The following is a 57671-nucleotide window of genomic DNA, read 5'->3' as shown; positions in this document are numbered from 1 at the left end:
ACGCGATCGCGCACCTTCAGACCTAGCGCAGTCGTCCACAGGAGCAGATCGCGCTCAATGTTTACGGAACGGAGGCCGACGCTGTGGAGGCCACGCACACCGGCATCCCTTGGCCCATAATATCGTCGGCCACTGTGCGCGGGTGCAAACACCACATCGACCGGAAGACCGCCGGAATCCTGCGTGATCAGCGCGGCGCGAACAAAACGCTCCTGGCACTCCTGATCCGAGGCCAGGCGAGCCTCGAACTTGTGCTCTCGCAGTCGGACGAGGATGCTGTCCAGGTCTCGATGATCGGTAACCTCGATTCCGCACCCTGATGCTGCCCCGACGAACAGGGACAGCGTGTGCTTCCTTTGATCGGAGCGAAAGGTTCGGGTTGCGCCGTTGGTCACGACGGCCTGCAGGCCAACGACATCGGATACGAAGGCAGCGGCAGCGTCCAAATGCGACACACCTAGGCGAATATAGGCTAAATTCTTAGGACCAGACGCGCTCATTTTTTGAGTTCCGCTTTGAGCGCCGTGCTCCAGCGCCTCCCTCAGCGCAACCTACCCCATCGCAAAACTGTTGTAAAAGAAAAAAACCAAGTACTTTGTTTTTATAGACCAGCCTTGTATGGATGAACCGGACGGGGCTGCGTTGTGCGCTCCGCACGAAGGAGGAACTTCCCATGGACGTTGAAGCTGTGGCAGCTCGGCTACGGAACGCATACACGAAAGGACCGATACCGCCGCTTCGCGACGTACTCGAACCGACCGACGAAGCTGGCGCCTACGCGGTCCAACTGACTAACACGCGATTTTGGACCGCTTCGGGTCGGCGCCCGACTGGCCACAAGGTCGGACTGACGGCCAAGGCCGTTCAAAACCAGCTTGGGGTCAATCAACCGGATTTTGGGGTTCTATTCGGTGATATGGAGATTCCGAATGGCGAGACGCTGAACTGGGATGAACTGATTGCACCGAGGGCCGAAGCAGAGGTGGCGCTGATAATGGGCCGAGATTTGCGCGATCCGGCGGCAACGGCTGAAACGATCGCGGAGGCAATTGCCTATGCGGTGCCAGCCATAGAGATCGTCGATAGCCGAATCAGCGACTGGAAGATTACATTTGCGGACACGGTCGCCGACAATGGCTCTTCAGCGTTCTACGTGCTCGGCGATGCCAAGGAGCCTCTTAAAGATCTCGATCTTTACACCTGCGGAATGGCGCTCGAAGCCAACGGTGAGATCGCATCTGTGGGCGCCGGCGCGGCCTGTCTCGGTCACCCGCTCAACGCTGCGGCGTGGCTTGTGCGAACCCTATCGAGAGACGAGGGGCTCAAGGCGGGCGATGTCGTTCTAACGGGCGCCCTCGGTCCGATGGTTCCCTTGAAGCGAGGCGATACGCTGCGCGCACAAATCGGTGGCTTAGGAAGCTGTAGTTTTCGGGTGCGCTAGCAAAGGCGGGAAGCAGCATTTGGGGCGCGTGACGCGGTCCGCCTAAGCATTGGGTCTCTAGCGCTCCCGCCCTTTGGCAGGAGCGCTAGATTCCGCCTCAGCCCCCTACCCCCGCGCCGGTACCGGCAGCGCCGAAATTGTCGCTCTGGGAAACAAAGTTGTCGATCAGAGCTTCGAACTCGCGGGCATGCTCCAACTGCGCCCAGTGACCGCAGCGATTGAGCAGTACCAGTCGAGCGTTGGGAATGATTCCAACAGCCCGCAGACTGTTCTCCCAGTGCACTGTCCGATCATCCTTTCCATGGATGAACAGCGCCGGAACTTTCAGTTCCATCAGCTTCGGTACAAGTTGAGGATTGGGGATCGGCCGCCAGTTCGCGAAGCCCTCCAGCCAATTGGTCAAATGCTTCCGATTGGCAAGCGCGGCATCGGAGCGCTGCTTCATCAACGCGTCCGTTGCATAGGAGGAGTCGTAGACCATCACCTGCACGAGCCTTTTGAAATTCTCGGGCGTCGGATCGCGATAAACTTCGACGAGGACGCGAATGCCCTCCGATAGTCCGCCCGCGGTCAACAGCGGTGGTGCGATGACGCCGGCTCCCATGGAAATGTAGTGGGACATCCGCTCAGGGTAGCGGGTCGCGAACTCTGCGGCGATCATGCCTCCCATGGAATTGCCAACGAGAGCGGCCTTCTCGATGTTGAGCGCATCCATCATCTCGTGGACTGCTTCCGCAAGAACATCGGAGCGTGGACCTCCCGGCTTTAACTCATCGGAACGGCCCCATCCAGGGCAATCCACCATCAACATGCGGTACTTGCTGGCGAGGCGAATGTTCTGGTGGAAATTACTCCATCCCGTAGCGCCCGGTCCTGTTCCATGAAGGAAGATGAGCGGATGCCCTTTACCCGCTTCGTTATAGTGAATCTTCCAGTTCTTGGTTTGGATAAAACGGCTAGTCGATTGTTCTGTGTATTCGGACATTTCCTGTAACCTTTGCTCGGTCGTGTCGGATACGCAGGATGTGAGGCCTGCGCACTTCTCTGGATCTTAATGGGCGGCCTGACATCTCAGTCGAAGCCGGGCGCGCTCGCCAAAAAGCCACTCCGATGCATTGTCGCAACAGCGGTTTGTCATCCCCGGCAGCGAGCTTTCGAGAAATGCGCCGGGACGCGGCTGACGAATTGCATACGGATAATCCGACCCAATCACGAGACGGTCAGGGTCGAGGCGAGCGACTACCGACTTCAAGGTTTCGCTATCGTAGACGTTGGAGTCGTACCAAAAGCGCCGAGCCGTATCCCATGGGTCTTGAGGCAAGGATGCGTTTATCGAGGGCACCATTTGGCGCACAGCGCTCACGCGGCCAAGGACCGAGGTCAAAGCACCTCCTCCATGACTGAGAAGAACGCGCAAGCGCGGAAACTTGACCATGACGCCGCCAACGATCAAAGAGAGGGCGGCCATCGCAATTTCCAGCGGAAAGCTTGCGACCAACGCGACATCACCTGGACCGCCGATCCGATCAAGGCCACACGGATGCAAGGGGTGCACGAAGATCGCGAGGCCGCTGGCTTCGGCCGCTTCATAGATCGGAAAAAGAGCCGGGTCGCCGAGTGGTCGACCGTTGATATGTGTTCCTACTTCGACGCCGCATAGGCCAAGCCTAGCGACCTCCTCGAGCTCGCGCACAGCGGCAGCGGGATCTTGAGCGGTAATCATTCCGAGCCCGACAAACCGGTTCGGCGCCGCCGCAGCCATCGCAGCAATCTCGGAATTCATAATCTTGCCGAGGTAGGCCGAGTCAGCCGGGTCGAGCCAATGCGATAGAAGCTCGGGCATCGGCGACAACACTTGAAGGATCACATCTTCAGCGTCCATGTCGTGGAGACGACGATCAACGTCCCAAGATCGCGAGTCGATGGCTCTGAAATTCTTCCCGCCGACAACTACCGCGGCCTTGTCACCTTCCAAACGCTCGACTGTTGGCCATCGAGGTCCACGACTTGCGTCGCTGGAAATTTTTGACGGGACCACGTGCGTGTGCACGTCCACGATGGCGGCCGACCCGGCCTGCACGTCAACGATCGCCCGACCAGCAGCACTCATCGGCCCGTCAGTCCAGCTGAAGCATCCGAGAACCGATGATGGAGTGGAGGCCGCCTCATTTAGTTACTCCCCTCCGTTGAGATCCTGCTTATTGCAAAACAGATTACAGACGCACGCTACGCTGTCAATTAACAAAGTGACTACTCTGTTGATTTTAAGTCGGGCGCCCGCAGTCGGCGTGATCAGAAGCAAAATCTGTGAAGTTTAGGAGCGCGTTTTTTTAGCGTTGCGCGAGGTAGACAGTTCGTTGTGCGAAGCAAGATAGTCGAGGATTATCTTGCTCCACCATCGAGACAAACGCAGAAATTGTGGTTTGTCTCGCTCCATCAAGTGACGAACGCCGAAGCCTCTAACCAGCGACAAGGTCATCGCCAGGACGTCACGGGCAATCGACCGTCGCAATCCCTTTGCTTCAAGAGCCTCCCGCCAGGCAGTCTCGGCTTGAAATCGAGATGTGATAATTCGCTTCTGAACCTTGTCCAAAAGAGGACTTTGCCCATCGATCCCCAATGCCAAGTCCAGATAAAACGCGTCATCGAAGTAGAAATCAAAGGCATCTTCGATGATGTGGTCGATGACTTCTGCCAAGCTGCTCTCAGCAGATGGTTGCCAACGACTGCGCTGGACAAACTTGTCGTGAACGTAAGCAAATGTCGCAATGACAAGATCATCTTTAGTTGGGAAATGATGAAATTGCGCTCCTTGCGACACGCCCGCGAGTTCAGCGACCTCCTGCGTACGCAACCCACTCACTCCACGGGACCTGATTAGTTGCGAACTGACCTCAAGGATCTGTGTTCGCGTCTGCTCCCTTCGTTCCGCTTGCGTACGCCGGGTGCGCGCTCTCGGTGAGCTCGGGGACTTGGCAGTCCGACGCGCTCTCGTGCTCGAGCTCGACTCACTTTCTGTCATTTCGGACTAACCTGGCAATGCGTTGAATCAGGGATTTTCTTAGCACAACAACAGATGGCTGTGCGCACTCAGATGGCCCTTGGTACACGATTAGTCCCAAAATCCGCCATGGCCCCCTAGATCTAGGGATCCCGCTGATCATAGAAGTGCGCCCTAATTTAAAGGCGACTCGGACCTCAGAAGGCCCGATACACGCTCATTGGAGCGTCGGCTACGAAATTTACTTCAACGAGCGACGGTCCCGATCCGGTAGCTCCTGGCGTGCAGCTACTACGGAGCTGGCCTGGAGTTCTATGACCGACCTTGGCGGTCAGACGACGGCGCTTGCCTCCTTCGCCCGGTCGACGGTATCGCCGCCAACGAAACGCTGGCGCAGCTCGCGCTTGAGCAGCTTGCCGCTCGGGTTCTTCGGCAGGCTGTCGACGAAGATCACGCGCTTCGGCACCTTGAAAGGCGCCATCTGGCCGGCGCAATGCTTGATGACGCCCTCCTCGTCGAGCTTTTCACCTGCCTTGACCACGATGATGGCGGTGACGGCCTCGATCCAGCGCGGATCGGGCAGGCCGACGACGGCCACTTCCGAGACCGCGGGAATCTTGTAGACCATCTCCTCGACCTCGCGGCTCGCGACATTCTCGCCGCCGGTCTTGATCATGTCCTTCACGCGATCGACAACGGTGATGAAGCCCTCGTCATCAACGGTCGCGAGATCGCCGGAGTGGAACCAGCCACCGGCAAACGCCGCCGCGGTCTTCACGGGATCGTTGTAGTAGCCGGACAGAAGTTGCGGCGAGCGGTGCACGATCTCACCGACCTCTCCGACCTTGACGTCCTCCATTGCCGTGTTGACGACGCGCGTCTCGACATTGAGCGTCGGCTTGCCGGCGGAGCCTGCCTTGCGGAGCTGGTCGTCGGGCTGCAGCACGGTCGCTAGCGGCGCGATCTCGGTCTGGCCGTAGAAATTCCAGAACTTGACGTTGGGCAGGCGGCGCTGCAATTCGAGCAACACCTCCACCGGCATGATCGAGGCACCGTAGTAGGCCTTCTGCAGCGTCGACAAATCGGTCTTGTCGAAATTCGGCGAGCGCAGCATCGCGATCCAGATCGTCGGCGGCGCGAAGAACGACGTGATCTTGTGGGCCTGGATCAGCGCCAGAATGTTGTCGGCGGTCGGCTTGCTCGTGATCACGCCTGTGGCACCGAGATAGATTTGTGGCCCCAGGAAGACGTCGAGCTGGGCGCAATGATAGAGCGGCAGCGCGTGCAGCACCTTGTCATCGGCGCTCATTCCGCCATCGATGACGCAGCTCACATACTGCCACATCACGGCTTCATGGCTGAGCATCGCGCCCTTGGGCAGCGATTCCGTCCCTGACGTGTAGACGATCTGCGCGAGACCGCGGCTGTCGACGGAGGCATCAAGGTAGGAGCCGTCGGCGTGCAACAGATCGTCGAAGGTCGTGAGGCCCGTGGGCGCCGTGGCCGGGTCCTCGCCGGGCAGCCAAATCAGCTTTTCGACCGCGCAATCCTTGGCGCTCGCGGCACGTGCCGGCTCGACGAAATCAGGACTGGTCGCGAGAACCTTCGCGCCGGAGCTCTTGAGGATGAAATTGATCTCGTCCGGATTGAGCATGAAGTTGATCGGCACCAGCACGGCGCCGATGCGGGCCAGCGAGAAGCGCAACGCAGCAAAGGCGTGGGAATTGCGCGACAGCACCGCGAAGCGATCGCCCTTCTTGACGCCGAGGCCGAGCAGGCCGCGGGCAAGCCGGTTGCAGATCCCATCCAGGTCACGAAATGTCCAGCTTACGCTGCCACAGCAGATGGCCATTTTGCCTGGCCTGCGGCTCGCAGACCGCCGCAGGAGATCCCCAAGGGAGTGTTCGCGGGCCTTACGAAGACCGACTGAAAGCGCCATGATTATTCGACCTTTCAGGTTTTTCCCCGATAAACCCGCGAAAGAATTGACGACTCCGCCATGCCGGCGACTAGAGAAATGGAGGGCGAGACCCCAGTTCTCGCCCTCCAGCTCCGGTCCCTCGGGTGCTATTCAGAACCGTCCAGCAACGGGCCGAACAACTCCCACTGCTCACCCTTGAAGCGCATCATCCGCATCTGCTCAATCGGATAGAAGTCGGTCGGGCTTGTGTTGACCTCCACCCCCGGAAGCAACACATCGATTAAAAGATGCTTCAGGTTCGCCGCCTCTTTCATGATGTTGTCCCGGGTCAGATTGTCGCCGGCCTGCTTGATAACCTGAGCTACGGTCTGTGAACTGCCATATCCATAGGTTACTGCAGCGTCAGACTTGTCTACGCCTGGCATATACTGCGCCAAGAAGGCATCAAGCTTCTTCATCCCCGGATCGTTGACCCACTGTGAGTCGCTTGCATCCTTCATGTATGAAGCCGACAGAATGCCTTGCGCATTCTCGAAGCCAGCCGGCTTGATCGTGCCTCCAATTGAAGTACCTACCGTGCATTGAATATAAAGCGGCTTCCAGCCGATTTCTGCAACTTTCTTGATTGCTTGGGCAGCGGGCTTGGTGGTCGACAGGCTTACGACAGTATCTGCGCCGGAGGCCCTAAGTTTCACAATATGCGAATCGATTGTGGGCTCAGCTAGCTCGAAGCTTTCTTCGGCAACAATTTGCGACGCCTTCTCACCGAGCCCGTCCTTCAAACTCTTGAGCAGATCCTTTCCAAGATCGTCGTTTTGATACAGCACTGCAATTTTAGCATCGGGCTTGTTGTCCACGAGATATTTTGCGTAGATCCGGCCTTCAGTTTTGTAGGACGGCTGCCAGGCAATACTCCAAGGCGTATCCTTGTAAAATCCAAATTTGGTGGCCCCAGTCACGGCGAACAGTTGGGGCACCTTCTTCGCATTCAGGAACTTCTGGATAGCCACATTGGGAGCAGTTCCCAGAGGACTAAAGACGAACAGAACTTCATCTGACTCGACGAGCTTGCGTACCTGCTCGACCGACTTGGGCGGACTGTAACTATCGTCGTAGCTAATGAACGTCAGCTTTCGTCCATTGATGCCGCCATTGTCGTTAATCATCTTAAAATATGCAGCCTGAACCTTGCCGATCAGACTGTAAGCCGAAGCTGGACCGCTATACGGCATGATGTTGCCGATTTTGATTTCGGAATCGCTTGCTCCTGAGTCATAGACCGGAGCCGCCACGGCTGCCGATGTCAGAAGCGACAATACAGCGGCAAACGGCAGTTTGCTTCCCATAGCTCACCTCCCAGTAGAGTTCTTTTTGTCCACGAATTCACTGGACGCCGCTCTCTGGAGAGGGCGCTCCTGAAGCCAGCCGGCGCGCACCCCTCCTGGACCTTCCAGGGCCGGCGCGCTGCTCAAAGCTGGCAAGATATTGCTGCAGGAAGTAAGAAACAGAGTCAAGATATAAAGTGAGTACTCTGTTCCTATCTGCACGGCGACATGAGCTTATCGCCGCAACAGGAATGGCGGGATTTGGCAGCTACGCGACCGCTGCGAACTCAAAGAACGTGTTAGCGATGGGCAGACTGCGCGATCGGAACGAAGCTTCGGTCCAGTCAACAGAATCCAGCATAAGCGACGCCATTCGCCGGCATTTCCAGCGCTTCTGGGAAGAGTTTCGCGGTACGCACGCGCCCTCAGCGGTCTGTATTTCACGGAGCGCTAGGAATGCAGATGTCGAGCTGCGCCGTCACGCGGCTCGTATAAACTCTACCAGCCTCGGCTTGACGTCACCTCTTGTCCAATCCAACCGGGTTCGCGCGTGCGTCGAGCAAAGCGCCTCGGGCGGTCGCAACACTTACTAGAGGTGACCCATCCGATCCTCAAACGAGTAACTGAAGTAGGCTGAATTTAACGGCAACTTCAGGACCCGGCGCAACGAGGTCGAACCAGATTTCGGCGCAGCCTCACGACCAACTCGACGCGTTCGATATCGTAGCCGTGAGGCACCTCGGGCATCCTTTGCAGGGTTAGATTGAGCACCGGAATATCAACAAGTTCGCGACTGTCTTCGAGATAGAAGTGATGATGCGCCGTAGCATTTGTATCGAAATAATTCTTCGCACCATCCACACTGACCTGCCGAAGCAGCCCCTTCTCGGTGAAGCGATTACAGCTTCTCCGGGCCGACAGCGCAAGATCATCCACGTCGACATGGACGCCTTCTATGCGTCCGTCGAGCAGCGGGACAATCCGGATCTTCGCGGCAAGCCCGTCGCCGTCGGGGGATCGCGCGAGCGCGGCGTCGTGGCGGCGGCCAGCTACGAAGCGCGGCGTCAGGTCGGCCATGCCATCGGTTACCGCGAAGCGGCAATGTCCAGAGTTGATCTTCGTGAAGCCGCGTTTCGAGGTGTACAAGGCGGTCTCCCAGCAAATACGCGAGATCTTCGCCGAGCACACCCCGATCATCGAGCCGCTGTCACTGGACGAAGCTTACCTCGACGTCACCGAAAATTTGCAGAGCATCCCGTTAGCCCGGGACGTCGCGCTCGCCATCCGTGCGAAGATCAAGGAGGTAACCGGCCTCAACGCTTCGGCCGGCATCTCCTACAACAAATTTCTGGCGAAACTCGCCTCCGATCACCGCAAGCCGAACGGCCAGTACGTCATCACGCCGGAAATGGGCCCCGCCTTCGTCGAAAATTTGCCGGTTGGCAAGTTTCACGGCATCGGGCCGGCAACGAGCACCAAGATGAACGCCCTCGGCCTCTACACCGGCCTGGACATGCGTAACCAGTCGCTCGAGTTCATGCAGACCAATTTCGGGAAGGCCGGAAACTACTACTACTGGATCTCGCGAGGCGTTGACAACCGAGAGGTTCGCGCCGACCGGATCCGCAAATCGGTCGGCGCAGAAAACACGTTCTCCACCGACCTCACCGACTTCGACGCCATGGTCGTCGAACTCGAGCCGCTCATCGACAAGGTCTGGCGGTACTGCGAAAGCGCCGGAAATCGGGGACGCACGGTGACGCTTAAAATGAAATTCAACGATTTCGAGATCATCACGCGCAGCAGATCCGTCCCCGTCGCGGTTTCGAGCCGGAACGACCTCGAACGCCTATCGATCGCTTTGCTGCAGGACGAGATGCCGGTTCCCAAGCCAGTCCGGCTTCTGGGAGTCTCGCTATCGGCGCTGCAGCACGTCGACGACGCAGAATCGCAGCTGGTGCTGCCGATGTGATCGCGTCATTCAAGTCGTTTTCAAAGCCAGTTGCTGACCTTGATCCGCGAAGCGAAAGAGGCTGCGCCAACGATGGTAGATTTCACCCGCTACCTACATCGTATCGGTCCGAAGGAATGGGATTCCCGCCGGGAGAGCGATCGGCACATCATTTGGATTCCCGGCTTTCTTCGACTCCTGGTACATCCGCTTCACGAAATCCGCCGTCAGGATCAGGTTGGCCAGAACAATCGCGCGCCTGATGACGGTCGGCCGGGACTTGCTCACGAAAGCGGAGACCGTCACGGTCGCGGCAAATGAAGCTGGCGTGCCAACCCTGGTCGAGGCACGCGAGATCATCGCCGAATTCCACCTGATGATCCGGCGCAAGGTTGAGGCGGGACTTACCCCATGGATCGAGCGAGCCCGCGCCAGTCTCGTAGCTTCCTTCGCCAACGGCGTCGCCAGGGATGAGGCGGCAGTGCGGGCGGCGATGACCTCGCCCTGGTCCAACGGGCAGACAGAGGGTCAGATCACGCGCCTCAAGCTCGTTAAACGTCAAATGTACGGTCGCGGGAAAATCGATTTGCTTCAAGCCAGACTAATCGGCGCAGAATAATCGGAGCTGCACCAAAATTGCGTCAGAGCCAATTTTGGACGCCGATCCCCGGCTTACGGGGTCAATATTGCAGGCCGAATGACAGCCATGCCCAATGGGCGACATCTGGCGGGACGCAGCGGTCGGTGCGACCAGGCGGATCAACACCTCGTAGCTCTCGAAGAAATGCCTCTAGGCACGAAACGGCTTCTGACATTGTTCGGCCGCGCTCGAATACTGCGATAGCATCTGTCCGACGGAATCCGAAACCCCGTACTCACAGCTGTCGGCAGGCGCGTTACGCTCTTCCTCGCTAGGACCGGCGGTGGAAGACCGGCATCCATGATGCCGAACATCAACTGGAGGAATGACTCTCCGCCGGGTCAATCGCGCGCCGCACAGGTGCCGCAAAGGTTCCACGGCAGGATGCCGAAAGAAGGGACGGACAAGCAAGGGGCCCGCCAAGTCACCCGATCAGCAAGCCGACCGGGCGCCGGGAGAACATCATGACCTCGCCGATCATTTGTGAATGAAGGGCCGTTTCGGCGGTTCAGCCGGCTCGTCCGGCGCCCACAACCGGAAGCTCAGATTCGCAAACACCGAATAGCCTTTGGTGATTGATGCGGAATCGAAGCCTGGAGCCGCTGCCGTTCCGCCTGACGCGGACGCGGAGAACTCGTGCGTCGCCCACACGTGCAATGCAGCGGGACCAAAATTGTATCCGACAAGGCCGCCGGCAGCCCAGAGCGCATACCGGTTAGTGTTGATGGCGCCACCGTAAAATGCGCTCGAGGAGTCGTCGGTGACCTGCCCGGCATAGTAGCCGACCGGTCCGAAGGTCCATTTTCCGATAGTCTTGGTCGCGGTGAACTCGGCGTGGAATACGTCGCCGGATTTGTAGTTGGTGACTGTGCTTCTGGTGTTCATCTCCTGAAACACGTTAGCGGTAAGATTCCAACCATCCTTGAGATAGGAGAAGACAAGATTGGGCTGGAACGTCCACCAAGGGTTTCCGACATTGCCGAGACCGTTGACGCCCGAGATCGTGCCGGTCGGAACATAGATGCCGAGACCGGCCTTGACGAAGAAACCACTGTCACCGAGTTTCCAGCTCAGCTCGGCCGGCACGATGAACGTGTTGTGCATGCCGGCCGGATTGATGTTCACGGGATTGCCGACATCGGCCATGATCCATGGCTGCACAAGGACCGCGTCATACGTTGCACCAAGGAAGGTCCAACCGGGCACCCAAAGAAGACCAGACGCTTCCACGGCGACATGAACCGGCGTTGCGACGCCGCCGACATTAGGCGCGCCGGGCCCCACGATGTTGGCCTGGTATGTGAAGACCTGGTTGAACGAATATAGCCCAGGCGGCGGATTCGCCGCGGTGCCGCCTCCCAGCGTGATGCCAGGCTTCTGCGCCCACCCGGCAGATCCGAACTCGTAGGCGGCCGCAGGCGTGCTCGTCGCCATCGCGGCGATAGCCGCCCCCATCATCAATGTTCTCTTCAACATCCTGTCCCCCCTTCGGTTGGCTGACGCCAAACCGCAATGTGGAGGCAGATCCCCGCCGATCCGCGCGGATTTGCCAGACATCGCAGGATTGCGATCAGCTCGTTTGAACCTGCGGGAAGACTAGGAAGAGGATCACGTCGCCGTTATCCCGTTTCGGCAGAGTGCGCCGATGGTGTGGCATTTTGTATGGACGTGCTGTTTTTATCACACTACTCACAAGGAGCGCCCAGGCGTGGCAGCAGAAGCATTCGCCTAGAGCGTTTTCCACTCGATTAGGGTCACTACCCATATCCGGCATGTCGAAAGTAGTTCGCGCAGTGTTTGGGCGCAAACGTCTTGAGGAGTTTGCCGATGAGCTTCATCAGCGCCGTGACGGTGCGAGCCGCGCCCTTACGCAGCGCCGTCTTCAGCTTCGAGAATGCCATCTCGATCGGATTGAGATCTGGCGAGTAGGCGGGCAGATAGCGCACCTTGGCGCCGGCTGCCACGATCGCCGCCGCTACCCCGTCGATCTTATGGGTACGCAAGTTGTCCATAAAGACGATGTCGTTCTTGCGCAGTGTCGGCACGAGAACCTGTTCGACATAGGCGAGGAACGATGGCCCATCCATCGCGCCGTCAATGACATAGGGCGCTGTAAGACGATTGATGCGCAGGGCAGCAATGAGCGTCAGCGTCTTCCAGTGGCCGTGCGGAACATTTGAGACGAGGCGCTCGCCACGTGGCGAGCGCCCATGGTGCCGGACCATCTTCGTGGTAACCGCCGTCTCGTCGATGAACACGAGGCGCGGCGCATCGAGGCGCGGCTGCTCGGCTTTCAACTCGGCGCGCGCGGCGGCGACGTCAGGACGATCCTGCTCGGCGGCGTGCGGAGTTTTTTTTGAAGGTGATGTCGTGACGTTCGTAGAAGCGCCAGATCGAGCTAATACCGGCTTTGTGCTTCTTCACGGCGCGCAGCCGCGTACCAATCTCCTCAAGCGTCAAGTCCGGCTCCGCGGCAACCAGATCGAGCAGCCACTGCCGGTGCTGCTCGAGCCGCGAGCGACCGTAGCCGGTGCCAGGCTTCGCCGCGACGCTACCGGTCCTTTGCCAACGATCTATCCAGCGAATCGTCGTCGATGCTGCAAGATCAAGCAGGCGTGCGGCTTCGCGGCGGCTCTCACCGGCCTCGACCAAGGCCACCACACGATCTCTCAAGTCCGTCGAATAGCCCTTTGCCATGATCAACCTCGCCGCCAACGGGAGCGAAGATCGAATCTGATTTGCAGCAATTAGGGAATCCCCGCCCCATTTTGCAGCAATTAGGGAATCCCCGCCCCATAAATTGATTCTCATCCAGTGGAAACCGCTCTAGCGAACCCTCTAAGGCAGGATGAATGATTGTTCTGTAGCGTCTGTGACGGCAGTTCACCGAACAGATCTCGATAATTTCCGGCAAAGCGACTCCAATGCCAAAAGCCCCAGCTTGCAGCGACGTCACCGATGGAGACCCGTCGTCCAGTCGCCGCACACGCTATCAATTCGCGGCGCACGGCGTTAAGGCGTGCGAACCGCAAGTACTGTGACGGCGAAACGCCGAAGGCTTCCTGAAAGCAGATCTGCAGATTGCGCCGGCTCACACCCACGTGTCGACAGAGATCATCGACCCTCGGCGGAGTTTCACGGCGAGACAACGCATACCCGAAGGCACGATCAGCGACTTGTTTTTGGGAGGTCATGCCAACCATGGAGAGACTTCGCTCTGACGTCAATGCGTCAGCAACGAACCTCAGAAGCAGGTTTTCCAGCTCATTGCGTGACTCTGCGAAGTCGAATACATGCGTCCGCCCGCATACCTCGAAGACATCGGTGATGCCGCGCTGCATTGCAGCGATACCGTCGGCTGAGACGTTGATCCGGAGGTACCGTGTTGCAACGAGGTCGTCGGCGAGCCCGCGTTCCCCAACATCGTTGAAGTATCCAGCGAGCCATTGCCGATCCATCACGAGGTTCACGACGTCGCAATATTTCGGCGTCATTAACGGGGGGAGATCCGCACCATCACTGAATAGCGGGCACGGAAACGGAAGAATATGGCCGTTGAAGTAAGCATCACCTGACGCTGCCATCGGCAGGCTGAATATCAGCGCGCCAGGCCAGGCCATTCCCTGCTTCATCAGCGCCTGCGACGTCCGCTCGCGAATGACCTGGACATGATCCAACCGCAGCAAGGTCAGGTGTCCGCTGAACCGGCCCGCCGAAAACTGCTCGGTGCGCAGCGTCCAGCCGGGCAATTGGCTGGCGTGTACGCCGGCATCCTGCGAATGGCACTCCACAACGCGAGCCGCCGCACCTGCTGGAGACAAAGCTATCTCAGGCATCGGATCCGCAGGCAGTTGCGATGCGTCTGCGGCATAGGCTGTCGGGCGTCGCGGAACGAACATCTCGAACATGGTCGAGCAATTCAACCGTGCTCACCTTGCGTGAGACCAACAGCTCCCTCATCAGGGGTAGCCGTCATGCATTCCAATTCCGAGCCTGCCATCTCTCGCCCCAAGTTCCGCCTTTACAAAGAAACCGCCTTCACCACGTCCTCAGCCCGAATCGTTCGCGGAGAAGGCTTCGATCAGTTGACGTATTCCGGCGTGTGCACCCGACCATCCAAGGGGGCCATAAAGACTCTACCTACAGCGCACGATTTGTTCGCGTGATCCGACGACGTAGGCCGCGGCTGAGCACAGGACTCGGCGCACAAGGTCAACCTGCCGGCGCGTACCGGTCTTGGCGAGCACCTGCTTGAGTTGGTAGCGGACGGTGCTCAGCTCTACACCGCGACGCACTGCGTATTCCTCCAGGGTGGAGCCAGCAACTAGGGCGCTCGTGAGGCGGGACTCCGCGTCGGTTAGCTCGAACAAGCTGACGAGCGACTCTGCCGAAATCACCCCAGCCGGCTGGTCGCCAGTAAGCGCTATCAACAGCAGCGGCTCAGCACTGCCTACGGTAGCGGGTTGGAGCTCCTGAACGGCAAGCTGCCAACGGCGTCCACCCGCGTCCAGCACAACGAACCCTGGTGCGTTACGGCCAACTTGCCGTCGCAACGCCAGCTCCAATCGCTGCTGAGATTCAGCGGTTGCGGCGTACAGCATGCCGTTGCGCAGCCGCAACCCACCACCGCAAGTCAGCGACATCAAGGCTTGCTCGTTCCGCCACAGCACGTGCCCGTCAGCGTCGCAGACGATGAGGCCGCATTTCCATCGCTCCAGAAGTCCACGTAGTAGGGCCTCCGCGGAGCGGCTGCAGGCGACCGATTGGGTCAACTGTAAGGCCTGCGCAAAATGAGGCAGGAGCGCAGCGATGCGGTCCTTCTCGCGGTCGGAGAAGTCGCCATTATCGCCCACCTCGCGATGCAACGCCAGCGCCATGTAGTAGCCCGGGCCGACAGATATGAGGCCGCCGAGGAAACGGCCGTATCCAAGAGCGGAAAGCTGTTGCTGCAGCCGCTGCTGTATTGGCCACTCGTCGCCATCGAACAAGTCCTCATCGCGCACCAAGCGGCCCACGGACGAATGCAATCGCTTGCGATCCAATCGCGGGTTGCCGGAATCGGAGATCGAGGCTTGGTACGGGGCAAGATTGGTACGGGAATCGTGAGCCATCCAGAAGGTCGCTGCACGAGGTCCCTCTAGAACAAGGCCCTGAACAATGGCGGAATGCGCGCCGAGCTCGGCGCACAGCAGATCCATTATCTCGGGCCACCGCCTCGGCTCTGTGCAGGACTTATACAGTCGCAGCAGAAACGGGTCGGCAGCAGGGACAGGGTTCGCGTCGATTGGCATGCGATCACCAAGCAAGAGCAGTTACCCAACGATTACCGGCCCCGCTTTCCCGGGTTGTGCGATGCGGGGCGGTTCAGTCCGATTGAGAGCCCACTGCGGCTCCTGAGGAGTCTGCGCTCTTCAAGTATTCCTCAGCCGAGAGCACGGCTCGTTCGATCAACACCGGCGTTAGCTCCCGTGCAGTCTCAGTTTCGCTTCTGGTCCGCATCCACCCCAGATAAGTGACGCTCCTCAAAAACAGAAACAGCGGTAGCGGTCGCCATTGCAGCTGTCTTCCCTTTCAGTCGATTCGAACTCATTGTCTTCGTCTCCCCCTCGGTGCGGCTGCGCCGCCGTACGGCATCTATCTTTCAACCGGAGTATCCCGGAGTGCGCTACGGAAAGTGAACAGTTTGTCCAGAAATATGTCAAGCCTATCAATTAATCTTTGCTATGCCCATTTCCTGAGCTAGGATGCGGAAGATGAGAGAAAAAAAACCTACCCGACTTCGCGATCGGAATCGTCTTAGGACCAGACAAGAGCTCTTAGACACCGCGCTCGACCTCTTCGAGGTCGGAGGTCTCGCGACCTGTTCAGTCGACGCAGTGGCAAAAAAGGCGGGTACTTCAAAAACTACGGCGTACACCTATTTTCCCGGCGGTATCGATGAGATGCTCCGCGATCAGTACCGTATCATAGGCGAGCGTGTGCGCATGCGAGGCGAGCAGATGCGCAATGTGGCCACCACAGCCGAAGATCGCATAGTTGCCCTGACGGCAGCGCTCCTCGAGGTTTGCGCCGAGCCAAGGGTGGGACGGTTCTACATGATGCTCACGCCGGCGCTCAGCCCTCTACTGGAGCCGGTTGTCGGAGAAACCTCCGGTCATTTTCGCAAGTTGATCGCGGATGATTTGCACCGCAAACTCCCTCAGGGACTCTCGCCGCTTACCTGCGCCACTCTGATTCTTGGCGCCGGGCGCGAGGCAGCGATCGCGGTCGCGCGAGAACCGAGCCAGCGCGAGGACCTGCTGAGCGCGCTCCGGATGATGGTTCGGGCCATGCTGTCGGCGAAGCCTGGCCGTTGATCCACCTTCGAACGGACGGAACAGTTTGCGTCAGTGCCCTGAAGTACCCCGCAGCCAAGCTCGACGACAATTCCTTGGGAATCCGCTAATTGGGGACACGCCCCAGATAATCACTCGCCAGCAAACAAGCTTTTTCAACCAGTATCGGGGTGAGTTCCCGCGCGGTCTCCGTCTCGCTCCTGGTTCGCACCCAGCTGAGATAAGTAATGCTTCTCAGATATAAAAAGAGCGGAAGATGTTGCCACTGGGATTCAGACAGTGCACGGGTCGAACGATAACCTGCCAGAAGGGCGTCATGGACGGTGCGATAATAGGGCCGATCGGTGTGCCAGAAAAGCGCAGTGGCGAGTTCGAACATGTGCCATCCAAATCCGGCGTCGTCGAAATCGATGAGCATGAGGCGGCTGCCGAAGCGCAGGATGTTTTCCGGCACAAGGTCGGCATGAATGAGCCCGTAGATTTCGCCTGACTGTCCCAGACTGTGGAGATCCTGTTGTGCCTTTCGGCATGCGTCTTCGATGAGCGGGAGATGTGCCGCCAAGTGTGGCAGATCGCGAAACTGGCCCCAGAATGGATTCGGCCCCAGCAGCCCTTGAGCATCCCAAGCGTGCCGAGCAAAGCTATCCGGGAGTTGCCACGCTGCGGCGTGGTTGTGCAATCGCGCGGCGAGACGACCCACTTGATGATAGAGCTCGCTCAGTTCGTCCAACGAGGAGGAGAAGCCGGTTTCGATTGAGCCAAGTTGCTCACCATCGAGCCAGGTCATCATATCCACCTGGAGTGGCTCCGAAACTCCCAGAGCCGTGGCCTTCACGAACAACGACCCGTCCATTGCGGGAATAACAGCCGGTACGTCGATCGACGATTCGGCCAGGAGCGACATCCATTGCAGTTCCGAAGCCAGCTCGGCATCCGTATGGTAGCCGTTGCGGTGAACCCGTAGAGCGAACTGCTCGCCGTGACCGTCGCGAAGTCGGAAAACGGCGTTTTCCCTATACTTGACGAGGGAAAGTTCTTCGAAGCTACCCGGCCAGCGGCTGAGCGCGGCCCTCGCGACCGCGGTCACCGTGGCCATCTGCTGTTCCAAATCGAGAGCAAAAAACTCCGTCATCATTGCCTCACAGCGAAGTTAGCGCGTCATCGAGGGTGGACAAGAGGAGCTCGGCATTAGCTCTGGAGAACGGCATGGGTGGTCGCATCTTGAGGACGTTGTCGTGAGGGCCGATCCTGTTGATGAGGATGCCCCTGTCTCTCATGGCGTTAACAAGGCGCTTTGTTTCCTCAGAGGCAGGCTTTCCTGCGCCACGAAGCAATTCCAGGCCGAAAAACAGGCCGCTGCCGCGCACGCTTCCGATCAGCGCATGCTTTCTCGAGAGCCTCGCCAAACCCTGCTGAAGATACTTTCCGACAGCCTTGGCGTTTTGCATCAATTTCTCTCGCTCCATGACGTCGAGAACTGCCAGACCCGCCGCCGCTGACACAGGATTTCCGGCGAAAGTATTGAAATAAAGGGCGCTGGAGGCGAAGATATCTAGCAAGTCCGGCCGGGTGATCACGCCGGCATGAGGGTGGCCGTTGCCGAGCGGCTTACCGAGGGTGACGAGGTCAGGGACGACGCCATAGGCCTGGTGTGCCCACATGTGGTCACCGGTCCGGCCAAGGCCCCCTTGTACTTCATCGGCGATAAACAAACCTCCTGCTTCGCGAACATGGGCGACCGCCTGCTCGAGAAACCCGTTCGGAACACGGGGCAAACCTTCCGTCGAAAAGGTTGTGTCGCACAAGATCGCTGCCGGCTTGATGCCTGCAGCCTTCAACGACCGAATGGCCTCCAGGACGCCATTGGCGTACTCCAACGCCAGCTGATCCGGATCGCCATCCCAATGATTCAGATCCGGGATGGGGACCGCCCGCGCATGCGGCGCCAGCGCCTCGTGCGCGGGAAGGCCTGTCGTTACGGCAGCGAGCGCAGCCGAATTGCCGTGATAGCTGAAGTTACTGACGATCACGCCAGTCCCGCCGCTGACGAAACGCGCAATGCGCAAGGCAAGTTCGTTGGCTTCCGTACCTGTGCAGGTGAACATTGCTACCGACAGGGACGGATCGAAAGTGGCGGTCAATCGCTCGGCGTATTGGACGACGTTGTCGTGCAGGTAGCGCGTATGGATGTTCAGCGTAGCAGCTTGACGACATATCGCATCCACGACATGCGGATGACAATGGCCGACGTGCGGCACGTTGTTATAGGCGTCAAGATAGCGGCGCCCGTCGACATCCTCGACCCACACCCCCTCGCCCCGAACGAGATGCAGCGGGGTATCGTACATCAAGGGCGAATGCCGCCCGAGAGCACGCTGGCGACGCGCAAGCAGCGTCGTTTCAGTAGACATCTGATCCACGTTTCATCTCTTTGTGCAATGCCAGTTACTTGTTGCCCATTACGGCTCCCGAGCGCGCCACCTTCGGACTAGATCTGGTCGAGGCTCTTCACCCCCGCGGCCTCGTCCGCAAAGGTGGGACTTTCGGGGAGCGTACTGCCACCGTCGACCACAATCGTCTGTCCGGTCACGTAACCCGCTTCATCGCTCCCCAGGTACAACATTGCGTACGCAATATCTTCGGGCACTCCGAGGGCGCCAATCGGCACATACTTTGCCATGATCCTTTGCCCTTCTTCGTCCGCCAGCAGATCCATGGCCGGCGTCTTGATGAAGCCTGGCTCGACGCCGTTGACAGTAATGCGGTCCTTGGCGAGTTCGATCGCCGCTGTGCGGATGAAACCATTCAGCCCGCTCTTGCTGGCCGCATAATAGGAGGCGCCGGGCATGGCGACGCGAGGTCCAGTGACCGATGAGGTGAACAGCAACCTTCCACCACCTTGGCTGCGAAGGTGCGGAATCGACGCCTTAGAGAGCCGGAATGCTGCCTTGAGATTAACGTTCAGCGATTCTTCCAGAAGGGCGTCGTCCAAATCCTCGACCATGCCAGCCGCAAAAGAGGCAGCGTTGTGCACCACGATGTCGAGCTTGCCGTACTTGGAAACCGCGAAGGCAACCGCTCGTTCGATCTGCACGGCGCTCCCGACGTCGGTGACACACAGGACAGCCTCGCCTCCAGCGGTCGTGATGTCGGAAAGGGTCGCCTGTCCATGACTCTCGGTGCGTGTGGCGATGACGACCTGTGCGCCCTCGCTCGCAAAGACTCTGGCAATCGCCGCGCCGATCCCCTGGCCCGACCCCGTGACAATGGCGGTCTTCCCTTTCAAGCGGTTGAATCTCATTTGCCGTCGTTCCTTTGACCTGGACCGGTTGGCTGGGCCCAATGATCCTTTTCGGACATCCATCCTTTGACCGTCGTTATTCGGAGAAGTTCACGAAAATTGAACAACTTGTCCAGATTGTTGTCAAGATGAACATTTAATCTTTCCTCTGCACACTTTGTGGTTGCTGGAGATGAAAGAGAAAGCCCCTGTCCGACTCCGCGGTAGAAACCGCCTCAGAACTCGACAGGAACTCCTGCACACCGCGCTCGATCTCTTCGAGGCCAGGGGACTCGCTGCCTGCTCCGTTGACGCAGTCGCGAGGCAAGCTGGTGCCTCGAAGACCACCGCTTACACCTATTTTCCGGGCGGGATCGACGATATACTCCGCGATCAGTATTGCATTATCGGAGAGCGTGTCCGCTTGCGCGGCGAGCAGATGCGCAATTCGAGCACCACGGCCGAAGATCGCATCGTTGCATTGATGGGCGGCATTGCTCGAGATTTGCGCCGAACCGAAGGTGGGGCGCTTCTATATGATGCTCACACCGGCCCTCAGCCCGCTGCTCGAGCCGGTTGTCGGAGAGACGTTCGGTCATTTTCGCAAAATGATCGTGGATGATTTGCAGAGCAAGCTCGCTTCGGGTCTCGGCACCCGCCTGCGCCACGCTTATTGTGCGCGCCGGGCGCGAAGCTGCCATAGCGGTCGCACGAGATCCCAGCCAACGCGAGGCCCTGTTCACCGCGCCGCGGATAACAGTCCGGGCGAGGCTGTCGGCGAAGGCATGCTAACAAGTTATCTTCGATTGAGAAACGCGGGTGCGCCAAGCAAACGCGTCTAGAGGTTGGCCTCCGTTCCGATTCAGTGGGAACGGAGGCGATCGAACCTATCTTCTCGGCTGCGCTGGCATCCATGCTCTCTTCAATGCGCCGCGTGGTTGCATTGCGGACCGCAAACATGGCCGCTGCCGCCCTGAACGGACGCTTTGTCCAGGTGTTTCACCCGCTCCGACGGCAGGTCCGCCTCGTCTACCCGGGGAAGGATCTTGGTGTCGAATATGTCTTTGCCGCCCAGGACCGTCCGCAGCACCTGCGTGTTGGGAAGATCGCCGATGTGGCAAGTCTGGGGATTGCGATCGACGATCGCCAGATCCGCCTTGTAGCCCGGCTTCAACGCGCCGATCCCCTCCCACTGCATCAACTTGGCATTGTTGACCGTCCAACCGTCCAACGCCTGCTGCCGGGTAATCGAATATCCGGGGCCGTCGTGCCGGCGTCCGGTGCCACCGAACTCGCGCGTTTCGGCAAGCGCCATATGCTCGAACGGGCTGGCCGGCCCCCAATCCGAGCCGAGTCCGACATTGGCGCCGGACGCGAACATCTTGCCGATCGGGACGAGATTCTTGAGGGCCTCCTCGCCCATGCGCTCCTCGTACATGGCACCCTTTCCCCAACAGAAGCTGACAGTGCTAGTGAGGTGGAATTTCAGCTCGGCGTATCGCTTGATGGCCTCTTCCTGGACAAAGATGCTGTGCTGAATCACCCACTCGCGGGTCCGCACGTCATATTGACCCAGGAATGGCTCAAGGAGTGCGAGGAATTCGCGATGCTCCGGCAGGCTACAGTTCAGCATGTTCAGGCGAACGTTGTTCTTGAGGCAATACTCGATGGTGTCGCGCTCCATCGCTTGCGTTATGAACCCATGCCCTTTTGTCGGGCGACCGTAGGGATCCAAATACTCGCGATCGCTCTGCAGGATTCCAGGCCAGGCGGGCCCCGAGGGGCACAATGACAGCCCGTTGACGCGATACAGCGGATCGCTGATTTGGGTGAGACTGGCCGCAAGCACGCAATTCGCTCGAACGAGATCTTCGCTCAAACCCATCCCATAATCGTTCGCATGCGGAGCGCCCTCCAGGGAAGCCAGCACGCGCATGCGCAAATTGCCCTCGTTGCGCGCGCGTTGATACGCAGCGATGTGCGCTGCTTCCATCGCGTGCCCCTCGTAAGCTGCTGTCACGCCGCGCCCGGCGGCTGTCAACTGTCCCCCAAGAGCGCCGCGGTACCAGAGGTCGTCGGTCGGGCGAAACACTTGCGCTGCCACGCGCCCCAGCCAGAAACGACTGCTGTTGTAGTAGTTCGTTACGCTGCCGCGGAAGATTCCGGTCGGTTCGCCCTCGGCGTCCTTCTCGATCGTCACGTTGTCGACTTGGTCAGGCAGATCACGTCCAAAGCCGAGCATTTGGAGCGCCTTGGAGTTCATGGCGCAAACGTTGGGGGTTCGCGGGGCGTATGCCTGGATCCAGACAGGGTGATCCGGCGAGACCCGATCCAACTCTTTGCGATTTGGCAACCGGCCTTCGGCGAGGTTCTGCCAGGATCGACGTATGAAATAATGCGGCTCGCCGACCGGCGTGGTCAGGATCCATTCGCCGCGAGGCGTTGTGGCAACGCGCGCGCGAATACGCGAGAGGATATCTTCGTGGTTTTTGGCGTCATAGAGAATGACGCAGTCCGCGTCGAAACTTCCGAAGTGGAGGAAATGGGGGTGATCGTCGATGACGCCCGGCATCACACAGGCCCCCTCAACGTCAACCTTACGCGCTGCGGCCCCCGCGACGGTTTTCATGTCAGCCAGCGTCCCGGTCGCCACGATGACGTCGCCTTCAAGAACGATTGCTTCGTGGGTTTCCCGGTGATCATTCTGGGTGAGAATGGAACCACCGAATATCAAAGTGCGCGCGGCAGGTTTAGACATTATTCGATCTCCTCGATCTGAACTGTGGCCGATGTGCAGCTTGGCGTAGCTGGCGACCGGCTCGCGGATTTCTCTGGAATGAGGTTGGTCGCTTGCAGCACGAAGGCCTCGCCGTAGTGGAGGATCGCCGGGCGTTCCTCACCTGTCATCTACCAAACGAGGGATGTGACCGTCGGACACATTTTTGTTGCGGCGCGGACAATACGATACGGGCACCAATTCCTGATAGGGGCACCAATTGATGTTTCGCGATGCGAGGGCTGGCGCTGACTGCCTTCTATCCGAAACGGTCTCGCGTGCGTCTTGACGATAAGAACAGCTGCTGCAGCGCATTTTTGGCTGGTCGTGCAACGCCAGTTTTTTGTGACGTCAATTGCGAAACCTGCTGGACGACTTTCTCACGCGGGGCTCGATACCTCAGCAGAGCATGTGTCGATGAAGTGCCGGTCAGGAGCCGCTGCCGAGATAGAGCTGGTGCAGCTTGTCGGGGGCATCGCGCAGTTCGGCGCAGGCGCCGTCATAGACGATCTTGCCGCGCCGCAGCACATAGGCCCGGTTGCCGACGGCGAGCGCCAGCACTGCGAACTGCTCGACCAGCACCACGGCGAGCCCCTGGTCCGCGAGCTCGCGCACCGTGGTCATCAGCCGCCGCACGATGGTCGGCGCAACGAGATCGTCGACCATTGCTGCGACGCATGGAACAAGCTCGTCGAGCAACCCTGCACAATCATGTCGATCGGTCTGCGAGATTGGGCATATGGGTTCTGATCAGTGAATCTTGGTATAATACAGGCTCTGGGCGATGCCTTCCTTGCGGCACAGCTCGGCAATGCCGTCCTCGCCGCGCAGCCCGTCCAGCACAATACGGATCTTGTCTTCGGCTGAGAAATGGCGCCGGGTCTGCCGCCGGATGTCCTTCACCACCCGTTCCGCAGGGGCCTTCACCGGCGATTTTTTCAAGGAGGGTTGGGCCTTCATCTTCGTTTCTTCGTCACTGCGACGAAGCCCCAACCCTCCTTAAATCACAACCTCAAATCTGTGCCATTAGTGCTGACGCCGGACACTCGTTGCCGAGCGCCGCCATCTCACCGAACGCGGTGTACACCGCGCCGGCGCTCGACAGGGCGCCAAGGTTAACTGGTGCTTGCAGATAACCGGGCTGAACTAATGAACCCGAGAACCGCGACGATCCCGAACAGCGTGGCCGCCGCGACCGCGAACCGGCGCTCCATGGGGCCATGCGGCACGCCGACCCCTCGCACGCCCGCTGGTTCCGGCTCCAAATCAGAATCCCCTCAGACTTGGCGCGACCAGTGCGCCCTGCGGCGGTTTGTGCCTAGCTAAAGCAATGCCTCACGCCGCTGCCGCGGCCCAGATCGCCGGCTTGCGCGCCGCCCAAGGCCGGGTGCGTTCAAGTTGTCCCGCGAGTTGGAATAGAATGTCTTCCCGCCCGAACCCGGCGGCGAACTGCATCCCGATCGGAAGCGCCGTCTTTTCGTCAAAGGCCAGCGGCACGGATATCGCCGGCAACCCGGATACGTTGAACATCGGCGTGAAAGGCGAGGTCTCGAAAATGCGGCGCGTCCAATCGAGCCCACTATCGTACTCGCTGCCCTTACCGAACTCGCCGATGGGCGCGGGAAGCCCAGGAAGGGTCGGGGATAGCAGCACGTCGTTTCGGGTAAACCAGTGACCCAGGCTGCGCGTCACTCGATTGCGCATTCCCAGCGCGCCGAGCATCTCCATGGCGGTCACCTTGCGGCCATATTCGTAGCAGGCAAGCGTGGGCGCCTCAAGCGTGCTGAGGTCAATGGGACGGCCCAGCGCTTCCGCCAATCCAGCGATCAAGGCCGCGAGGTTCGCCGTCCACAGTTGCGCGTTACCCAACACGAACTCTTCCCAGCTCACGCCGAGTTTCATGTCCGAGATTTCGACCCGGTGGCCCAGCGCCCGACAGTGTTCGGCGGTCTCAGCGGTTGCTCGCGCGACCTCGGGAGAGGTCGCCGCGCCGCCGAACGGCTGGGCCATCACGCCGATCCGCAACGTGGCCGGCTCGCGATCGACCTCGGAGAGATAGGGCCGGGCGGGAGCGGGAATGACATAGGGATCGCCCGGCTCGTCGCCCTGCACCGCGTCGAGCAATGCGGCGCTGTCGCGCACGGTGCGGCTCAATCCCAGCTCAATACCCATGCCGTTCAGCGCCTCGTCGGCGTCGGGACCGATGGGGACCCGACCGCGGGTCGGCTTCAGGCCGACCAGGCCGCAACTCGAGGCGGGAACACGAATCGATCCGCCCCCGTCATTGCCGTGCGCCATCGGCACGACGCCGGCCGCGACGGCGGCCGCAGTCCCCCCGCTTGACCCACCAACATTGCGCGACAGGTTCCAGGGGTTGTGGACCGGCCCCTGATAGACCGTCTCGGTGGTGCAGCTGAACCCCATTTCGGGGGCCGCCGTGCGACCGAACGTCACCAGCCCGGCCTTACGGAACCGCTGCATCAGGTGCGTGTCCGCCGCGGCGGTCAGGCCCGATGCGAGGCGGCTGCCCATCTCGCTGCGTTTGCCCTCCATCTGGAGGGCGACGTCCTTGATCAGGAACGGCACCCCATGGAATGGCCCGTCGCGCGGCGCGGACGCGATCTGGGCGGCCACGTCCTCGGGCCAGATGTCGATAACGGCGTTGAGACGCTCGTTCACCGCGCCGTTCGCCGCGAGCGCCGCGTCGACCACCTCGGCGACCGCAACTTGGCCCGAGCGGATCAGTTCGGCGAGGCCAAGCGCGTCATAGGACGCATAATCGGATAAATGCATGGAGCACCTCTTGCGAACAGTTGAACCGTGTGGAGGATCGCCGGGCGTTCCTCACCTGTCATCTACCAAACGAGGGATGTGACCGTCGGACACATTTTTGTTGCGGCGCGGACAATACGATACGGGCACCAATTCCTGATAGGGGCACCAATTGATGTTTCGCGATGCGAGGGCTGGCGCTGACTGCCTTCTATCCGAAACGGTCTCGCGTGCGTCTTGACGATAAGAACAGCTGCTGCAGCGCATTTTTGGCTGGTCGTGCAACGCCAGTTTTTTGTGACGTCAATTGCGAAACCTGCTGGACGACTTTCTCACGCGGGGCTCGATACCTCAGCAGAGCATGTGTCGATGAAGTGCCGGTCAGGAGCCGCTGCCGAGATAGAGCTGGTGCAGCTTGTCGGGGGCATCGCGCAGTTCGGCGCAGGCGCCGTCATAGACGATCTTGCCGCGCCGCAGCACATAGGCCCGGTTGCCGACGGCGAGCGCCAGCACTGCGAACTGCTCGACCAGCACCACGGCGAGCCCCTGGTCCGCGAGCTTGCGCACCGTGGTCATCAGCCGCCGCACGATGGTCGGCGCCAGGCCAGCGGACATCTCGTCGATCAGCAGGATCTTCGGCCGGCCGGCCAGCGCGCGGGCGATCACCAACATCTGCTGTTCGCCGCCCGACAGTAGCCCCGCCAGAACATCCCGACGCGGCAGCAGTTCGGGAAACAGCTCGTAGGCCTTCTTGACGTCGCTCGCCGAGGCCGCGCCGGCGCGCAGGTTCTCGTTGGTGGTAAGCTGGCGGAACACGGTGCGGCCCTGCTCCACATGGGCGAGGCCCGCGCCCACGCGCGCGCCGGGGCGCTGGCGCTGGATCTCGTGGCCGTCGACCTCGATCTTGCCGCCGGCCACTGGGATCACCCCTGACAGCCCCTCCAGCAATGTGGTTTTTCCGGCGCCGTTGGCGCCGAGCAGCACGCTGATCTGCCCGCTCTCGACCGAAAGACTGACCTCGCGCACCACCGGGAGGTGAACGCGATCGACCCGCAACTCCGAAACGACCATCCTGCTCATGCCGCTGCGTTGCCTTCTTCAATGCCCAGATAGGCCTTCCTGACCCGCGGATCCTCCAGCACCACGGCGGGCGCTCCGGCGGCGATCACCCGGCCGAAATCCAGCACGGTGATTTCCGAGCAGGCCGCGCGCACCAGATCCATGTCGTGCTCGACCAGCAGCACCGCGCAGCCGAACAGCTTCGGGATCTCGGCGATGTGGCGGCCGAGCTTGATGGTCTCCTCGTAGGACTGTCCTGCCGCCGGCTCGTCCAGCAGCACCACCTTCGGCCGCGCCGCGACCACGCCCGCGACGTCGAGCAGGCGTCGGGTGCCGGCGTCGACGCTCGCCACCAGCGTATCGGGATGCGGGCATTCGATCCAGTTCAGGATCGCCTGAACCTCGGCGTCCGACATCTCGCCGCCGGCGAGGCGGACATAGGCGCCGACGGTGAGTTCGGGCGCGATGCGGGTGGTCTGCCAGGTGCGGCGAATGCCGTTGCGGGCCCGCACGTGAGCCGGCTGATCGTCGACCGCGTCACCGGCAAGTTCGACACTGCCGCTGTAGGAATGCAGGAAACCCGCGACCGCGTCGATCAGCGTCGACTTGCCGGCCCCGTTGGGGCCGATCAGGCCGGACACCGCGCCCTCGGGCACGGCGAGGTCCACGTGGTTGAGCGCGACCACGGCGCCGTAGCGCACCGTCAGGCCGCGGGTCGACAGCGCCGTGCCGTGGCGCAGCGGCACCGCGGCCGGCGGCGCGATGCGGGCGCCGGCATCGAGCGGCGCGGGTGCGGCCTTGCGCCAGCCGCGCACCTTGCGCCGCAGGGTCTCGCTCATGCTCTCCCCGGCGCTGAGCGCCTGGGTGGCGCCGATGGCAAACAGCACGTTGCCGATGTCCTGGCCGAGATTGAGCCGGCGCAGGATTTCCGGAAACGCCACCGCCAGGATGCCGCCGATCAGCGCGCCTTCGGCGAACTGCGCGCCGGTCATGGTCGAGACCGCGAACAGCGCCAGCGATTGCATCATGTTGAAGTTGTCCGCCACCAGCGTGCCGAGATAGCCCGCCAGCAGGCCGCCGGAGATCCCGGCAATGAAGGCGCTGATCGCAAACGCCGAGAGCTTGGCGCCGGGAATGCTGATGCCGTGGGCGGCGGCGGCACGCTCGGAGTGCCGGACCGCGAGCCAGATTGCGCCGAGCCGGGTGCGGATCAGGAACTCGAGCCCGACGGCGAGGAAGACGTAGAAGATCAGCACGAAGATGAAATAGCCGCCGTCGCTGTCGAAGATTTCCGGCCGCGGCACCGCAATGAACTTGGTCTGGCCCGGGAACGTGATGCTTGCCAGGATGGCGTCGAACGCGGTCGCAAACCCCAGCGTGACGATCGCCAGGTTGATACCGCGCAGCCGCAGCGCCGGAAGGCCGATGGCGACACCGAACGGCACCGCCGCCAGCCCGCCGATGAAGATCCAGACCGGCAGGTTGCCCGGTGCGCCCCCCACGTTGAGATAGCCGACGGTCCAGGCGCCGACGCCGGCGAACGACATCTGGCACAGCGCGATCATGCCGGTGCGTCCGGCGACCAGCCCGATGCTTTGCAGCGCCACGGCGGAAATCAGCACCGAGGTGGCGAGATAGGTCCAGTAGCCCGGGAGCAGGCCGGTGATGATGGCGCCGGCGACCATCGCGGCGGCGACAATGACCGATGCCGAACGGAAACTAGCGCGCTTCATCCCAGCGGGCTCCTCGCTGCAGCCACAACATGACCGCAAGTATGATCAGGAACGGCACGGCGCCGCGATACTGGTTGAGACCCCCGATCACGCTGGTCATGCCTTCGACGACGCCGATCAGGATGCCGCCGATCAGGGTCATCCAGAAACTGCGGAACAGGCCGATCAGGGCGGCGGCGAGCGCCGGCACCACCAGCAGGCTGAGCGACATGAAGTCGGGCGAGCGTTGCGGCGCGATGATCATCAGCGAAAACGCGGTGACCGCGCCGGTGATGCCCCACACCAGGATCGACAGGAACTGGACCGGCACGCCGATCAGCTCCGCCGCCATCGGCCGCTCCGACAGCGCCCGCAGGTGCAGGCCCATGCGGGTGCGCGACAGCAGAACGTCGGCGAGAATTGTGAACGCCACGCCGAGGCCGATCGTCAGCAGCGAGGAGATGGTCAGCTCGACGCCGGCCAGCCGCATTGCCGATCCGGAAAACAGGTCGGGGAAATGATGCGGATGCTGGCCGCCGGTCAGCCGCAGGCCGATGGCGACGATGCCCACCAGCAGCGCCACGGTGACCGCCGCCTTGGTCGAAGCATTGGATTCGGCGAACCACTTTGTCATCACCAGGCCGATGGCGACGCCGGCAATGACGCCGGCGACGAGCCCGCACAGCACGGCGGGAAATAGCGGTATGCCGGCCTCGTTCAGCACGACGAGCACGAAGGTGCCCGCGGTCCCGATCGCGGCCGATGTGAAGTTGACGACCGCCACCAGTCGATAGGTGAAGACGGCGCATACGCCCAACAACCCGTAGGCTCCACCTGCGGTCAATCCCGCAACTGCAGATGTCAGAAGGCCATTCATTACGGCTCCTTAATAGTTGCGCGGCGGATAATTCCGCCGCGCAACTAGTCGTTCATTCCAGCCTAATCAAGAGCTACACACATTACAGCGGGGGCAGCACGACCCAACTTGGAGTAGCAATTTTCCACGTTCCGTGATCGAGCTTCACGACCTTAGTCGCCTGCATCGGCGAATGGGTGGCTCCACTCCCGAACACCCACGCCGAACCGTTGAGCGCAACTCCGATCGGCTGCATCGTCAGGAGAGCCGACGTGACTGTGCCACGCGTCACCGGACCGTCAATTTTTTTAAGGACTTCAACGAACACTTGCGCCGCCAGGTACCCACCCTGGGAAAATGCGGTTAGTGGACGCTTTGCGGCGTTCATCGAAGCCAACCAACCTTTGTTGGCCTCAGAATTCGGCTCTGTGAAAGGCTCCCACTCTACGGACGCATAGACTGGTTGGTTGGTGTCGGCCAATGCCTTAGCGACCTGTTCAGTGTAGGCGGGAGAGAGGAACAGCCAGCTGATGCCAGTGACCTTTTGGGCATCAGCGGTCTTGATCCATTGCACCACTCCCGGTTCAATATGGTTAGTTACCACGGCATCACAGCCCGCATCGCGCACCTTGATCACGTAAGGCGTCAAGTCTCCGCCGGGAGTCATTGACAGATCTATCATGTGAAGCTTCTGACCGGTGATCTTTTCCCAGTTCGAAAGCGCCGTCTTGTAGGCCTCGTCCGTCCCACCGATGATGCCGATGACCGCGCAAAGCTTCTTAACGTTAAGCGATCTCGCCCCGAAGTAGCTCACAGCCGTTGTCATCGTGAATGGACCGGCGTTCACCGGCGCGATGTTTGGCGAGTTGAAGCACGCCGCATCAACACCGACGCCTGGGATGTCCAAGACGTTCTTGCGCTTGTAGGTTGGACCATTGACCGCGCATTCGAGTAGACTAGCGCCACCAACGATCGCCACGACCTCCTTGTTATCGATCAGGTCGCGCGCCGCCTGGGCGGCAACCTGCGGATCGGCCTTGTCATCCGAGATCGTGTAGTCAATCTTGCAGCCATTCACACCCCCTGCCGCGTTGATCTGATCGAACGCAGCCTGGGTGGCTTTCGGCACTTCGCTGAAGTCGATAGGGCCGGTCACCGTCGACACAGCGCCGACCTTGATCGTGCCGCCGGCGCACGTCGGACCCGCGGCAAGTGCTTGTCCGGACAGCGCCAGGGCGAGTATTCCAATGCTCCCTGCCGCCAACATCAATTTGCGAACGTTTTTCATGGCTTCCCTTCTGTTGCACTGATCAGATTCCCAGGCCCGGCCAATCGTTCATCCCGCCGAGCAAAGACACAATGACGCTCGCATTTGCCGCACCTCTTTTTCGGTCTCTTCTATGTTCACACGCAGGTCGGAGGCGGCTTGAAACCGCCGAGTTCACGTTCGACAAGTTGAGCGAAACGGATAGGCGTGCGATCTTCCAGGAAGGGCCCGATCAGCTGAACACCTGTCGGCATTCCGTCGACGAACCGGCCACGTCGGTCAAAGGTGCTGGCAGTTCCCGGTGCAATGGTGGCCGGGGAGGCTATGGTCGAGCTTCACCGCACCGGTCCTTTCGGGTTCGAGCGGCGCGTCATCGAGGCGCGAGAGGGTGCCCGTGTCGAAAATGTCGCGCCCTGCGAGAACGGTCTTGAGGACTGCGGTCGTGGGCAGGTCGGCGATGTTGCAGGTCAGCGGGTTGCGATCCACCACGGCGAAATCGGCTTCGGCGCCAGGCACCAGCGCACCGATGCCTTCCCAGTGCATCAACCGGGCGTTGTTGACCGTCCACCCGTCCATCGCCTGCTGCCGCGTCAGTTTGTTTTCGGGCTGATCGAGGCAGCGGCCGGAGCGTCCTATCTCCCGGGTTTCCGTGAGCGCCATGTTCTCGAACGGGCTAAATGGCCCCCAGTCGCTGCCCAAGCCCACGTTCAGACCGGCGGCGAACATTCTGCCCATCGGCGTCAGATCCTTCAGCACGTCCTCGCCGATGCGCTCGGCATACATGTCGCCCTTGCCCCAGCAGAAGCTGGCTGTGGACGTCAGATGGAACTCCATTTCGGCGTAGCGGCGGAGGACCTCGTCGGTGACGAAGGTATTATGTTGCACCACCCACTCCCGCCCACGGACATCCAGGGAAGCTGAATCGATCTGCTCGAAAAATTCCCGATGATCCTGATAGCCGCAGTGGATGACGTTGAGGCGGATCGAATGGGCCAGACTGTAATTAAGCATCTCGCGCTGCAATTCGTGCGAAACGGACAGCGTTCCCCATGTCGGCTTGCCGAACGGCCCCCGATATTCCCGGTCCATTCTGGCATCGCCGGTGTAAGCGACCGATCCGGACACCATGGTCATCCCGCCGATCCGGAACATGGTGTCGTTAACGGACTGCAGCTTCTTTGCGAGCGCCAGATCGGCGCGCACGCTGTCCTGATTGATGACGCCCGGCCCGGCGCCGAAGGCGCCCGGTGCGAGCTCGAGCGCGCCATGGACGCGCATCGTGAGCACCCCATCGTCGCGCATCTGCTGATAAGCCGCGAGGTGGACGGCCTCCATGGCATGGGCTTCGTAGAGGGCGGTCACACCGCGGCTCGCCATCCGCTGCTGTCCCAACACTCCGCCGCGATACCAGACGCTCTGATCGGGCATCGGCATCCGGCCCATGACCCGCGTCAGCCAGAACATGCTGGTATTGTGGTAGCAATTGACCCGCCCCCTGAAGATGCCGGTCAGTTGTCCATCGGCGTCCTTCTCCGGGAAGACATCATCGATCTCGTCGGGAAGGCTGCTGTCGAAGCCTAAAAGTTGCAACGCCAGCGAGTTCATCGCGCAGACGTTGGGCGTGATTGGCGCGAATGCCTGGATCATCACGGGATGGTCGGGGGCGGCCGCATCCAGCTCCCACCGGTTGGGCAGCCGCTTTTCGGGAAGATCCCTGTAGGACCGGCGGATGAAGTAATGCGGCTCCCCGATCGGGGTCGTGAGAATCCACCCGTTCTTCGGCGTGGTTGCCGCCCGCTGCCTGATGCGGGCGAAAATGTCGGCGTGATCGCGCGCATCATAGATTTGCACCGCGATCGTGTCGAACCCACCAAAGTGCATGGAATGCGGGTGACTATCGATCATGCCCGGGACGACGGCGGCGCCATCCAGATCCAGCACACGCGCCGCCGGACCCGTCGCCGATCGCATGTCCGAAAGCGTGCCGGTGGCAAGGATCTTTCCGTCACGGACAACCATCGCCTCGTGCGTTTCGCGCTTCGCGTTCTGCGTCAGGATCGGGCCGCCGTGGATCAGGGTCACAGGCTGAGCGTCTGTCATATTTGTCCTCTTCTAGTTGCCGCGCCGCTTACGGGCTAAAGTTTATCGGGATTACAGCGCGTCATATCGAGCTTGGCCTCACAAAGCCCCCCAGCTGCTTCTCGACGAGCTGCGCGAAGCGGATGGGCGTCCGGTCTTCCAACGCGGGACCGATGACCTGAAGCCCGACCGGAAGCCCGTCCACGAAGCGGCCGGTTGGAATCGCCGTGGCCGGGAGGTCGGCGGCGGCAGCCATGGAGGACCACTGGAATTGGTCGGCATAAGGCCTTTCCGATCCTCCCGCCGAGATCTTTCGCATCGTGGCGGCCAGCTGCCCAAGCTCCGCGTGAGAATGATCGTGATCGAATGCCGTGGTGGTGTTGGCCGGGCACAGCAGCACATCGTAGCTTTCGAAAAAGCGCGCCCAAGCCGCCATCAGCTTCACGCGCTGTCTCGACCAGCCAACGAACTCGCTATGAGACATCTGGACGCTGCGCTCGATGATGGCCGCATAGGGATCTCCGGCTTCGGCGCGTTCCTTTGCCTTGGCGTGTACCGCCTCCATCATGTCTTGTGGTGACATGGCCGCTATCACCGCGTTGAGGGTGACGAAGAACGTCTCAAAGGCTTCCGATAGGTCAATCTCGGGCCTGGCGCCAATCGTCACGCGCGCGCCGGCCTCTCGCAGGGCGTCGATATAGTCGTGCAACTGAGCCCGACAGCCGTCGTCAAGGGCATAGCCATCGTCGATCCAGGCGGCGACCCGGAAGCCGTCGAGCCTTTCATGCCGGCTCTGGGGGATCGCCACGCTCCACGCCTTCGAGGCGGAATCCCCCGCACCGACGAGCACGTCGAGGGCAAGTTCAAGATCTTCGGCGCTGCGGGCCAACGGGCCGGCGACCCCCATGTCGACAAAGGCATCCCCGCCAGGCAGCGGCGGGATGTGGCCGCGTATCGACACGATCCCGAAGCTCGGCTTGTGACCGTAGACCCCGCAGAAATGTGCAGGCACGCGGATCGAGCCCGCTATGTCGCTGCCCAGTTCCAGCGGGGTCATGCCGGAAGCGAGGGCCGCCGCGGAGCCGCCCGAGGATCCCCCGACACATTTCGAGGTGTCCCATGGATTCCGGCTGGTGCCGAAAAGCGGATTGAAAGACTGGTGGTCGCCCGCACCGGTCGGCAGGTTGGTCTTTCCGAACACGATCGCGCCCGCGTTCTTCAATTGCGCGACCGCGTCGGCATCATGCGTAGGCCGGTGATCGGCTAGAAAGGGAAACCCGCAGGTCGTGGGCATCCCCGTTGCTTCGAAACTGTCCTTTACGGTCATAGGCAACCCGTGCAGCGGCGGCAGGTCCGACTTCTTGTTGTCGGCCTGACGCGCGGCTGCGAGCGCGCCCTCGATATCCTGCGCGACGACAAGATTCAGTCTCGGGTTGTGCTTTTCGATCTGCTTGAGGTGCAACTGCAGCAACTCGACCGCGCCGATGCGACGGTCGCGCAGCTCGGCCAACCACTTCGTCGCTGATTGGAACTGTCGCGGGAGGGCTGAGGAGGCGTCTTGCGTGCTTTTCGACATGGGTTTCCCTAGTGAGGGACTGCGAATTGCGACCATCGCAGGGCAAAGGATTGCTGCGCATATCAGGTCTGTCATCCACCAAATTGGGGATGACCGCCCGGCTAATGTCATTTCGGTCGTTGGTACCAGGACCTACGGAAGCTCGCGCGTGGCGCCGCTCCGCTGGCCATCGCTAGCTTGCGCTTGGGACTCCCGGTCGGACGTGCGAGCGTAGAGCCGCGCCAAGAACGCGAGCATACCAGACGTTGCCGCCGGGACGCTGCTCCCGGCGAAGCTGCCGCGATACCGCCCATGGCGGCGACAATATTGGCGACCCACTACCTGCCGATAGGCGAAGACGCACGCGCCCGACGTCGTCAGACTTGCCTCGCGATTTCCTCAGCCGATGGAGACTTGGAAAGAGCCCCTCAAGGTCGCCAACGATGCGTGTCTACTACTGAGCCCGATTGCGTCCGAGGTTCGCAAACCGGCTTGGATCTCGCCGCCGCAACCACAACGAGCGCAAAGCGCCCAAGACCCCCGCGACCACAATCGTTAGCGGCAGCGTAGCTGAAAGCGTCGAAGATGCTCCGGTCAAGACGTCGAAATGGACAACCGCAAATGCCGCGACAATCATGAATGCCACCCCGGCAACTAACGGCAATATCTTGGTTTGCATCAGCCCCCTGCCGGGTTGCGGATTGTGGTAAAGGCGTAGAAGCCTCCGGCATTGGTGACGTGCCGAGCCATCGCCGTGTAACCGGCAGAAAAGCATAACAGCAGGACAACGGCGACACAAAGGGCTGCCGGAATGCCAACGCCGTTGCCCAATAACATGGCGACCGGAAAGACACCCGCCGTAGCCGCGAGTGGCGCGGCCGCCGAAATTACAAAGAAGGTGATCGCTCCGACACCAAGTGCGCTGGCCTTCAATGAGCCGCCAGCCGGCAGAATACCTGTTGCAGTTTCGACCACGTCTGCCATTTCTCTTCACTTCCGTTCTTAGAAGATAGTTGCTGTCGCAACAGCTATCTTGTTTTGAGAGCGAGCGGCCTTCAAAGAACAAGAAACTCCAATCACATCGAACCACACGGCCCACCCAGGCCTATAGCTGGGGCAATTGACCGACGCTCGGCGGCGACCTCCTCGCCGGACCCGCTAAGCCGTTGCCGCGCTGGATTTCGAACCGACCCCATAGCGTTTGAAAGTTCGATCGATCACCGATGGGTCGATCCCCTGCACAATGAACACGATCCGCGTGCGGCGGTCCTCTGAAGGCCATCGCGCCATGACCGTTACCGGATGGACAACGTGCTGCACGGCCTGGATGATTCTCGGGCGGCTCGGATCGCTCGCGACGGCGACGATTCCCTTCACGCGCAGCAGATTCTCGCCCTTCATCGCCGCGAGCAGATCGACCCAGTCCAGAAAGGCCGCTTCATCAACAGGCTCATCGAAAACAACGCTGTGAGCGATCAATCCGTTAGTATCATGCTCATGAGTATGTTGATGATGAGCCCCGTGGATAGGCCTCCAGGCCGCCGCGAGAGATGTCTCCGATAGTCGACGAGCCAGGTCGTTGTCAGTTGGGCTAGCTATTTCCGCTTGCGGATTGATCGCCGCAAGCCTCGTTCGCAGCCTGACGGCCGTGGCCCCATCGGTCAGATCGGTTTTGGTGACCACGAGGAGATCGGCTACGCCGACCTGCCGGGCAGCCTGCGAGTGTGCCGAGAGAGTGGCATTTCCGTTGACTGCATCGACCGTCGTCACCACACTTTCGAGTACCCAATCCGGCGTCAGCGAAGGGTCCACTGTCAGGCTGTGAAGGATGGGCGCAGGGTCCGCTAGACCCGTGGTCTCGATGACAGCCCGAGAGAAACTCAACATGCCCTGCGCCCTGCGCTGCGCAAGGTCGACCAGCGTGTCGACGAGGTCGCCCCGTACGGTGCAGCATATGCACCCGTTATTGAGGATGCGCATCGATTCCTCGACGTGCTCGATCAGAAGATTGTCGAGCCCGATCTCGCCAAACTCATTAACTATGACGACACAGTCCGCAAACGAGGGCTGACGAACCAGACGGTTGAGCAGCGTGGTCTTCCCGCTACCGAGGAATCCGGTCAACAGCGTTACCGGAGCACGATTGGCGGTTGCCATCTAGCGCTCGTAGACCTTGGCCCCTTCGAACCAGGTACTGAGTACCTTGGTCTGGGCTATCTGGTTGGACGCGATCTTCGTGACGTCTCTGTCGATGATAATGAAATCAGCTGACTTTCCAACTTCCAGTGAACCCGTCTCGGCGTCGAGGCCCATGACCTCGGCCGAGCCCAAGGTGTAGGCCCGTATGGCAGTTTGAACGTCAATCGCCTGTTCGGGGCCCAGCTGTCCGTCATAACCGCCGCTGGGATTTCTCCTCGTCACCATACCTTCGAGGCCGTCCCAAAGATCTGGGGTGGGCGCAACCGGCCAGTCCGAGCCTCCGGCAATAGACACCCCAGCTTCGACAAGGTCACGGATTGGCGCCATCCTGTCGACCAGCTTGTCCGGAACAGCAGCACGGATCGCTTGCTCGAAGATAGCCGGATACCAGAGCACTGGCGACAGGTCGGCCGTCACCTGAAGGGCGGCCATTCGCTTGATATCCTCCGGATCAACAAAAACAGCATGAGCGATCTGGTGACGCAGATCGCTTGGCCCCTCGAAGTCGCGAACGATATCGAATCCGTCAAGCGCCAACCGCACCGATCCATCGCCGGTGCAATGAACTTTGACCGCTAAGCCATGCCGCTCACACTCGGCAACCATCTTTGCGAATTGCGGTAAGGTCAGGGTTGTTCCGCCGCGATAACAGCAACCAAACGCTGCGCTGGGACGATAAGGTTCCAGCATCGCCGACGTCCGGGTCATCGGAACCCCGTCGAGGAAGAACTTGGCGAAGTCCGGTCGCACGTGACGCGTCCGGAATTGCTCCTTGACCTTGAAAAGGTCGGTACCCATCGGGCCCGGGAGATACATGACCGCGTGCGCCGGAAGGGTAGCGACCACCCACGCCTTTAGCTCACCCTTAAGATCGAGATCGGCGAGATTAGCAAGCATTCCATGGAAGGTCATGGCGTCCTGGAATGCGGTCACGCCGTAGGAATTCAATACGCCAATGGCGTGCGCCGCCGCCTTCTGATTGATCGCCGGATCGCCATAATTCGCCTCTTCGGAGACCGCGTCGACCAGGGCGGTGGCCGCCTCCACCAACAGTCCCGTAGCCCTGCCCGTCGACGGATCTGTCGAAATCTTGCCCTGCCCGGGGACCAGTGTGGTCGAATCGATGCCAGCCGCTTGCATGGCCGCCGTGTTGCACCAGCGATTATGATAGGAGTCATCGCGTAGCGATACTGGCCGGCCCGAGCTGGCGTCGTCAAGTTGACGCAGCGCATCGAGCGTGTCGATCCGTTCGAGATGATGGCTTCCGAAGTTGCCACCAACGGCCCATCGCTCGCCAGTCATCGTTTCGCACGCGCTTCGAACCGCAGCCAATATTCCGTCAAAGTCGAGACTTGGAGGAAATACCACTTCGTACAGAATGGCGCGACCTGCAATCGCATGATGATTGTGAACATCGATCAGACCCGGCATGATCGTTTTACCTGCTAGATCGATGGACTCGGCACCAGCACCCGCCGCCGCCATGACTGTCCCATCATTTCCGATTGCTGTAATGCGACCATCTAAAACGGCCATCGCGGACGCGCGGTTGCCGGATTGATCGCAGGTCAAAAGGTTTGCGTTGTGATAGACGGTCGTCGTCATGTGCCCCTCTTTTCGGTCGTAGTCAGAATGCTAGCGCGAAGTCTGCAGCGGATGCTCTTGGTAACTTTCTGCAAGGACGGGCAAATGTTCTCCCCGCGATCCCTGGCCTGTCATCTCCCAAACAGGGGATATCGTCTCGGTACAGGAAGCGCGTTGCCGGTGCAGAAGCGCCGATCCGGAATGACTTCGGTCGGTGAAACGACGACCAGCTGGCCAGCCCCGAAATTGCGGAGCGGCATACCCGCCCTGCTGGCCGGAACCGGATCGGTTACAGGAACGACCAATGAAACTCAGAAGGAGTCACGCGACTTCATTGCCTTCGACGCGAGAAGCCTCTGCTGGATCAGCCACCACGGCCTCCTCGTCGATCTGGTTCCGTGCTTAGCAGCCGCTCGGGTTGTCATTTTCCGCTAGTATTCGCGCCGACCTAGCTGCTCCTTCCATGAGATCGATAGCAATGTCTATGTCGCGATCGAGGGCGGGCTGTGTCTCACCACCGCCGATGGCCGCGAGACCTTTTGCGAACTGGCCGCCGTGATGCCGAATATCAGGCACACCATCGCCAGCGACTACCGTTCGGTGCTCAGCCTCGTGCCAAGGCATTCACGAGAATGCCGCGCGCCGCACGCAATCCCTCTCCTGAGCGAATGCAGCGAATGCAGCGAATGGAATCTCGAACCGCGACCAGACAGGCGAGAGCGATCAGAAGCCATATCGTCTTGGGCACCTGCCCCGTCTGCAATGCGGCGAGCGTCAGGGCACCGAACGAAACGAATTCACCCTGTGGAATGAAGATGATTCTCGTGACCGTAAAAACCAGAACGAGGGCCACGGCCAGGAGTGCATAAATAGCGCCGACGGTAAGGCCATCCTGAATCAGAAGCGGCGCTATGTTGCCGTTCATTCCGAAGCGCTCCGACTGAGACCTTTGCCACTTTGGAGTTGGGCTTGTGCGAGTATTGCTTCGAACTTTTCGGCGTCGCCAAGCTCTTCCATCAGCAAAAGGCAAAGACGCGCAAGGAAGAGCGACTCCTTGTCTTCGCCAGCCGCCGTCACGGCATCACAAAGGTTCGTGTAAGCGCGTTCGCGCTCATCCCGGCTCCAGACGCTCATGAAAGTTCGGCCTTTCCGCAGCCAAGCGCGGTATCAATTGCGTTGGATAGATCGCCCGGTCGCATGATGCGCCAGCGCGCGCAGACATGCCCGTCCGGCCTGAACAGATACACGGCAGAAGGTGCCGCATCATATAGTTCCGTGAAACGCCCTTCGACGACCTCCGCGTGCAAGGTCTGCAATTGACCGGCGGTCCCGGACAGGAGCCTGGCTGCTCCGATCGTAAGCAGAATGACAGATAGGCCCAGATTGATCGCGCAATGCAGTTCGTTCGTTACCATCGACGGCGCATCACCTTCGCCACTCCAAACCAGCGTGAAATCGCTGCCGAGAACGCTGGTAAGGTAGCGTTTCTTCCCGTCGACGATGAGCGGGCACTCCAAGGGAGGTGAGCCCGGTCGAGGCCCGGTTTTGAACGAGCCTTCGTCGCGCGTGACGGTGTTCAAACGCGACCCTTCATAGGCGATCGGGGCGGATTGGCGGGGATCGATCAGCGTCGCGATCGCGGGATGATCCTTGGCCAACGAGAGCACCGCGTCTCGCATCAACTCGTAGCCGCGCGATGGCGGCGCCATGAATTCGGTGCTCTTCATTGCACTAGTCACGTTTACTTCCCAGGCGCGCCGACGTTCCTCGCTGTAAGTGTCGAGAATCGTGTCGGGCGAACATCCCGCGATGACGCTCGCAAGCTTCCAACCGAGATTGAAGGCATCGTCAAAGCCGCTGTTCAGTCCTCTAACTCCGAAGATGGGAACCAGATGAGCCGCATCCCCGGCAAAAACAACGCGATCGCTTCGGTAGCTATCCAGAGACACTGCAGCCGCGCGGTACATGCTGGTCCAGATCAGTCGCCACGGGCGGTCAATTCCCATCATCTCAAGATGCGCGGCAACGACGGGCGTCACCTTGTCTTCGCGGATCATCTCCTCCGAATCTTCCGTCGGATGAAGCTGATAGTCGAGCCGCCAGATATTGTCCGGCTGCTTGTGCATCAGCATGGTGCGACCAGGATTGCTGGGCGGATCGAACCAAGCCAACCGCTCGGTGGGAAGATCGAGATCGATCTCGATATCGACGATGACGTATCGGCCCTCGTACGACGTACCGTTCATCCGGAGTCCGACGGCTTGTCGCACCCGACTTCGCGCCCCGTCGCATGCGACCAGGAAGTCGCATTCGGTCGCATACGAGACCGTATCGGTGGCCAGTTCGACGACCACACCATCGCGGCCCTGATGCAGGCCGTCGACGCGCGTCCCCCACCTCACTTCGAGAAGATTAGGATCGCGTTTGGCAACGGCATCGAGCAGGAATTGCTCGATATAGTATTGCTGCAAATTCGTCATCGGCGCGAGCCGCTGATCCCTGTCGTTCGGCATGGTGAAGTGAAATACTTCATCGGACCGGTGGAAACTTCGTCCACCCGTCCAAGGCAGGCCTTTTTCCTGGAACGGCGTAAGAGCGCCCAAACGTTCAAGGATTTCGAGCGTGCGCCGGGACAGACAGATGGCTCGGCTGCCGGCGCATACCGTTTGATCCGCCTCGACGACGAGTACGGCAATCCCGCGGCTTGCGAGCGCAAGCGCGACCGCCAGGCCCACAGGACCGCCACCGGCTATCAGCACCGGCCGCCGTGCGATTTCCCGGCCATTTGCCAGCGGCGGAACGGTCACAGGATGTGTCGTATGCACAAAATTGGGAACTGTGCTTTCCACTGCAAACACCTTTTATCGTCTAGGATTGGTCGGGGATCATTTGGGCTCGACGTAGCGCCAGCCGCCATTTTCAATCCGGACCATCACCTGGCTGCGTTCGTCGGCACCGTTATGATCTGTCGGAGACGGGGTGTAGCCAGGCGTTTCCACGGATCCCAAAAGACACATCGCGGCAAACTATTGCCGTCGACCCAACTGTGCCCGTTTCTTCTACCTTTAAGGTCCTTGATTTGCACCGACTAGATTTGTGGAGCATGTTCAAACAAGTCGGATTTTCGTCTGGAATCTACGACGCGAGCAGCTCCTTTAACTTACTGTCCAGGAATGCGCCGTCCTCGGGATTCAATCCCGGACCTCCAGCAAAGTGGCCCCACACGGAAGGAATTGGGATAAACTTTGCGTTCGGCATGTTGGCTGCCTCGATCTCGCTGTCCTCAGGCGTAAAGTAAAGATCGGTTTTGCTCGGCATGATATAGGTCTTGGCCTTGATCGCGCGTAGCGCCGCCTTAAAATCACCTTTGTAAATCTCGTTGTCGCTGATGTCGCCATTCTGCCAAGTCCAAAGCATGGCCAGTAGATTGTTGGCATCCCTTGGCAAGATGATCCCCTCCCAGAACCCGACCAGAAAATCCTCAAGCGAGGAGAAACCTAACGCCTTGGCGTCGAGTTGCTCGCGATAGAAGGACTGAGAAAGACCCCAGCCGGCGAAGACCCGCGCTGCCGCACGAAGACCGCGCGCAGGCTTATCGGTGTACCAGCCTTCCATCCAGACGGCATCGGCAGTGAGCGCCGCCTTGACGCCCTCCAGGAAAACAAAGTTGTGACGCGAGCACCTTGCTGCACCGCAAAAAGGAGCGAGAACGTCCACCATGTCCGGATAAAGCGCGCCCCAATGGAAGGCCTGAAGCCCCGCCATCGACCAGCCAGCCACCATTCGGATGCGTTTGATACCAAATTTCTCGGTGAGCAAGCGGTGCTGAGCGCGCACATTGTCGTAGATCGTTACCTGCGGAAACCGGGGCCCATTGTAAGGCTCGGGCGTGTTGCTTGGCGACGACGACAGTCCGTTGCACAACATGTTCGGAATAATGATGAAATATTTTGTGGGGTCGAGCGCCTTTCCGGCTCCAATCAACCATTCGTTCTCATAATGCTGGCCTGAAAACCAGGTCGGGTACACAATTACGTTGTCCTGGCCCGGATTGAGCGTCCCATATGTTTTGTAAGCCATCTTGCAGTCCCGGATCGTCGCCCCACGCTGTAGCGCGACGTTACCAAGATCGTAGACCTCGTAATCAAGAGCCATCGACGTGTCCTTATTCTCTGAGGGGATAGCCCTGGAATGGCAGATGCTACAGCCCAGTTACTCAATGTGATTGCAGGGTACTAAGAGACGACGAGTGGGCTGGCTCACCAGCAAAGTCCCGGCATCGCCTTAGTAATCGGCTCGTTGTCGCCCTCGCCCAATTCCCGCCTCTCATAAACCGTCGCGTCCTTTCTTCGCCACCGAACCCCGTTCGTTCCTTCATGCCCGCGTTAAGCCTCACCTAAATGCGCCGCCCCCCTTCCGCTTCACATGTGCCAATCAACTGCATGTGGTCGGTGAGATATGTCGGCTGGCCCAGAAGTAGGACAAGCTGCCCACGTTCTATGCACTCGCACGCACCGCGCACGGCACCAGCGTGGGGTCCGGGTAAGCATCCGCGCCCAACGCATTGTCGATAAAGGAGCTGCCGTCTTCGATCGGCAGGTAGAGATCGTCAAAAAGGTCCACGTCGCTTCCGTCGCGGCGGTCTACTTGTTCAGTGTGGATTACCCGGTTCGCCCTACCGCGGCGTATCTTCAGCGTGCTGGCAAGCTTAGGAACGTTGCGAACCGCCTGGGTCAATCGAAGTTTCGCGCCCGCAGTCACATAGTCGTTTTGCATGTCGACCACGAGGACCGCTGTCCGGCTCGGCTCGATGTTCGGCATCTCAGGATCTCTGGCTGTGTCGTCAAAACGGTAACACGCGCCCTGATCAAGGCGCTTGACCAAGGTCGCCAAGAGGTAGGCTCGTCTTGCCATACATCTTTGCAACAGGTTGGGTTCGGTGTTAGCCTGTGCTGCCCTCTACACGGGTGGTGGGCGTCGAACACGCAACTGGAATGCAAATTGCTTGTGATTATCTCTGCCAATCTTGCTGGGGCATTGTCCGATGCGTACCTTAATGATCTCTACCCCAGTCAAGCCGGGCGACGGCTTCGACCACTACCACCAGGTCACCTGCCGAAACTACTCGGTGACGGATTGTAAGCCGGTCGCACATCAGAACTTTCGCGCGCTCGTGTCGATCAGGGAGTTTGGCGCGCTTGTTCTCAGCGATATCTCCTGCTCGACGCCCAACGACGAATTGATCGAGGTGACTCGGACGCCGGCGCATATTCGAAAGGATTACCGGGACGACTTTCAGTTATGGCTGAACCTGGAAGGCGGCGCGGTCTTTGCGCAGAACGGCCTCGAAGTGCGGATGCGGCCCGGCGATCTCGTCCTCCACGACCAGACCCAACCTTTCGCCTTGGCGTTTGGACCGCAGCACCGCGCCATCCTGATAACCATTCCACGCCCATTAGTGATCTCGCGCCTGCCTACGGCGAGCAAGCTGGTAGCTCGCCGTATCTCCAGCGATACGAGACTCGGAGCACTGACTTGGACGGTTTTGAATCAATTGGTAGCGCTGGAGGAACCAAACGACGAGGTGGCCAAACGCATCGGCGCATCGGCGCTCGATATCTTGGCAACAACGTTTGAAGCCGAACTCATGGATACGACCTATGAGGCATCGAGACAGTCGAGACGGCTAATTCAGGCCAAGCGCTATATCAGCGCGAACCTCCACGATTCCCGGCTCGACCTCGACACGATCGCCAATGCTCAAAATATGTCGTCCCGCACGCTTAATCGTCTGTTCGCTCTCGAAGGTACAACACCGATCCGTTGGCTATGGCAGCAGCGGCTTGCGGCAAGCTTCAAGGCGCTGGCGGAAGGGCACGTAATCTACGTAACGGACGCTGCGTTCAACTTTGGCTTCAGCGATTCCTCGCATTTTAGTCGCGCCTTCAAGGCGGCATTTGGTCAATCACCGCAGAACCTCGCCCGCAGCCCTAGCTCGCGTCGTCAGACGTCATGATCGTCACGTTGATCTAATGTGCGCGTCACCTATGCCGAACGCATTCGGCCGATTGGAGGCGCTGTGTTCACAGTGCCTCCTCATTGAATTCAGCGGAATCTGGAGAACCATCCAAGTCTGGTGGTCGATGCATTTGAGCTGCTTCGAGTTCCACAAGAAACCCCGAGCGGCTGAGGGCCCATTCATTCGGTAGAGACATATCCTCCAAGCTCGGGGGTTTCTTCCAGCGCCAAAGGAGATATCTCTCCTGTGATCACCCCCTTTTCGATGACTAAGACGCGATCGGACAAGCGTCGAATGAATTCGAGGTTTTGCTCGACAACAATGATGGCCAACCCATGGTCGCGATGCAGCCGGATCAAAATTTCCAAGATTTCGTCTACGATTGAGGGTTGAATTCCTTCCGTCGGCTCATCGAGCAACAGCAACTTGGGGCGCCCGCACAGGCAGCGTGCAAGCGCCAGTATCTGCTGTTCGCCGCCAGACAACGCTCCGCCGGCGCGATCGATAATCGAATCTAGGCGAGGAAATTGAGCCAGGATACCCTTGATGGCTTGCTCTTCCGGATAACCACTGGCCGGAACAAAGCCCATCCGCAAATTGTCAAGGACCGTCAGATTGGGAAAAATAGAGCGACCTTGCGGCACGTAACCGATACCAGCCCGAGCACGAAGAAAGGACGATTTACGGCTCATATCCGCTTCGTCAAACCGGATTGCGCCGCTTGTCAGCGATATCTGTCCGATCAACGTCTTGAGGAGGGTCGTCTTACCCATCCCGTTGTGTCCGAGAACACCAACGACTTGATGATCTGTAACTGTGAAGCTAATTCCCGAAAGGACCGGGATACGACCATAGCCAGCGTAAATATTGTCGACGTTGAGCATCACGCTGCCGCCCGTTTGCCGAGATAAACGTCACGGACCGCCTGATTGCTAAATACTTCCTCCGCTCCCCCTTCGGTGAGAATCATCCCTTGATTGAACACGGTAATGCGCTGCGCGATGCTGCGAATGAAAGACATATCGTGCTCAACCACAATTATTGGATGCTGCCGGTTGATCTCAAGAATGAGCGCCGCCGTTCGCACACGTTCCTCCTCGGTCATGCCGGCTGCAGGCTCATCCAGCAAGATCAATTCCGGATCGCCACACAGCACCACCCCCAACTCTAGCCATTGACGCTGGCCGTGCGCGAGCTGGCCCGCCAGGCTGTTCACAAAACCGCCAAGCGAAAATCGCTCGACCTGGGCTTCGACCGATTGCCCGATAGCCTTTCCCTTCTTGTGGCGCGCCGCGGCAATCCAGAGATTTTCCTGCACGGATAGGCCGTTGAAGACGCTGGGTTGCTGGGTCTTGATGCCAATGCCAAGGCGAGCAATTTCATGCGCTTGCAACATGGTGAGGTCCGTGCCCCGGAAACGCACAGATCCGCTCGTCGGCTTGATCTGGCCCGTGAGAAGCTTAAAGAAAGTACTCTTACCTGCTCCGTTCGGTCCGATCAGACAGCGAATCTCACCTTCCGCGAGTGAAAAATCGACACCGCGAATTGCCTGCATACCGCCAAAATGCTTGATCAACCCAATCGTCTCAATCAGTGGAGGGGTGCTCACGTCTTGTCCTTTCGCGAGACGCTCGCGACCGAGGGTTTCGATCGACACATCGAAAGAAACCAGGGCATAAGCTGGTCCGTTACGATGGGCGCAATTCCCTTGGGAACAAGCAGCACAAAAGCCAGCAGCACGGTACCAAGAACAACATTCGCATCGACGGTCTGCTGCGAGCCGAGGCTGGCTGTCAACCAGGAGATCAATGCAGCGCCGATCATTGGGCCTATCAACGTCCCAACTCCTCCGACCATCAGCCAAATGATGATCTGGGCAGACTGAACCACACTGAACGCCGTAGGACTGATAAAACCACCCCATGCCGTGAACAGGCAGCCCGCAAGACCCGCAATAGCGCCGCCAATCGAAAACGCGATCAGCTTGTGGAGGCGCGCGTCGTATCCGAGGAATTCGACCCGACTCTCATTCTCTCTCACCGCAATCAGGACCCTTCCGAACCGCATGCGGAGAAGCATTCGCAGCCCAAAATAGACAAGCATAAGCGCGACCATGCAAACCCAAAACATATCTTGCGGACCCAGCACTGCATTTGGATCGAACGGAACGTTGAGCGAGGGAACGTTCGGTATTCCATTAAAGCCACCGAGATGCACGTCGCCGATCCGGTATTGCGGTCCCGCAGTCGAATTGACGACGTTATAGAAAATCAGGGTTACCGTCAGCGTGATAACACCGACGTAGACGTCGCTGATACGCGCGTAAAACATGAAATATCCCAGCGCGGCCGCCAGCAACGCCGGCAATGCCATCGCAATGACAATCGGCAGAGTGCTATCTCCCACATTAATGACACTTACGGCGTAGGCGTAGGCCCCCAATCCGAAGAAAGCAGAATGTCCAAAGCAAAGAATTCCGCCATAGCCCCAGATAAAAGCCAAGCTCAAGGCGAGAATCGCGAAGATCACAAACAATGTGACCCGCAGGAGTGTGAATAGTTCAAGCGCGAGAGGCAAGCCAACTAGTAGCGCGATCCCGATGACGCCGACGGCGATTAAGGAAGCATTCGAGCGAACAAACGGGTGCATCAGAGTGCCCGTCGGAAATAGCGGCCGGTGATCCCATTCGGCAACAGACGGATCAAGATAACCGCGGCAACAAGCAGTGCCACCTCCCCGTAGACCGGGTTGGATAAAAATGTAGCAAGTTGATTGACGAAACCGAACATCGCGGAAGCTGTGACCGTGCCGACCAGAGGCGCCGGCCCTCCGCCAATGACGGTGATGAAAGCACGGCCGATGTAGGATCCACCAATGCTCGGAAAGACACCGGATATAGGCGCGAGTATGCCTCCAGCCAGTCCGGCCAGCCCGGCACCGAATGCAAATGTGGTTGCGTAGATCCGTGAGGTGTCAACGCCAAGCGCCGCAGCCATCTCGGCGTTTTGCATCGTTCCCCTGGCCAACAGCCCTAGACGCGTCGCACGCAAAACGACATAGACGCCGACGATCGTGACGACCGACATGAGGATCACGAAGAGGCTGTAGCCACTTGTTTGATAGTTACCGACCTTGATCCCGGACAGGGGCGCCGGGACGCCTTCGGTATGACTGCCGAAAATTGTCGTTAGGATGCCCACGATGAAAAGGCTAAGACCCCAAGTCGCCAACATCGTTTCTACCATCCGGCCATAAAGACGGCGAATAATGACGCGCTCAATAATTGCACCGATAACAGCGACAGCGATCGGCGGAACAATCAAGATGGCGACCCAGATATTCACGTTATGGTGGTAAGCGACAGCGGCACTATAGCTCCCCATGACCATAAACTCTCCGTGAGCAAGATTGATGATACGCATCATGCCGAAGACGACGGCAAGACCGATGCTCATCAGAGCCAACGTCGCGACGCCGTTAACGAAATCAATCCCAACGAGGATGGCTAGATCCAACTACGTATCTCCAAAATCGGCACGACACGTCGTGCGAGCGCAGGCTTCTTAAAACGTCCAAATTGATGCGGCCCGGCAAGCCTTTTTGATCAGGCCATCCGGGCTGCAAAAACTCAAATCCCAACGCGCCCTACTTGACGGATATTACGTACTGCTTCGCATCGCGAGGATTCTTCTTCAGGTCGCATACCATGGCTGTGTCGATCGGCTTCCGCTGCGGGAACGTGTTGAGAATAACGGTCTTCTTGTCCTTGAACTTCGCCAAGTGAACGTCGAAGATACAGTGGTGAGTTTGCGGATCGATCGACACCTTTCCGCTCGGCCCGTCGACGGTGATCCCGCTTTCAAGCGCCTCAATCACCTTGTCGCGGTCAATCGTGCCGGCCTTCTTCACACCGGCGGCCCACAGCAAGAGCCCGATATAGCTTGACATCGTCAAGTCGGTCACCGGCGGGTAATCCGCTCCGAATTTCGCGCGGAAGCGAGTCAGAAACTCCTTGTTCGCCAAACTGTCGATGTCTTGCAGGTAGTTGTACGCCACGACGATGCCGTTTGATTCCTCGGGCGTGAGCACCATCTGCTCATTTCCAGCTCCAAACGTCGTCGACGCGATCGGGATTTTTCCGGACAAGCCAGCCGCATTGAACTGCCGATAGAACGAGATCGGGCCACCGCCGACCAAGACGGTCAAAATCCAGTCGGGCTTCGCCGCCTGGATTTTGGAGATCGTGCTTCCGAAATTGGTCGCATCGATCGGAAAAAATTCCGTACCGATAACATCGCCACCCCGCTCCTTGGCGTACTTCTTCACCCACTCCGAGGTGATCTGACCATAGTTGTAGTCCGCAGCCAGAACGTAACCCTTTTTGCCCCATGTTTTCACGGCATGATCCACGAGAACTTCGGTATTGTGCCCGGGGGTCGTGCCATCTGCGAAGACATTGCGATCGCAAACACCGCCCTCATACGGCGTTTCGTAGAAGTAGAGAGTTTTGTATTTACCGAGTACCGGTCGAATAATCTCGCGCGATGCGGAGGTAATGCCCCCATGCACCACGGCAACCTTGTGCTTGAGGGCGGCCTCCTGCGCATATTGCGCGTAGAGCTGCATGTTGGATTGGGTGTCGAAGCTGACGACTTTAACTTCGCGGCCAAGAAGTCCGCCAGCCGCGTTCATCTCGCCAACCGCGAAATTCAGGGCATCGAACATTGACTTCCCGTACGCTTCGAGACCTCCTGAAAGGTCATACATGCTGCCTACCACGATCGGGTCACCGGCCGCTACGGCTTGGCGCAACAACGCGGGCGCGAACACTGTCGCAGCCGTTCCACCTTTCAACAGAGCTCTACGATTCATAATCATCGCAACAATTCTCCCCCGCCTGCTATTCACAACTGGCCGCTCGATTAAAATTTACGCAGTTATCTACTCTACTGCTTGCCTCAAACTGCCAGGTGTTAGGCTGTGTTTGCCAATTTGGTCGATTTTTATCTGTCCAATCTTGCCAATCACGAATCTGAATTTGCAATCGCAGCCAAAAAACAGTGTGGCAGATGCCATTACACTCGTGGCGAGCTAGTCGTAAACTATGCGCATAGCACACGGCGCCGCGCCCAAGTTATGGCTCCACGCGCGGCATGAAATTCCAATCTAATTTCCGTGACCAATGCGGAAATGTTGGTTGGCGTGCCAAGACGCGCCGCTTGGGAGAAATCGGCGGCCGGGACTGCGCTCTAGTGATCGGGAGCCTCGCGTGGCATCAACGATCAGAGTCCCATTGTTACGAATATACATCGCCTGCACAGCGCAACGATCAATACAACGGCACTTCAGAGCATCACTGATGGACAGCGTATTGGCCGACAGAGACAACTGAAAGGCAATGCCAGTCAAGCAATGAGGCTTCCAGTATGTGACGTTCACAATCGAAGTGCGACTGGTTTCAACTGTGAACTAGCGGAGCGCCGAATATCGTCAGCTGCCCTGAGGCAGACCCTAGATTTCCGGATGTTCTCTGCTGTTAGGCTTCTCCGCGAGATAGGGTTCGCTCATGTGGTAGGACCGCCAAAATGCTTCCACCACTCACGATAGAGAGAACGTAATGTCCTTCAAAATTCCTTCCATCGAGCAAATCCGGAAACTGGGCGACGGCATGGGGATGGATATCACCAACAGCTACGCCGAGGCCTTCATAAATTACATCGCTCCCTTTGCCGACGGTTATCGACAGATTGCCGCTTTGCCGGATGACGTACCGCCGATCAAATATCCGCGCGGACATTACTACCGGCCAGAAGGCGATGAAAACAAGCACGGCGCCTGGATTGCCAAGGTGAACATCAAGGGTGCGACAAGCGGACCACTTGCCGGTAAAAAGGTTGCAATCAAGGACACCTATTCTCTCGCGGGCGTCCCGCTCACCAATGGGGCATCCGTATTGGAAGGTTATGTGCCGGAGTTCGACGCACCGGTGATTACGCGACTTCTCGACGCCGGCGCCGAAGTTATTGGCAAATCGACTTGCGAATACTTTTCGTTCTCGGGCGGCGCAGCCACCAGCACATCTGGCCCGGTTCACAATCCTCGCGCTTGGGGACACACCGCAGGTGGATCTTCGACGGGCTCCGGCGCCTTGGTTGCGCTTGGCGAGGTCGATATGGCTATGGGCGGCGATCAAGCAGGCTCAATCCGTATTCCGGCCTCCCTCTCGGGCGTAGTGGGTATCAAGCCGACCTGGGGCCTTGTCCCTTACACTGGCATTATGGGCATGGACCCGACGATCGATCACGCCGGACCGCTCACGGCAACGGTTGCCGAGAATGCGCTCTTTCTGGAGGTCCTGGCCGGCAAGGACGGTTACGATTCGCGGCAAAGCGACCTTGAGATGGAAAGCTACACCAAGGCGATCGGCCAAGGCATCGCGGGTATGAAGATTGGCGTGGTTAAGGAAGGATTTGGTCAATACGACTCGCATCCAGACGTCGACGCTGGAGTGCAGGCGGCGGCAAAGAAGCTTGAAAGCCTTGGAGCCCGCGTCGATGAAATCTCGATACCTTGGCACCTGACCGGGGTACCCATCTGGGCCGCGATTGCCCTCGAGGGCACGTACCATGGAATGATCACGAGTCCCCTGCCCCGTCACACCGAAGGCGTTTATCCAATCTCGCTTGCTGGTCGACTGGGCTCGCTTCGCGATCGGGCCAACGAACTGCCCGACACGGTAAAGGTCGGTATGCTGCTCGGCGCCTACACCGACAAATACTATCAGGGCTATTTCTACTACAAAGCGCAAAATCTTCGCCGACGGCTGCGTGCTGCATACGACAAGGCGCTTGGCTCGTATGACTTGTTGCTCATGCCGACGACCAGGATGATGGCTTCCAAGATTCCGCCCCCCGATGCCCCCCTGGAACAGATGATGCAGCACTGCTGGGAGCAAATTACGAACACGAGCCCGTTTAACGTTACGCACCACCCCGCCATTTCGATCCCGTGCGGCCTCGGCGAAGGTAACCGTCCGATCGGCTTGATGCTCGTCGGCAAGCATTGGCGGGAATCGACGGTATACCGCGCAGCGGACGCGTTTGAGCGCGCTGGCAATTGGCAATCGATGGGTCCGAGCGGAAAACGCTGATACAAACGTACAATCGAGCACCCCGGTGGTCGCGTATCACCGAGGTGCTCATACAAAATCGAAATTCTGGCGAACGGCTTTTCGGTCAGAATATCCGAAGCTTTTCGGGTGAGGTTTGCGGAGGCATGATTTTGCGTTGGCTCTTACGTAGCAATCGCCGTCGATCGATGATGCTAAGCCTGTCGTCTGCTGCCTGAAGGCAACGTCCTTGCTGAGCGGAGACGCGCAAGGATCCGGTCAAGTTACCGAGTGTCGGAAATAATGGCGATCGACGAAACAAGCGACAAGCAACCTGCCGGAAGGACGCTCACGGTAGACTTGCAGCAGCTGCGATTTGCGGTTGCCGCTAGTGACTGCGGAAGTTTCAGGCGAGCGGCGGACCTGCTTTCCGTTCGACACTCCTTGCTGAGCCGCTCCATCGGTCAGCTAGAGCATTTGATTGGAGCCACTATATTCGAACGCTCGAGTGGAGGAGTGAGATCCACACTCGCCGGGAAGAGCGTCCTGAGAATAGCGAGGGTCGTCCTGGAACAGGTCGACGCACTTGTTGCAACAGGGAGGTCTAATGGTCGGGGTGAGGCCGGCCGTATCTCGGTGGGATTCTGTACATCTATTTCCACCGGAAATCTGCGGGCTACCTTGCTCGACTTCAAGAGACGTTTTCCGCACATTGACCTGGCAACGGTTGAGCGGCCGCGCTCCCGTCTGATGAACGCCCTTCGAATGGTACACTCGACATAGTTGTCGTCACGGGGGACGCTCCGTCGTCCGGGAACAAAACTCTCAAACTCTGGAGCGAGCGGATACTTGTCTCCTTGCCCGAACGTCATCCGTTGGCGGCGCGCGCAGTGATCCATTGGACGGATCTGCGTGGCGAGACTGTTCTACTAAGTCAACATGATCCCAGTCGAGAGCTCGAGGATCTAATGATATCGAAGCTCATATCTTCGGTCGACCGACCACGGGTCGACCTGCACGATGTAAGCCGAAGCATTATCAAGAGTCTCATCAGCATGGAGCTTGGAATCAGTCTCGTAATGGAATCCGACACGGGAGCAAGTTTCGCCGGACTTGTATATCGTGAGCTTCGAGACGGAACGGGATCAAGCCGAATAGACTTCTCCGCACACTGGCGCGCCGCAAACGAAAACCCGGCCTTGGACGGTTTCCTCGAGCTATTGTCGGAACGCTATCGGTCGCCAACGTCTCCCGAATGAACTGCTACTCGTCTTAGCTTCGAGAATCCGCGATCCGTAGCCATGAACCGCGCGAGCATAGGCGCGACAAGCTTGCCCGGATCGCTGATGGGTTGGCCGGATTCGCCTGCAACGGCTTTCGCGTAGGCCAGCAAATCTCGATGCACGGAAGCCGGCAATTCGATGCTGACCTTGACTGGTCTCTCGTCTGGAAGCGTCCCAATCTTGAGCTTGGTCATTTCACCCTCTGTACGGCTCGAGAACGAGATCGCGATTGACGATAACACGGACGGGAAGTCCCGGACGGATGGTCAACGTCGGCTGAATATTGAGGCTACGACGAACAACCTGCTGGCCGGTTTGATTCAGTGAATCCCCTGCCCCGTGCCGCAAGGCCTGGATGATCGCACTGTCGTTGCTGTTGGTGTCGGAGCCCGCGCCGAGTTCGGTGCCGACAGCAAGCAGCGTCGACAGTGCAGCAGCTTTGAGCAATTCGCCCCAATGGTTGTCGACTTCATCTTCGAGGCCGGCATATCCTGCCGCGTCTGCACCCGGCTGCCGCTCGAGAACGATCGAATGGCCGCTCGGCATGATAAGGCGGGTCCAGACCAACAGCACGCGTGACTGACCGAACGCAACCTGGCTGTCGTAGACCCCGATCAAGCGCGCCCCTTGCGGGATAAGCAGAAGGCGCCCGGTCGGCGAATCGAAAACGTTTTCTGTTACCTGCGCGGTGATCTGGCCTGGAAGGTCCGATCGAATCCCGGTGATCAGGGCTCCCGAAATGACCGTTCCAGCCTGCACGATATACGGTGAAGCCGGCCTGGTGATGCGGTCGGGGCTTACTGTGCGGCGATCCACGGATGCGTTGACGAAGGCGAGCTTCTTGTCCTGACCACTCTGTGCGGATCCTTCGTCGTTATTGGTGGTCGAGATCGATGAAGCATTGCGGTCGCCCCCCTGAGCCGCACCAGCAGGGGGACGCACTTCTCTCCCATTGGTAGAAGCAAACACGTGGCTTACGCGGGCTGCTTCGGTTTCCTGATCCCGGCGCTGCTGTTCAGCATCTGGAGCCGTGCCGCCGATCGTTGGCGACAGGCCCTGTGCAGCAAGGATCGGTCGGCCAAGGTCTCCAGGGAGCGGCGGACCGAGTTCCGGGATCGCCTGGCGCGGAACGCCTGCGTAATCCTTCGGCAGCGTCGTGATGCCGTCGGCGACATTGTGATGGTCGGTGCTATAGAGCTCATCAGCCGCCTGGTTTCGGGAGCGGCTGGTTTGCAACGACCACAGCACAGCTCCGCTGATGACAAGCAAGGCAACCGCGCTCCCTCCCGCCAGAACCTTCCGCGACAACCGAACGCGGACATGTCCGCCCAACAACGAGTTCCTGCCGCCTGGACCGCACCATGAAGCCGGCTTTAATCCATGGTCGGGGCATATAGCGCATCTCCGCAAAGAAGCGCTGGATCGCGGGGATAAGGTTCAATGTCTGTAAGACGGCGTCCCTCGCCGCAGCAATAATGCGGTTGCGAATGTTTGCCATTCTTCCGACCATCACCGAATATCGAATAATCGCCTCAACCTGCGGCCTTCTTTCTGTCTCGTAAGTCTCAAGGATCGTGGGGTTGAGCCTCCCTTGCAGTACCGCCGCAATCTTCCAGCAAATGTTGTTGGCATCGCGAGCGCCCGTGTTCATGGCCTGCGCGCCGAACGGCGGCATGACGTGTGCTGCGTCGCCGAGCAAGAAGACCCGTTTCGATCCCATTCGCTCGGCGATGCGCTCCGAAAATCCATAGACCACCGACCGGATGATTTTGAGGGGTGTTCCTTTGTACGGAGTATGTCTGTCCACGAGATCACGGATGCTGTCCGCCGTGGCAATCTTGCGATGATCTTCGCCGGGGTTGAGCATGAACTCCAGCCTTCGCCCGCCATATGGCGTAGGCACGCTGTTGAACGGCCGCTCAGGATTGCAAAAAAACGCGAGAAGGGGGACCGGTCGGGAAACTCGGCGAGGTCGACCACCAAATGAGGCTGATCAATGCGATTTCCGGCGAAAGAAATGCTGACAGCCGAGCGGATGAAACTTCGCGCGCCATCACAGGCGAGTACAAATCGTCCCGTCACTCGATGTTCTCGCCCGGCACGAAAGACCTTCAACCTGACGCCATTCTCATCCTGATCTAGGCCTGCGACAGTAGACCGGTACTGCAGATCGACGCAGGGAAAGCGCTGCGCGCCATGCAGCAGCTTCTTCTCGAAGACTGGCTGCATCAATCCCGCGCGGTTGCCAAATCCATTCGATGTCAAGAAGGGGTTGACCTTCACCACCGGCTTGCCCCGCACAGAATAAAAGAAAATTCCAAAAGGCGGCGATAGGTGCTCTTCCATGTCGCCGAGCAACTCCAGGTTATCAAGAAGACGGAGATATTCGTCGTCGATCACGAGTGCTTTGGGCAAGTCCGACGTCAGTTCATTCCGCTCCAGCAAGATTGTGGAAATCCCGAGCGAGCCGAGAATGTTAACGACCGTCAGGCCGACCGGCCCCGCACCAACGACCAAGACATCGGCATCTTTGGTTCCGCGCCCGTCGGGTCCCGAAATCGGCTTGATGAGTTCGCGGATCTGATCAAGCGACAGCTGATTATCCATTAACGCCCGCCTTTCTAATTTGGCAGTTAGTTTCGACCGACGACAGCCTCAGAGCTTAGCTACTGGTGGACTTGGATCGCGTCCGTCCCATGCACAGGTGACGAACAAAAGTTTGAAATCAGCAAATTGCGGTCCGAGTTCCGAAGATTCTGCATCATCCCCGCGCCGCTGCTTTTACAGCGTGACCAACTAGACGCAGCCGAAGAATCAAATGTAGGTAGCCATCCCCTCAGAGAGGGCGTGTCATGCTTCGGATCAGCGCCGCCGAACACGTGATGGGGGCGCGGCGGCAGGAAAAGGTGGAAAGCATCATTACATCCCGGTCCGCTATTCTAGTGAATGGGCCGGGCCGGAAGGGCGTTTATGCGAATACAGCCGGCCCTGCCTGTCGCGAAGCCTTGCAACGGCTCTGACCTTCTTAATGGCGATTGGTCACGCTGCGGCCGACCGACCGCGGATTTGTCCGATCCGACTTCCGGGGCGATGCCGCCATTCAGCGGACGTTCTGAGCCGGCTCGCCCGACAGCTGGTAGCTCAACCTTCTGCCCACTAAGTCCTGTGGAAACTCGCCCGCTGAGGATGTTGGCAGACGACGGCTTGAGCTGAAATATGCGCAGAACATCTGGGTCGTTCGGTGGTTCTGATTTTCCACATGTTCGCGGGGCGCTCCCGAGCGACCCAATCGGCCGAAGTGACAACCATCTTGAGCGAAGACCGCCACGCTCGTCCGTCGCGAAACCCTGACGCGACGCCAATCATGCTTCGTGGCTATGCAGTCGAGTTACCATTTGAGTGAGGCTGCGGTATCTCGCCGCTCGCGTAAGGTCGACTCGCGCGCGATGGCGAGGCCGATCAAGGCAACCAATGCCATCGCGGCAGCGACGACGACCATTGCGGGGCGAAGACCGCCGACCGACGCGGCCAGCGGCGCGATGAGCAGTGGGCTCAAGAACTGACCGAAATACAGACCGAAGTAAACCTGCCCGGTTGCCTTGCCCATGTGCCAGGGCTTTGCGGCGGCCATCGTCCAGGCCATGACATTGGGAATCAGCATCCCAGCACCAAGACCATTTACTGCGAGGACGACGAAACTCTCGGCATAGCTGGTGATGCGCGACAGCCACCAAATCCCCACTGCCAGCAGCGCAAAGACCAAGACGTTGATCGATTGCGTATTGAATCGCCTCCGTAAAACGGGCCACAGCAACGTTCCCGCGGCAGCCGAAAGAACTCCGAAAGCGGCCCCCATTCCGATGGCCTGAGTCGATGTTATACCCAGGTCCGCGAGCAGAAACGGGTACTGGACCGGCGGTAAGTAGACGGCGATCATGCCCACCAGCATGACTGTAATCTGGGGAAGCAGCGCGGACTTTGGCGGCCGTGTAGCTGCGAACCCCAGCGTATCCGTGCGCGGCGCGTATGGTGGGGGGGGCAGTCGAAGTTGGAAGGGAATCAGGAGCAGCGCGAGACCATAGAGCGCGAACGGCAGCCGCCAGTTCATTTCGCCGAGAGCGCCACTGACCACAAAGAGAATCGTGCCGCCCACGCCGATAAAGCGCATTTGCAGATTGAGATAACGTTCGCGCTCCTGTCCTTTGAAGTGAGTACCGATGATGGACGTGCAGCACGTCATGACGATGGCTTCAGCGGCACCGAAAATGAACCGAGAGACGACGATTTCAGTTATGCCATCGAGCCAGAGCGGAGCGACGCCGGAGACGGCGTATAGCGCTGTGCCCCATACCAAAAATCTGCGGCTCCCCCAACGGTCAATGACTGTGCCGATGAAGGGTGAAGCGATCGCCGTGACGAATGCAGGCGCCATCAGCGCCAACGCCACCAACAATTCGACGTTCTTGACCGAGGCGTAGGCCGCCTGGAACTTGACCAGGATAGGGACCACCAGGATGGATGCCAAGATGGTCATGCAGCTGCCGAACAGCAGCACTATTCCGACGCCGTTCACGCGTTCAATTGTCTTCATGTCGCCCCTCACCCTCACTGCACTTCTTGACTTGACATCGATCCCGCCGATGCTCGCCCGCTGTGGGAACAAGCCGGACCGCAGATATGTTTCCAGGCAGCCGGACCTGCCGCGCGAGCAAAGGTGTCGACCCGCGGCGAACGCCTCTCTTCCGGAAGGTCGACCTTTGCGACAAGGGATAAATCGCCTGTATCGTAGACTTCGCGGCCGTTGAGCAGCGTCTTCAGCACCCGGATTTTGGGAAGCGCATCGTTGTCACAGGTCAGCGGGTTACGATCGACGACCGCAATGTCGGCCTTATAGCCTGCGCGCAATGCGCCGATCCCGCTCCAATTCATCAGCGTCGCGCCCGAGCTGGTCCAGGCTTTCAGAGCCTGGAGCCGCGACACCGCCATGCCAGGTTGAAGGTTCCGATGGCCTGAACCTGCAAACTCGTGCGTCTCAGCGAAAGCGATGTGCTCGAAAGGCCTTGCCGGCCCCCAATCACTGCCGAGCGTCACGTTCGCTCCCGAATCCATCATCCGCCCCAGTGGGATGAGGTCGCTCAAGCAGTCTCTTCCAATTCGCTCAGCGTAGAGGTCGCCCTTCCCCCAGCTGAAACTCATGCTCGTCGACAGATGGAAGCCAAGCTCCGCATAGCGTCGAATCGTCTCCGGGCTGATGAGGATGTTATGCTGCATGATCCACCCCTTGGATGGAATGTCGTAAGAACTCAGGAAGGGCGCGAGCGATTCCAGAAACTCGCGATGGTCCTGGTATGCTCCTTGAACGATGTTTAGCCGTAGGTCGTTCTTCAGGCAGAACTCGATCGCCTCGCGCTCGATGTTCTGAGGCACGAAGGTGTGTCCCCGCGTTGCACGACCGTAGGGATCTCGAATCGTTTTGTCCGCGCGAAGAAACCCTGGCCAGCACGGACC

Annotated in this window: 43 protein-coding genes and 9 pseudogenes (2 of these 52 cut by a window edge); 9 read left to right on the top strand and 43 right to left on the bottom strand. The window is 59.4% G+C overall.

Going from position 1 to position 57671, the window contains the following annotated elements; all coding sequences use genetic code 11:
* Positions 1-500, bottom strand: the 5' portion of a protein-coding gene (locus B5V03_RS02015; protein WP_129267586.1) for a VOC family protein. Its footprint begins 379 nt before the window's first position; 500 of the gene's 879 nt are visible here — the first part of the coding sequence; it begins with the start codon at positions 498-500; its stop codon lies off the left edge, out of view.
* A gap of 173 nt (positions 501-673) precedes the next feature.
* Here B5V03_RS02015 and B5V03_RS02010 point away from each other — a divergent pair, with 173 nt between their 5' ends.
* Complete coding sequence (locus B5V03_RS02010) at positions 674-1441, top strand: 2-keto-4-pentenoate hydratase (RefSeq protein WP_129267585.1); 768 nt, start codon at positions 674-676, stop codon at positions 1439-1441.
* A 97-nt stretch (positions 1442-1538) separates the two neighbouring features.
* Here B5V03_RS02010 and B5V03_RS02005 read toward each other — a convergent pair whose 3' ends face one another.
* From B5V03_RS02005 to B5V03_RS42180, 6 genes and pseudogenes are all read right to left on the bottom strand, one after another.
* On the bottom strand, positions 1539-2426 hold the full coding sequence (locus B5V03_RS02005; protein WP_129267584.1) for an alpha/beta fold hydrolase: 888 nt from the start codon (positions 2424-2426) through the stop codon (positions 1539-1541).
* Between the two features lie 66 nt (positions 2427-2492).
* Complete coding sequence (locus B5V03_RS02000; protein WP_129267583.1) at positions 2493-3551, bottom strand: amidohydrolase family protein; 1059 nt, start codon at positions 3549-3551, stop codon at positions 2493-2495.
* Between the two features lie 204 nt (positions 3552-3755).
* Complete coding sequence (locus tag B5V03_RS01995; RefSeq protein ID WP_129267582.1) at positions 3756-4463, bottom strand: TetR/AcrR family transcriptional regulator; 708 nt, start codon at positions 4461-4463, stop codon at positions 3756-3758.
* Between the two features lie 310 nt (positions 4464-4773).
* The gene (locus tag B5V03_RS01990) at positions 4774-6381 is read right to left on the bottom strand and encodes an acyl-CoA synthetase (protein WP_129267581.1); all 1608 of its coding nucleotides are present in this window, start codon (positions 6379-6381) and stop codon (positions 4774-4776) included.
* 128 nt (positions 6382-6509) lie between these two features.
* On the bottom strand, positions 6510-7709 hold the full coding sequence (locus B5V03_RS01985) for an ABC transporter substrate-binding protein (protein WP_129267580.1): 1200 nt from the start codon (positions 7707-7709) through the stop codon (positions 6510-6512).
* Positions 7710-8339: 630 nt separating this feature from the next.
* Positions 8340-8588 (bottom strand): annotated as a pseudogene (locus B5V03_RS42180) (transcriptional repressor); the annotation flags it as partial.
* A 42-nt stretch (positions 8589-8630) separates the two neighbouring features.
* Between B5V03_RS42180 and dinB the strand changes: the two are divergent.
* Positions 8631-9660 (top strand): annotated as a pseudogene (dinB, locus tag B5V03_RS01975) (DNA polymerase IV).
* A gap of 208 nt (positions 9661-9868) precedes the next feature.
* Positions 9869-10258: pseudogene (locus B5V03_RS01970) on the top strand (transposase); the annotation flags it as partial.
* A gap of 498 nt (positions 10259-10756) precedes the next feature.
* On the opposite strand, the gene B5V03_RS01965 reads toward B5V03_RS01970, so the two are convergent.
* The 4 genes from B5V03_RS01965 to B5V03_RS01950 all read right to left on the bottom strand — a co-directional run bounded on the left by B5V03_RS01965 (position 10757) and on the right by B5V03_RS01950 (position 15477).
* The gene (locus B5V03_RS01965; RefSeq protein ID WP_164987720.1) at positions 10757-11737 is read right to left on the bottom strand and encodes a SphA family protein; all 981 of its coding nucleotides are present in this window, start codon (positions 11735-11737) and stop codon (positions 10757-10759) included.
* A 299-nt stretch (positions 11738-12036) separates the two neighbouring features.
* Positions 12037-12976, bottom strand: a protein-coding gene (locus tag B5V03_RS01960; RefSeq protein WP_129267578.1) for an IS630 family transposase whose coding sequence is annotated in 2 segments (ribosomal slippage) — positions 12037-12636 and positions 12638-12976 — 939 coding nt in all. Because the reading frame shifts where the segments join, the coding sequence is not laid out codon by codon here.
* A gap of 110 nt (positions 12977-13086) precedes the next feature.
* Positions 13087-14187, bottom strand: a complete 1101-nt coding sequence (locus tag B5V03_RS01955; protein ID WP_129267577.1) for a helix-turn-helix domain-containing protein — start codon at positions 14185-14187, stop codon at positions 13087-13089.
* A gap of 228 nt (positions 14188-14415) precedes the next feature.
* Positions 14416-15477: a helix-turn-helix transcriptional regulator gene (locus tag B5V03_RS01950; protein ID WP_129267576.1), complete on the bottom strand. Its 1062-nt coding sequence runs from the start codon at positions 15475-15477 to the stop codon at positions 14416-14418.
* Between the two features lie 555 nt (positions 15478-16032).
* Here B5V03_RS01950 and B5V03_RS01940 point away from each other — a divergent pair.
* On the top strand, positions 16033-16635 hold the full coding sequence (locus B5V03_RS01940; RefSeq protein ID WP_164987719.1) for a TetR/AcrR family transcriptional regulator: 603 nt from the start codon (positions 16033-16035) through the stop codon (positions 16633-16635).
* A gap of 85 nt (positions 16636-16720) precedes the next feature.
* On the opposite strand, the gene B5V03_RS01935 is transcribed toward B5V03_RS01940, so the two are convergent.
* The 3 genes from B5V03_RS01935 to B5V03_RS01925 all read right to left on the bottom strand — a co-directional run bounded on the left by B5V03_RS01935 (position 16721) and on the right by B5V03_RS01925 (position 19915).
* Complete coding sequence (locus B5V03_RS01935; protein WP_129267574.1) at positions 16721-17746, bottom strand: phosphotransferase enzyme family protein; 1026 nt, start codon at positions 17744-17746, stop codon at positions 16721-16723.
* A 7-nt stretch (positions 17747-17753) separates the two neighbouring features.
* Positions 17754-19025: an aspartate aminotransferase family protein gene (locus tag B5V03_RS01930; protein ID WP_129267685.1), complete on the bottom strand. Its 1272-nt coding sequence runs from the start codon at positions 19023-19025 to the stop codon at positions 17754-17756.
* A 77-nt stretch (positions 19026-19102) separates the two neighbouring features.
* On the bottom strand, positions 19103-19915 hold the full coding sequence (locus B5V03_RS01925) for an SDR family oxidoreductase (protein WP_129267573.1): 813 nt from the start codon (positions 19913-19915) through the stop codon (positions 19103-19105).
* 172 nt (positions 19916-20087) lie between these two features.
* Here B5V03_RS01925 and B5V03_RS42995 point away from each other — a divergent pair, with 172 nt between their 5' ends.
* On the top strand, positions 20088-20516 hold the full coding sequence (locus B5V03_RS42995; protein WP_129267572.1) for a helix-turn-helix domain-containing protein: 429 nt from the start codon (positions 20088-20090) through the stop codon (positions 20514-20516).
* 300 nt (positions 20517-20816) lie between these two features.
* On the opposite strand, the gene B5V03_RS01915 is transcribed toward B5V03_RS42995, so the two are convergent.
* The 18 genes and pseudogenes from B5V03_RS01915 to B5V03_RS01830 all read right to left on the bottom strand — a co-directional run bounded on the left by B5V03_RS01915 (position 20817) and on the right by B5V03_RS01830 (position 42646).
* On the bottom strand, positions 20817-22652 hold the full coding sequence (locus tag B5V03_RS01915) for an amidohydrolase (RefSeq protein ID WP_129267571.1): 1836 nt from the start codon (positions 22650-22652) through the stop codon (positions 20817-20819).
* A gap of 447 nt (positions 22653-23099) precedes the next feature.
* Positions 23100-23318 (bottom strand): annotated as a pseudogene (locus tag B5V03_RS41275) (ABC transporter ATP-binding protein); the annotation flags it as partial.
* Positions 23319-23435: 117 nt separating this feature from the next.
* Positions 23436-23630: pseudogene (locus B5V03_RS01905) on the bottom strand (IS3 family transposase); the annotation flags it as partial.
* Positions 23631-24005: 375 nt separating this feature from the next.
* A complete protein-coding gene (locus B5V03_RS01900) occupies positions 24006-25463 on the bottom strand; it encodes an amidase (protein ID WP_129267569.1) in 1458 nt (485 codons plus the stop codon).
* A gap of 360 nt (positions 25464-25823) precedes the next feature.
* A complete protein-coding gene (locus tag B5V03_RS01895) occupies positions 25824-26522 on the bottom strand; it encodes an ABC transporter ATP-binding protein (protein WP_129267568.1) in 699 nt (232 codons plus the stop codon).
* Positions 26519-28234: a branched-chain amino acid ABC transporter ATP-binding protein/permease gene (locus B5V03_RS01890; protein ID WP_129267567.1), complete on the bottom strand. Its 1716-nt coding sequence runs from the start codon at positions 28232-28234 to the stop codon at positions 26519-26521. Before B5V03_RS01890 ends, B5V03_RS01895 begins: the two co-directional genes overlap by 4 nt.
* Positions 28221-29090, bottom strand: a complete 870-nt coding sequence (locus B5V03_RS01885; protein WP_129267566.1) for a branched-chain amino acid ABC transporter permease — start codon at positions 29088-29090, stop codon at positions 28221-28223. The genes B5V03_RS01890 and B5V03_RS01885 overlap by 14 nt, the downstream gene beginning before the upstream one ends.
* An 82-nt stretch (positions 29091-29172) precedes the next feature.
* A complete protein-coding gene (locus tag B5V03_RS01880; protein WP_129267565.1) occupies positions 29173-30357 on the bottom strand; it encodes an ABC transporter substrate-binding protein in 1185 nt (394 codons plus the stop codon).
* A gap of 258 nt (positions 30358-30615) precedes the next feature.
* Complete coding sequence (locus B5V03_RS01875) at positions 30616-32436, bottom strand: amidohydrolase (protein WP_129267564.1); 1821 nt, start codon at positions 32434-32436, stop codon at positions 30616-30618.
* A gap of 61 nt (positions 32437-32497) precedes the next feature.
* Positions 32498-33991, bottom strand: coding sequence for an amidase (locus tag B5V03_RS01870; protein WP_129267563.1), 1494 nt, complete (start codon positions 33989-33991; stop codon positions 32498-32500).
* A gap of 684 nt (positions 33992-34675) precedes the next feature.
* Positions 34676-34954: pseudogene (locus B5V03_RS01865) on the bottom strand (amino acid permease); the annotation flags it as partial.
* Positions 34955-35128: 174 nt separating this feature from the next.
* Positions 35129-36127: a CobW family GTP-binding protein gene (locus tag B5V03_RS01860; protein ID WP_129267561.1), complete on the bottom strand. Its 999-nt coding sequence runs from the start codon at positions 36125-36127 to the stop codon at positions 35129-35131.
* Positions 36128-37774, bottom strand: coding sequence for an amidohydrolase (locus B5V03_RS01855; RefSeq protein ID WP_129267560.1), 1647 nt, complete (start codon positions 37772-37774; stop codon positions 36128-36130). It lies immediately after the preceding gene.
* A 583-nt stretch (positions 37775-38357) separates the two neighbouring features.
* The gene (locus B5V03_RS42170; RefSeq protein ID WP_129267559.1) at positions 38358-38678 is read right to left on the bottom strand and encodes an ABC transporter permease subunit; all 321 of its coding nucleotides are present in this window, start codon (positions 38676-38678) and stop codon (positions 38358-38360) included.
* Positions 38675-38887: a hypothetical protein gene (locus tag B5V03_RS01845; RefSeq protein WP_129267558.1), complete on the bottom strand. Its 213-nt coding sequence runs from the start codon at positions 38885-38887 to the stop codon at positions 38675-38677. The genes B5V03_RS42170 and B5V03_RS01845 overlap by 4 nt, the downstream gene beginning before the upstream one ends.
* Positions 38884-40560, bottom strand: a complete 1677-nt coding sequence (locus tag B5V03_RS01840; protein WP_206736108.1) for an FAD-dependent monooxygenase — start codon at positions 40558-40560, stop codon at positions 38884-38886. Before B5V03_RS01840 ends, B5V03_RS01845 begins: the two co-directional genes overlap by 4 nt.
* A gap of 328 nt (positions 40561-40888) precedes the next feature.
* Positions 40889-41908 carry an alpha/beta fold hydrolase gene (locus tag B5V03_RS01835; RefSeq protein ID WP_129267556.1) on the bottom strand — a complete coding sequence of 340 codons (1020 nt, stop codon included), beginning with the start codon at positions 41906-41908 and terminating at the stop codon, positions 40889-40891.
* 342 nt (positions 41909-42250) lie between these two features.
* Positions 42251-42646 carry an isochorismatase family protein gene (locus tag B5V03_RS01830; RefSeq protein WP_164987718.1) on the bottom strand — a complete coding sequence of 132 codons (396 nt, stop codon included), beginning with the start codon at positions 42644-42646 and terminating at the stop codon, positions 42251-42253.
* Between the two features lie 163 nt (positions 42647-42809).
* On the opposite strand from B5V03_RS01830, the gene B5V03_RS01825 reads away from it, so the two are divergent.
* Complete coding sequence (locus B5V03_RS01825; RefSeq protein ID WP_245502138.1) at positions 42810-43769, top strand: helix-turn-helix domain-containing protein; 960 nt, start codon at positions 42810-42812, stop codon at positions 43767-43769.
* Between the two features lie 182 nt (positions 43770-43951).
* Here B5V03_RS01825 and B5V03_RS01820 read toward each other — a convergent pair whose 3' ends face one another.
* The 5 genes from B5V03_RS01820 to B5V03_RS01800 form a co-directional block, all read right to left on the bottom strand.
* On the bottom strand, positions 43952-44656 hold the full coding sequence (locus B5V03_RS01820; RefSeq protein WP_129267553.1) for an ABC transporter ATP-binding protein: 705 nt from the start codon (positions 44654-44656) through the stop codon (positions 43952-43954).
* A complete protein-coding gene (locus tag B5V03_RS01815; RefSeq protein WP_129267684.1) occupies positions 44656-45327 on the bottom strand; it encodes an ATP-binding cassette domain-containing protein in 672 nt (223 codons plus the stop codon). Before B5V03_RS01815 ends, B5V03_RS01820 begins: the two co-directional genes overlap by 1 nt.
* Positions 45328-45377: 50 nt before the next feature.
* Complete coding sequence (locus tag B5V03_RS01810) at positions 45378-46421, bottom strand: ABC transporter permease subunit (protein WP_129267552.1); 1044 nt, start codon at positions 46419-46421, stop codon at positions 45378-45380.
* Positions 46421-47287: an ABC transporter permease subunit gene (locus B5V03_RS01805; RefSeq protein ID WP_129267551.1), complete on the bottom strand. Its 867-nt coding sequence runs from the start codon at positions 47285-47287 to the stop codon at positions 46421-46423. The genes B5V03_RS01810 and B5V03_RS01805 overlap by 1 nt, the downstream gene beginning before the upstream one ends.
* Before the next feature lie 130 nt (positions 47288-47417).
* Positions 47418-48650, bottom strand: coding sequence for an urea ABC transporter substrate-binding protein (locus tag B5V03_RS01800; RefSeq protein ID WP_129267550.1), 1233 nt, complete (start codon positions 48648-48650; stop codon positions 47418-47420).
* 739 nt (positions 48651-49389) lie between these two features.
* Between B5V03_RS01800 and B5V03_RS01795 the strand changes: the two genes are divergently transcribed.
* From B5V03_RS01795 to B5V03_RS42890, 3 genes are all read left to right on the top strand, one after another.
* The gene (locus B5V03_RS01795) at positions 49390-50922 is read left to right on the top strand and encodes an amidase (protein ID WP_129267549.1); all 1533 of its coding nucleotides are present in this window, start codon (positions 49390-49392) and stop codon (positions 50920-50922) included.
* Between the two features lie 261 nt (positions 50923-51183).
* Positions 51184-51663, top strand: coding sequence for a LysR family transcriptional regulator (locus B5V03_RS42895; protein ID WP_349643382.1), 480 nt, complete (start codon positions 51184-51186; stop codon positions 51661-51663).
* The gene (locus B5V03_RS42890) at positions 51660-52139 is read left to right on the top strand and encodes a LysR family substrate-binding domain-containing protein (protein ID WP_349643383.1); all 480 of its coding nucleotides are present in this window, start codon (positions 51660-51662) and stop codon (positions 52137-52139) included. The genes B5V03_RS42895 and B5V03_RS42890 overlap by 4 nt, the downstream gene beginning before the upstream one ends.
* Here the strand turns inward: B5V03_RS42890 and B5V03_RS01785 are convergent.
* From B5V03_RS01785 to B5V03_RS01760, 6 genes and pseudogenes are all read right to left on the bottom strand, one after another.
* Positions 52112-52357, bottom strand: coding sequence for a DUF2274 domain-containing protein (locus B5V03_RS01785; RefSeq protein WP_129267548.1), 246 nt, complete (start codon positions 52355-52357; stop codon positions 52112-52114). The two genes, B5V03_RS42890 and B5V03_RS01785, sit on opposite strands and share 28 nt — an antisense overlap.
* Position 52358: 1 nt before the next feature.
* Positions 52359-53486: pseudogene (locus tag B5V03_RS01780) on the bottom strand (TrbI/VirB10 family protein); the annotation flags it as partial.
* 256 nt (positions 53487-53742) lie between these two features.
* Positions 53743-54030 (bottom strand): annotated as a pseudogene (locus B5V03_RS42990) (FAD-dependent monooxygenase); the annotation flags it as partial.
* 113 nt (positions 54031-54143) lie between these two features.
* Positions 54144-54770 (bottom strand): annotated as a pseudogene (locus tag B5V03_RS01770) (FAD-dependent monooxygenase); the annotation flags it as partial.
* Positions 54771-55551: 781 nt separating this feature from the next.
* Entirely contained in the window at positions 55552-56754 is a 1203-nt protein-coding gene (locus tag B5V03_RS01765) for an MFS transporter (protein WP_129267545.1), read from the bottom strand.
* 14 nt (positions 56755-56768) lie between these two features.
* Positions 56769-57671 carry the 3' portion of an amidohydrolase gene (locus tag B5V03_RS01760; RefSeq protein WP_164987716.1) on the bottom strand. It continues 906 nt past the right edge of the window, so 903 of the gene's 1809 nt are visible here — the last part of the coding sequence; the start codon falls outside the window, past its right edge; it ends in the stop codon at positions 56769-56771.

The organism is Bradyrhizobium betae (assembly GCF_004123905.1).
Classification (GTDB): domain Bacteria; phylum Pseudomonadota; class Alphaproteobacteria; order Rhizobiales; family Xanthobacteraceae; genus Bradyrhizobium; species Bradyrhizobium betae_A.
This window is presented reverse-complemented; position numbering and strand designations above follow the sequence as displayed.

Bases quoted from the DNA above. Each gene is read 5' to 3' on its own strand.
- B5V03_RS02010 (WP_129267585.1), top strand. From the start codon at position 674: ATGGACGTTGAAGCTGTGGCAGCTCGGCTACGGAACGCATACACGAAA.
- B5V03_RS02005 (WP_129267584.1), bottom strand. From the start codon at position 2,426: ATGTCCGAATACACAGAACAATCGACTAGCCGTTTTATCCAAACCAAG.
- B5V03_RS02000 (WP_129267583.1), bottom strand. From the start codon at position 3,551: ATGAGTGCTGCTGGTCGGGCGATCGTTGACGTGCAGGCCGGGTCGGCC.
- B5V03_RS01995 (WP_129267582.1), bottom strand. From the start codon at position 4,463: ATGACAGAAAGTGAGTCGAGCTCGAGCACGAGAGCGCGTCGGACTGCC.
- B5V03_RS01990 (WP_129267581.1), bottom strand. From the start codon at position 6,381: ATGGCGCTTTCAGTCGGTCTTCGTAAGGCCCGCGAACACTCCCTTGGG.
- B5V03_RS01985 (WP_129267580.1), bottom strand. From the start codon at position 7,709: ATGGGAAGCAAACTGCCGTTTGCCGCTGTATTGTCGCTTCTGACATCG.
- B5V03_RS01965 (WP_164987720.1), bottom strand. From the start codon at position 11,737: ATGATGGGGGCGGCTATCGCCGCGATGGCGACGAGCACGCCTGCGGCC.
- B5V03_RS01955 (WP_129267577.1), bottom strand. From the start codon at position 14,187: ATGTTCGAGATGTTCGTTCCGCGACGCCCGACAGCCTATGCCGCAGAC.
- B5V03_RS01950 (WP_129267576.1), bottom strand. From the start codon at position 15,477: ATGGATCTGCTGTGCGCCGAGCTCGGCGCGCATTCCGCCATTGTTCAG.
- B5V03_RS01940 (WP_164987719.1), top strand. From the start codon at position 16,033: ATGAGAGAAAAAAAACCTACCCGACTTCGCGATCGGAATCGTCTTAGG.
- B5V03_RS01935 (WP_129267574.1), bottom strand. From the start codon at position 17,746: ATGACGGAGTTTTTTGCTCTCGATTTGGAACAGCAGATGGCCACGGTG.
- B5V03_RS01930 (WP_129267685.1), bottom strand. From the start codon at position 19,025: ATGTCTACTGAAACGACGCTGCTTGCGCGTCGCCAGCGTGCTCTCGGG.
- B5V03_RS01925 (WP_129267573.1), bottom strand. From the start codon at position 19,915: ATGAGATTCAACCGCTTGAAAGGGAAGACCGCCATTGTCACGGGGTCG.
- B5V03_RS42995 (WP_129267572.1), top strand. From the start codon at position 20,088: ATGAAAGAGAAAGCCCCTGTCCGACTCCGCGGTAGAAACCGCCTCAGA.
- B5V03_RS01915 (WP_129267571.1), bottom strand. From the start codon at position 22,652: ATGTCTAAACCTGCCGCGCGCACTTTGATATTCGGTGGTTCCATTCTC.
- B5V03_RS01900 (WP_129267569.1), bottom strand. From the start codon at position 25,463: ATGCATTTATCCGATTATGCGTCCTATGACGCGCTTGGCCTCGCCGAA.
- B5V03_RS01895 (WP_129267568.1), bottom strand. From the start codon at position 26,522: ATGAGCAGGATGGTCGTTTCGGAGTTGCGGGTCGATCGCGTTCACCTC.
- B5V03_RS01890 (WP_129267567.1), bottom strand. From the start codon at position 28,234: ATGAAGCGCGCTAGTTTCCGTTCGGCATCGGTCATTGTCGCCGCCGCG.
- B5V03_RS01885 (WP_129267566.1), bottom strand. From the start codon at position 29,090: ATGAATGGCCTTCTGACATCTGCAGTTGCGGGATTGACCGCAGGTGGA.
- B5V03_RS01880 (WP_129267565.1), bottom strand. From the start codon at position 30,357: ATGAAAAACGTTCGCAAATTGATGTTGGCGGCAGGGAGCATTGGAATA.
- B5V03_RS01875 (WP_129267564.1), bottom strand. From the start codon at position 32,436: ATGACAGACGCTCAGCCTGTGACCCTGATCCACGGCGGCCCGATCCTG.
- B5V03_RS01870 (WP_129267563.1), bottom strand. From the start codon at position 33,991: ATGTCGAAAAGCACGCAAGACGCCTCCTCAGCCCTCCCGCGACAGTTC.
- B5V03_RS01860 (WP_129267561.1), bottom strand. From the start codon at position 36,127: ATGGCAACCGCCAATCGTGCTCCGGTAACGCTGTTGACCGGATTCCTC.
- B5V03_RS01855 (WP_129267560.1), bottom strand. From the start codon at position 37,774: ATGACGACGACCGTCTATCACAACGCAAACCTTTTGACCTGCGATCAA.
- B5V03_RS42170 (WP_129267559.1), bottom strand. From the start codon at position 38,678: ATGAACGGCAACATAGCGCCGCTTCTGATTCAGGATGGCCTTACCGTC.
- B5V03_RS01845 (WP_129267558.1), bottom strand. From the start codon at position 38,887: ATGAGCGTCTGGAGCCGGGATGAGCGCGAACGCGCTTACACGAACCTT.
- B5V03_RS01835 (WP_129267556.1), bottom strand. From the start codon at position 41,908: ATGGCTCTTGATTACGAGGTCTACGATCTTGGTAACGTCGCGCTACAG.
- B5V03_RS01825 (WP_245502138.1), top strand. From the start codon at position 42,810: ATGATCTCTACCCCAGTCAAGCCGGGCGACGGCTTCGACCACTACCAC.
- B5V03_RS01820 (WP_129267553.1), bottom strand. From the start codon at position 44,656: ATGCTCAACGTCGACAATATTTACGCTGGCTATGGTCGTATCCCGGTC.
- B5V03_RS01815 (WP_129267684.1), bottom strand. From the start codon at position 45,327: ATGCAGGCAATTCGCGGTGTCGATTTTTCACTCGCGGAAGGTGAGATT.
- B5V03_RS01810 (WP_129267552.1), bottom strand. From the start codon at position 46,421: ATGCACCCGTTTGTTCGCTCGAATGCTTCCTTAATCGCCGTCGGCGTC.
- B5V03_RS01800 (WP_129267550.1), bottom strand. From the start codon at position 48,650: ATGATTATGAATCGTAGAGCTCTGTTGAAAGGTGGAACGGCTGCGACA.
- B5V03_RS01795 (WP_129267549.1), top strand. From the start codon at position 49,390: ATGTCCTTCAAAATTCCTTCCATCGAGCAAATCCGGAAACTGGGCGAC.
- B5V03_RS42895 (WP_349643382.1), top strand. From the start codon at position 51,184: ATGGCGATCGACGAAACAAGCGACAAGCAACCTGCCGGAAGGACGCTC.
- B5V03_RS01785 (WP_129267548.1), bottom strand. From the start codon at position 52,357: ATGACCAAGCTCAAGATTGGGACGCTTCCAGACGAGAGACCAGTCAAG.
- B5V03_RS01765 (WP_129267545.1), bottom strand. From the start codon at position 56,754: ATGAAGACAATTGAACGCGTGAACGGCGTCGGAATAGTGCTGCTGTTC.